The sequence below is a fragment of the Algibacter sp. AS12 genome, from assembly GCF_046736315.1.
In the GTDB taxonomy this organism is placed as follows: domain Bacteria; phylum Bacteroidota; class Bacteroidia; order Flavobacteriales; family Flavobacteriaceae; genus Algibacter_B; species Algibacter_B amylolyticus.
The window spans coordinates 1,571,272-1,628,942 of record NZ_CP151841.1 but is presented as its reverse complement, the minus strand read 5'-3'; the positions used below and the strand labels follow the sequence as shown (position 1 = coordinate 1,628,942).

Here is a 57,671-nt window from a genome sequence, read left to right as displayed (position 1 = left end):
AACATAAGGGAAGCGAATATAAACACACCCAATCAATATAAAAATGCCCAAAAAGACACAACAAATACAGCTACCGTAAAATGGAAGTCGTTTTTTAAAGACAACGATTTAATTGCTTTGATAGATGTGGCTTTATCCAACAATCAGGAGCTAAACATTATGCTTCAAAAAATAGGAATGGCTCAAAATAATATTAAAGCTAAAAAAGGTGAATACTTACCTTTTGTAAATGCTTTCGTTGGAGCAGATGTCGATAAAGTTGGTGAATTTACCAGAAATGGCGCGGTAGAAAAAAATCTAAATATTAGAGAAGATGAAGAATTTCCAGAACCTTTAACCAACTATTCGGTTGGTTTATCGGCCTCTTGGGAACTCGATATTTGGAAAAAACTACGTAACGAGAAAAAAGCAGCGGTTTTAGAGTACTTAGCTTCAATAGAAGGCAAAAATTTTATGGTTACTCAGCTTATATCAGAAATTTCAAGTGCATATTATGAGCTTATGGCGCTGGATAATCAGTTAACCATTATTCAGCAAAATTTAGATATTCAACAAAATGCATTAAGAATGGTTAAGTTGCAAAAGCAAGCCGCACGAACCACTCAACTTGCTGTTAGCAGGTTTGAAGCCGAAGTCTATAAAAACCAAAGCAACAAGTTTGAGATTAAGCAAAAAATAGTTGAAACAGAGAATTTAATCAACTTTTTAGTCGGTAGATACCCGCAACCTGTAACAAGACATTCCGAGACATTTCTAACAAAACAAGTCGATGCTATTTACACTGGAATTCCTTCGCAGTTATTAACCAATCGTCCAGATATTAAACACGCTGAATTAGAACTCTCTGCTTCCAAACTGAATGTACAAGTGGCTAGAGCAAATTTTTATCCGTCAGTTGGCATTAGCGCTGGAATTGGTTTTGAAGCTTTTAAACCTAAGTTTTTAACTAATACACCACAATCTTTAGCCTATTCGTTAATTGGAGATATGGTGGCACCGCTCATTAATAGAAATGCCATAAAAGCTGAATACAGCACAGCAAATAACAAGCAATTGCAAACTGTGTTTGAATACGAAAAAACAGTTTTAAATGCTTTTATTGAAGTGTCTAATCAATTATCTAAAGTCGAAAACCTTAAGGAAAGTTATCGTTTAAGAGAAAACCAAGTAAATAGTTTAACCGAGGCCATAGACCTTTCTATTCAACTATTTAAATCGGCTAGAGCAGAATATACCGAGGTTTTACTAACACAACGTGAAGCTTTAGATTCTAAAATTGAAATTATAGAAACTAAAAGAAACCAATTCATTGCAAACATTAAATTATACCAAGCATTAGGTGGAGGATGGAATTGATTTAATCATTTAAATTAATTCAATTTTCAAACCGCTCAATTAATTTTGGGCGGTTTTTTTATGTTATTTTTGTAGCCTATGTTACATGTAAAAAACCTAACATTTTCCTATAACAAAACACCAGTTTTAAAAGCTATTTCTTTTGAAGCAAAACAAGGTGAAAACATTGCTATAATAGGAGAAAGTGGCTCCGGAAAAAGTACTCTACTAAAAGTTTTATATGGTGAATACGATTTAAATGAAGGTCATATTTTTTGGCAGGATGAACAAATATTGGGTCCAAAACACAACCTGGTTGTTGGTTATGATTTTATGAAATATGTGGCACAAGAATTTGATTTAATGCCTTTTATAACCGTTGAAGAAAACATAGGTAAATTCCTGTCGCGTTTTTATCCAGAAGAAAAACAAAAACGTACTGACGAATTACTAGAAGTTGTCGAGCTTACTAATTTTGCTAAAACAAAAGTAAAAACACTTAGTGGCGGTCAAAAACAACGTGTTGCTTTAGCACGCGCTTTAGCCAAACAACCCGAAATTATTTTGCTAGACGAGCCTTTTAGTCATATAGATAATTTTAAAAAACAAAGTCTTCGTAGAAGTGTTTTTAAATACTTAAAAGAAAACAATATTACCTGCGTTGTTGCCACCCATGATAAAGAAGATGTTTTAGGTTTTGCAGACCGTATGATTGTTTTAAACAATCATAAAATTGCAGTTAACGATTTTCCAGAAGCACTTTATAAAAACCCTAAAACACCTTTAATTGCATCTTTTTTTGCCGAGTTTAATGTCCTTAACAACAAAATAATTTATGCTCATCAATTAAGAGTTGTAGATAAATCAGATTTGAAATCTACGGTTAAACGATCTTTTTTTAAAGGCCATTATTATTTAATTGAAGCCGAATTAAACAGTAAATCAGTGTTTTTTGAATATAGCAAGCAGGTTAGCGTAGGCAGCACATTATTCCTAAAAATAATCGAAGGTTAAACATCTAGCTAAATAGAACTCTATACATGTTTGCTAAAAGAACTTTAAATGACAATGAATTAGCTTTTGTTTCTAGCCAAATAAACAGAACCAAAAAACTACTATTAGGCATGTTCGTTATACTTGCTGCAATAATAACTATTGTTGCCATTGTAATTTACAGCGAAGAAGACGAAAATCATGTCTTTATTAATATCATGTTTGGCGTTTTAATAATGCTCTTATATGGTATTAATTGGTTTGTAAAAGGCTATAAAGAACATGTAATAGATCCTACAATATATAAAGCAACTGGTTTTTACGAACGTATTTATGAGCAACACGGAAAAAACGGAAGGTATTACGACACCATAAACGGAGCCAAAGTAAAAATACCATGGCATTGGCGGAAATACTTAAAGTCTCTAAAAAACGAATCCTTTAGCTATGAGTATATTGTAAGAGATGGCGTTGTGGCTATTAATGAAGGCGCTTCACTTTATATCGTTTCTATTAACGACACCTTGTCTTTAGATTATGAAATTAAAAATGGTCTTAAAAAAGCCAAACCACTTTCGTTTTTAAACATAGTAAGTATTATATTAATTATTCCTGTAACTATAGCACTTTTTGCAAATAGAGATATAAAATACCTAAAAGACATTTGGCAACTTACGCAAACAAAGGAAGACATTGTTGTTTTAAACAATACCGATGAGCTAACTACACTTCCAGGATCAAGGTATATACAACTACATAACGCTTGGGTTTACCAGTTTAAACGCCCTTACGATTTTAATGGCGAAAACTATGTACTTTCTCAAGCAGAACGCGACCACATTTATAACAATCCATCTTCTGGAGCGTATTATCGTTATTATTTTAACCCCAAACACCTTAAAAAGCCAGACTTAGAAAGCTTCAAAAGCCAGCTTAAAAAGAATATGGATAAATTCGGGTTTAAAAAAAACATAGATTCTAGCCTTTGGCAGAAATCTTTGAATCAAGCCTATAAACTACAGTTAAGAGATTTTAATAACCGCTTATATAAAGCCAAAAGACTAGATTCCATTTTAAACGTTTTAAAACCCAAAACACCCCTTTTTAAACTATACGACAATTGTTTTAATGCACCCGAGGAAAGCACTTATTCTATTAAAGCTAGTTTAGAAAAAACATTTGTAGTTAGTGGTTTTTATAACCCAAAAACTAAAACTATTATAAGTTTTGAAGAACAAGATAAAGTAAAAAAAGACCTTAAAAACATTCTTGTATTTGTTGGTATTTGTGCATTACTAGCTATGGCTTTTTTAATAACCATTTTTAAAATAATAAGAAATACTATTATTAAAAGAAACCTTGTAGAAGCTCGGCTAAATACTTTTTCTGGACCTGAAAGAATAGGGCGCTAAACTAGCTTTACAACACCTCTTTAACAACAAACGCTTTACCTCGAAAAGCAATTGGCGCATTAACCTCTTTACCCATTAATAACTGTCCAATAGGCGTATTAGGAGAAATAGCATAAAATTTGTCCTTGTTAACTGTTAATTCTCCTGCACTAATAGCTATATAATAATTAGCTTTTGTGGTATATACTACACTTCCTAAACCAATTGTTTTAGAGTTTTTTTCTGTACTAATTTTAGACAATGCTTCTTTAACATTCACTATTTCGGCCAGTTGATTTCCTGCTTTTTCTCGCTCTAGCTGAAGCATAGCACGACCGGTTTCATGCTTATCGCCAGCGCTACTTTTAGTTTCGCTAGTTAAGGATTCTTGAATTTCGTTAATGGTTTTTTGGACCGTTAACAATCTGTTTTCTATAAACTGAAAACATGCGTTATATAGGTTTTGCTTTATATTTAAAGGACTACTCATTTGTTTTAAAATCTAAGGCCCCAAAATAAACCATTTGTTTTACAATCCAGTTTTTTCTAGAGTTTATATAAGTAGTTGCTGGATGTGCAATGTATTTACGCGGATTTGGTAAAACAGCAGCAATTGCAGCGGCTTCTTGTTTAGATAATTGAGAAGCTCGTTTTTTAAACCAATATTTCGAAGCGGCTTCTATACCATAAATACCATTTCCCATTTCTATACTGTTTAAATATACTTCTAGAATGCGCTGTTTAGTCCACATTTTTTCTATTAAAAACGTAAAATATGTTTCCAAGCCTTTCCGCAACCAACTACGCTGTGGCCATAAAAACACATTTTTTGCCGTTTGTTGGCTTATAGTACTTCCGCCTTTAATAGCGTTTCCTTTTTTGTTGTTTTCGTATGCTTTTTCTATGGCTTTTAAATCGAAACCATTGTGATTTAAGAACAATTGGTCTTCGCTACAAACCACAGCCAATTGGGCATTTTTTGAAATATTTTCCATAGCAACCCAATCGTGTTTCCAAACTATATCTTGACCATTTTGATATTGCTCGATACTTCTAATTACCATTAATGGCGTAGCCGGAACGGGCACCTTTTTATAAAAGAAAACCGTAGCTACAGAAAGTACTACCAACCAGAAGATTGTTTTTAAAACAAATCGAAAAAATCGTTTTAGCAAACTCTCGCGATGCTTTTTACCTTTTAACGCCATTATACCAATTCCGCTAATTCTTTACCTATTAAACTACCAATTGCAACACCCATACCTCCAAGTCTTACACCACAAAACACATTAGTACTTAGTTGCTTTACAACGGCTTTTTTTTGGTTTCCAACACCCATAATGCCGCTCCATCTGTATTCAATTTCAAAAGCTGTTTTTGGTAAAATAGTAGTTTTTAGTAGAGCTTCTAAATGGTTTTGTATTAAGGTTGTTTGTTTAAACTCGGTAGTTTCTTCGGTTTTAAAATCTAAATTTCGTCCACCACCAAGCAGAACTCTATTGTCTATATTTCTGAAATAATAATAGCCCTTATCTAAATGAAACGTGCCTTTTAGCTTTAAATTATTTATGGGTTTAGTTATTAGCACTTGTGCTCTTGCTGGCTTAACATGTTCTGTAATTAACTGTGATGCAAATCCGTTGGTAGCTATAAGAACTTTTGATGCCGAAAACTCAAACTGATTAGTTTTTATTTTTACCGAATTGGCAACTTCTAAAAACTGCTCGACTTGAACATTATTTAAAATTTTGATGCCTTTAAAATACACTTTTTCCAATAAGGCCTCCATCATTTTTCCGGTATCTATTTGCCCTTCAAACTTATTGAAAACATAATGGCTATTTATATTTTTGAAATTGAAACTATTATCTTTTATACTAAAAACATCGGTTTTAAAAAGCGGTTTTAACCATGTATTAATGGCTTCTCTTTTTGATATACAGTCTTGAAATAGGGTTTGATTTGAGTTTAAAAACAACTCATAACCGCCTAATTGCTTAAAATTAATTTGCTGGTCGCCTAAGGTTTGCCTTAATACGTTTAAGCCCTTTACACGCTTTTGAATGAGTTGAAGTACTTCGGCCTTGGAATGTGTTTTTAAATCGTCTAGTATTTCGCTAAGGCTTCCAAAACAGGCAAATCCCGCATTTTTGGTACTGGCACCTTGTGGCAAGGTTCCTTTTTCTAGGATTAGAATTTTGGCTTTTTGAAACTTAGCCTTTAATTGTAAAGCACAGTTAAGACCTACAATACCACTACCAACTATGCAGAATTCGATATTTGACAGCCATGATTTTATTTCCCAATATGATAGGTTCATGAAGCTAAGTTATAATTTTTAATTGAAGTTTGAGACTACGCTATGCCTTTTGAAAATTTAAGCGAGTCTATTTGACAGCTCGCTTAATCTCTACTTTTAAATGCGAAACTTTAATGGATTTGAATATGTTAAGAATGATTGCACACTGATGACTGAAAACCGCGGACCAGCGCGCGTTAGGGATTGCAGAGGAAAGCCCACAGCCCGACGAAAGGAAGTGCGAGGACTTGTAACGGAAAGCCCGACCCTTGTGGTAACGCCATAAAAAAACTCCGAAATTACTTCCAGAGTTTTATTTATTTATTCTTCTACTTGTTTTTCCATTACAAAGTCTTCCATAAATTTAGTGGTATAATTACCTGCTAAATAATCTGGATGATCCATAAGTTGCCTATGGAATGGAATGGTAGTCTTTATGCCTTCTATAACGAACTCGTCTAAGGCACGTTTCATTTTATTAATGGCTTCTTCTCTGGTTTGCGCCGTTGTAATTAACTTAGCAATCATAGAATCGTAGTTAGGCGGAATGGCATAACCTGCGTAAACATGGGTATCTAAACGTACACCATGACCTCCTGGAGCGTGTAATGTTGTAATCATTCCTGGTGAAGGTCTGAAATCATTATACGGATCTTCGGCGTTAATTCTACATTCGATAGAGTGTAGTTTTGGCGTATAGTTTTTACCTGAAATTGGCACGCCTGCTGCTACAAGAATTTGCTCGCGAATTAAATCGAAATCAATTACTTGCTCTGTAATAGGGTGCTCTACTTGAATACGCGTATTCATTTCCATGAAGTAGAAATTACGATGCTTATCTACCAAAAACTCAATGGTTCCTGCGCCCTCGTATTTAATATATTCTGCTGCTTTTACTGCTGCCTCTCCCATTTTTTTACGAAGTGCGGTTGTCATGAATGGAGACGGTACCTCTTCCGTTAATTTTTGGTGACGACGTTGTATCGAGCAATCTCTTTCTGATAAATGACAGGCTTTTCCGTTAGAATCGCCTACAATTTGAATTTCGATATGTCTTGGCTCTTCAATAAGTTTTTCCATATACATATCGTCGTTTCCAAAGGCTGCTTTAGATTCTTGTCTTGCAGAATCCCAAGCATCTTTAAGATTTTCTGGTTTGAAAACACCACGCATACCTTTACCTCCACCACCGGCAGAAGCTTTAAGCATAACAGGATAGCCGGTTTCTTCGGCTAATTTTTTACATTCCTCAAAATCTTTTATTACACCTTCACTACCTGGTACACATGGTACTCCGGCAGCTTTCATGGTTTCTTTGGCGTTTGCCTTATCTCCCATTCTATCAATCATTTCTGGAGATGCTCCGATAAATTTTATACCGTGCTCTTCACAAATTTTTGAAAATTTAGCGTTTTCTGACAGGAATCCGTAACCTGGATGAATGGCATCTGCATTAGTAATTTCTGCTGCAGATATAATATTAGACATTTTTAAATACGACTCACTACTTGCTGGTGGTCCTATACAAACGGCCTCATCGGCAAACTTAACATGCAGACTCGATTCGTCGGCAGTAGAGTATACCGCCACCGTTTTAATGCCCATTTCTTTACAGGTTCTAATAACACGAAGTGCTATTTCTCCTCTATTGGCAATTAATATTTTTTTAAACATACCTTTAAAATTAAAAATTACAAATTCCAACCGCCAAATTCCAAATATTGGATTTCGAGATTTGTTTATTGGAATTTTTAATAGGTTATGATGGGTCTACTAAAAATAATGGTTGATCGAATTCTACCGGAGAAGAATCGTCTACTAATATTTTAACTATTTTTCCTGAAACTTCAGATTCAATTTCATTGAAAAGTTTCATGGCTTCAATAACACAAAGTACATCACCTTCGCCAATAGTTTGACCTACCTCAACAAATAAAGGTTTATCTGGAGCTGGTTTTCTATAAAAAGTACCAATTATAGGTGATTTTATTGTAATATATTTTGAGTCTTCTGAAGCTGGAGCTGCTGCGGCTGCAACTGGTGCATGCGCTTCGGCAACTGGTGCTGCAGAAATAACTGGTTGTGGTTGTAATTGAGTAGCAGGAACCTGATGCACTATTGTAGTGTCTGAATCTGACCCTGTCCTAATGGTGATTTTTATATCGTCCATTTCTAATTTAACCTCACTTGCACCAGATTTGGCTACAAACTTAATTAAGTTTTGAATCTCTTTAATATCCATATTATTACTAATTAGTTAGTGGTTATTATTTTGAATTATAGGCCCATTTTAAATAAATGGCTCCCCAATTGAATCCTCCTCCAAAGGCTGCAAATATAACATTATCTCCTTTTTTAAGTTGCGATTCGTAATCATTTATAAGTAAAGGTAAGGTTGCAGATGTAGTATTTCCATACTTTTGAATATTCATCATAACCTTACTATCATCTAGTTCAATACGTTGTGCGGTGGCATCAATAATACGTTTATTTGCTTGATGCGCAGCCAACCAATCTACAGTATCTTTTGTTAAGTTGTTACGCTCTAAAATTTTAACAGCAGCATCAGCCATATTAAACACGGCATTTTTAAATACTGTTCTTCCTTCTTGAAAAGCATATTGCCCGCCATTTTCTAAAATCTCTGCAGTTAGTTTGTGAGATGACCCTCCGTAAGTGGCTTGTAAAAACTCTCTACCAGTACCATCACTTCTTAAATACTCATCTTGCAATCCTAAGTTTTCGTCGTTAGCTTCGAATAAAACAGCTCCTGCACCATCGCCAAAAATAATACATGTTGCTCTATCTTTATAATTAATAATAGACGACATTTTATCGGCTCCGATAAGCAATACGTTTTTATATCGACCTGATTCAATATAACTTGCAGCGACAGACATTCCGAATAAAAAACTTGAACATGCGGCATCCATATCAAAAGAAAAAGCATTAGTTGCTCCAATTTCTGATGCTGTGTATGATGCTGTTGAAGCGGCTTTCATATCTGGAGTTGCAGTGGCAACGATAACAAGCTCGATTTCTTTTGGGTCAATCCCTTTTTTGTTTATTAAATCTTGTGCTGCCTTAATAGCTAGGTACGATGTTCCTTTTCCGTCATCTTTAAGAATGCGACGTTCTTTGATCCCTGTTCTAGAGGTAATCCATTCATCGTTTGTATCAACCATCGTTTCAAGAATTTGATTGGTTAATACATATTCTGGCACATAAGCGCCTACAGCTGTAATGGCTGCTGAGATTTTACTCATACCTTTTAAGTTTGTTTGACCAAAAAATCGTTAAAATTGGACAAAAACATCCAATATTTTAGGAAAACTACTAAATTTTGGCCTAATAATATACAAATTACGCGTTTTTGTGATTTAGAAAAAGTATTTCATAAAAAAAACGCTCATAAATGAGCGTTTTATATATGCATGCATAATATAATTATGCTACGTTTTCTACTTCTTCAGAATTGTCAATTAATACTTGACCTCTGTAGTATAATTTTCCTTCATGCCAATGCGCTCTGTGATATAAATGAGCCTCACCTGTTGTAGGGCATGTAGCAATCTGTGGCGCAGTTGCTTTGTAATGTGTTCTTCTTTTATCTCTTCTTGTTTTCGAGATTTTTCTTTTAGGATGTGCCATTTTATATGTTTATTTATCCGTTAATAATTTCTTTAATGTATTCCAACGAGGATCTGTTTCCTCTTCTTTGTCTTTCTTATCTTTAAGCTTTGGGCTTAATTCTTCTAATTTTTCAAGTATCTCTGAATCTAATGTACCATCTTCAACTCCTGGATGTATTCTTTTAATTGGTACAGCAAGTATAATTAACTCGTAAATATACTGCTGAATGCTAACCTCGTAAGTGCCATGAGGTAAAATTAAAATATCAATATTTTCATCATTATACTCATCGCCAAACTTAACAACCAAGTCAAATTCATTTTCTACAGGTTGGTTAAACGGCTCATTTGTTAAATCGCAGTTTATATTAACCCATCCAGAAATTTTAAAATGTAACTCTAATAATGTTGACTTTTTATCTAAAATAAGATCAACATTAATGTTTACGTCATTAAAATCTTCATACTCAAAATGTTCAAAGAACGCTTGCTCAACTTTGTACTCAAAATGATGTTTACCAACTTTTAATCCCACAAATGGGATTGTAAACTCTTTTAATAGCTTCATAACCGCATCTATTTTGAGCCTGCAAATATATAAATTTTTATTTACCTAGCACGAGTTATCAACATTTTTTTAATTATGTTTTTACAGGCTTGTTTTTATTAACTTTTTAACTAATAATCAACCAATTAACGATGTACTTTTCTAGGGGCTTTCTTTAATGGATTTGCAGTGAGTTGTTCATAACTCATCCTGTTTCTATAAATACTAATAGCACTAAATACTGCTTCCTTAAAAGAATTTTCGTCGGCAACCCCTTTACCTGCTATTTCGTAAGCTGTACCGTGATCTGGCGATGTTCTTACTTTGTTTAATCCCGCAGTGTAGTTAACACCTTGACCAAAAGACAGCGTTTTAAACGGTATTAATCCTTGATCGTGATACGATGCTATAATGGCATCGAAATTCTTGTAATTATTGGATCCAAAAAAACTATCGGCGGCGTAAGGACCGTAAACTAATTTACCTGTATCCTTTATTTTTTTTAGTGTAGGTCTTAATACATCGTCATCTTCAGTACCTATTACACCATTATCTCCGGTGTGCGGATTTATACCTAAAACAGCTATTTTTGGTCTTTCTATTTTAAAATCTTTTTTAAGCGAATTGTAAACCGTGGTTATTTTTTGCTCAATTAATTCTGGAGTTATATGAGTAGCTATATCTTTAACAGGTACATGATCGGTTAATAAACCAACCCTAAGTGTATCTGTAATCATAAACATTAAACTTTCACCTTCTAACTCCTGTGCTAAATAATCCGTATGTCCAGGGAATTTAAAATCTTCCGACTGAATATTATGCTTATTAATAGGTGCAGTTACTAAAACATGAATTTCATTTTCCTTTAATGCCTTAGTAGCAGCTTCTAAAGATTTAATAGCAAAATTTCCAATTTTAACATCTTCTTTACCAAATTCAATTTTAACAGGCTCATTCCAACAATTAAGCACATTCACCTTATTTTGAACAATCTGACTTATATTATTTATTATGTTGAAATTAATTTCCGACTTAAAATGCGTTTTAAAAAAAGTCATGGCTTTTGCCGATGCAAAAATCACAGGTGTGCAAAAATCTAAAAACCTTGGGTCTTCAAAAGTTTTTAAAATAATTTCTCCCCCAATTCCATTTAAGTCACCTATAGATATACCTACAATTATATTTTCTTCTTCGTTCATTAGAAATGACAACTTTTGTTCGTAATTTTGAAACTCTTATACTAGCGCAAATTTAACCAAATAAACAAACAATACTATGTTTACGGGAATTATTGAAAATATTGGTGTGGTTTCAGATTTGAAAACCGAATTAGAAAACCTTCATATAACTATTAAAAGCACCATTACTCCTGAACTTAAAATAGACCAAAGTGTAGCCCATAACGGCGTTTGCTTAACCGTAGTTAAAACAAATAACGACGAATATACAGTAACGGCAATAAAAGAAACGCTTGACAAAACAAGTATTGGAACACTTAAAGTAAATGATAAAGTAAACCTTGAACGCGCCATGAAACTTGGCGATCGATTAGATGGTCATATAGTGCAAGGCCATGTAGATCAAACAGCTGAATGTATAGATATTAAAGAAGAAAACGGCAGTTGGGTATTTACATTTAAATATGATAGTACTTTGAACAATATTACTATTGAAAAAGGATCGATAACAGTTAACGGTACAAGTTTAACGGTAGTAAACTCTAAAAAAGATACCTTTAGCGTAGCTATTATACCATTCACTTATGAACATACAAATTTTAACACCTTTAAAATTGGAACGCTTGTAAACTTAGAGTTTGATGTTTTGGGGAAATACGTTGCAAAACTTGTTAACTTAAACAAATAACTTGTTAGCCACGTTTGTTTAAAGACAAAAGCTTTTTACCACCATATAACATGGCAAAAACTACACCTACTAAGATTCCTCCATCAATAGGAAGACCTGGTGGCGGTGGCGGACCTGGGACAGGTGGCTCCGGAATAGACTGAGCTGCACAGACAAAACTTATTAATACAAATAAGATTGAGGCAAAAATTCTTTTATTTTGTATTATCATTTGGTTGCAAATGTATAAAAAAAAGCGAGTTTGCAAAATATAATTCGTTGAACCCACTTAAAAATACCTATGAAAACACCAAAAACATCGACAAGATGTAATTTTTATCAGCGTTTTCACTTATTCCTTGTAGGAAAATAATTAATAATTTAAATAAACAGTTACCCTCACTTTTTATTTACAGCGTAAATATATGTATTTTAACGTAAACCAAAAAGAATATTACTCCCTTACTAATTAAAACATTACATAAAGTATGATGCTCTTTACATTTTGGTACGCCAAAAACAGCATGATAGTCCGACTAAACTGTTTCACTTCTATTTTTAACGCTTAAAAAGTAAAAATATTTAAAACAACTACTCTATTGATTAAAACTGAAAAGCATAAATAAATTACATATTTAAGAAGGATGTGGAAAATTGTAAAACCGTAGATAAAAAATAAAGCATATAAAAAGAAGTGAGATTTTAATGTTTACCAAGACTCCAAAATAAAAAAAGCCTTTCAAATACATGAAAGGCTTTGCAATTTCTAAGTGGTCCCACATGGACTCGAACCATGGACCACCTGATTATGAGTCAGGTGCTCTAACCAACTGAGCTATAGGACCGAAATTGGAGTGCAATATTACTACTTATTTTAATTGTTAGCAAGAAAAATTATTGCTTTATCTCTTGGCACAACTCAATTAAAACTCCGTTTGCTGTTTTTGGATGTAAAAAAGCAACCAATTTATTATCGGCTCCACGCTTTGGTGTTTCGTTTAACACAGTAAACCCCTCTTCTTTAAGTCGCTTAATTTCAGACAGTATATCATCAACATCGAAAGCAATATGATGGATGCCTTCGCCTTTTTTTTCTATAAATTTTGCAATAGGGCTGTCTTTTTTAGTAGCCTCTAATAATTCAATTTTATTTTCACCAACCTTAAAAAAAGAGGTGTTTACACCTTCACTTTTAACTTCTTCGGTTTTATAATGTGCTTTTCCGAATAGTTTCGAAAACAAATCATTCGAATCTTTAAGGTTTTTTACGGCAATTCCTATATGTTCTATTTTATTCATCCTTAATTGATTTTATTCATTTCCGCGAAGGCGAAAATCTTTTAAAAATAGTCCTTTTGTCATTCACTTTAAAAAGGGAAATCTCTGAATTCAAACTAAAATCCATATCAAAATACGAAAATAGCGCACTAAAAGTAACATAATCTTTAAATAACCGTTATTTTTGCAATCTAAACCTTTAATAGGTATTAAATAATGAGCGACATAGAAGAAAGTCAAAGACAAAAGAAAATAGGATCTGTATTACAAACCGACTTAGTTGATGTATTACAAAGAGCTGCCACAGAAGGCGGTATGCGTGGTGTTTTAATTTCTGTTTCTAAAGTAAAAGTTACTGTAGATTTGGGCGTTGCAAAAGTTTATTTAAGCATTTTCCCAAATAACAAAGCTAAAGAATTACTAGAAGGTATTAAATTTAACACACCTGCAATTCGACATGAGTTAGCGCAACGTACCAGACACCAACTGCGCCGTATGCCTAATTTAGAATTTTTTATTGACGACTCTTTAGAATATATAGACCAAATAGAAAAATCTTTAAAAGGAAAAGAAAACCCAATAAAGGATCCTTCTATTTTAGATAAAAGAAAAAAACATTAAGTCTTACATTACCTTTTTAATGGTTTGTTTTAACATTCATTTTGTAATTATAAATTCATAATATTACAATTATGAATGTTTCTCTGTACATAGCAAAACGCTACCTCCGCTCTAAGAGTTCTAACAACGCTATAAACTTTATAACTTACATTGCTATTATTGGAGTTATTTTGGGGTCTGCATCCTTATTTGTTGTGCTCTCTGGGTTTGCAGGCTTAAAAGATTTTACATTACAATTTACTAGCCAAGTGGATCCAGATTTAAAAGCTGAAACCACCTTGGGAAAATCGTTTAGACTAACGCCCGAAGAAGCCCTAAAACTCGACGCTCTAACAGATATTGCGAGCTACTCGAAAATTATAGAAGAACGTGTTTTTTTAGCTGTCGATGATAAAAATAGCTTTGCTGTTATTAAAGGTGTCGATGAACATTTTCAAGATGTTGTGGATATTGATTCGACGTTGGATCATGGCAGTTGGTTTGAGCAAAAATCGAATCAGCTTGTTTTGGGCTGGGGCATTTCAAACAGTTTATCATTAGGCGTTTTAGATTTTAGCAAACCTATAACGGTGTATGTTCCTAAACCAGGAAAATCGCAAATAACATCTACTAAAAATGCCTTTAATACTGTAAAAGCTATTAGCGTGGGTGTGTTTAATATTAACGAACAGTTAAATGACGCTTACGTTTATGCGCCAATAGATTTAGCTAGAAACTTATTAAGTTATAAACCCAATCAATTTACAGCATTAGAGTTTAAACTAAACAATGGTGTAGATGAAACTCAAGCCAAAGCAAACATAAAAGCAATTTTAGGCGACAAAGTTATTTTAAAAAACAGAGCGCAATTAAACGACGCCTTATATAAAATGTTAAACACCGAAAACTTAGCTGTTTATCTTATTTTTACGCTCGTATTGATAATTGCCTTTTTTAACGTAATAGGGTCGTTAATTATGATGATGTTAGATAAAAAACGTAGCTTAAACACCTTATTTAACATAGGCGCCACAGTTAAAGACATTAAGAAAATATTCTTTTACCAAGGTAGTTTAATGAGTATTGTAGGCGGTATTATTGGTTTAATTTTGGCACTAATAATTACAGGTTTGCAAAAAACATTTAGTTTAGTTATGATTACCCCAACGCTTGCTTACCCTGTTACCATAAAGTTTGAAAACATTATTTTAGTGTTTCTAACCATTTCTGTTTTAGGTGTGGTAGCCTCAAAAATTGCATCTGCACGAATTACAAAAAGCCTTGTTAAAGGTTTTTAATAGCTAAACTTACGCGAGTCCTCCTATAATCTTTAATAGCCTTAATCATACTATTAAAAAAGAGTTAAATCAACTAAAAAAGTATTGTGTTTGGTGTTTTTTTTATAATTTAAAAAAACGAAACCAAAAATGATATTTTCAACCTCAAATACAAAAACTTATGAGCTTAAATAATAAAGCAATTATTGTTACAGGAGCATCGAAAGGCATTGGTAAGGAGATTGCTATTCAATTAGCAAAAAACGGAGCCAAGGTAATAGTTAACTATTCTAATAGTGATGCCGAAGCCCAAGACACAGTGAATACCATTATAAAAAATGGAGGTACAGCTGTTGCCATTAAAGCAGATGTTAGTATTAAACCAGAGGTTACGCATTTATTTGACAAAGCCATAGAAACCTATGGTAAGGTTGATGTATTGGTTAATAATGCTGGTATTATGATATCTAAATTAATTAAAGATAACTCTCAAGACGATTTTACAAACCAATTTGATGTAAATGTACGTGGTGTTTTTAATGCCTTACAGGAGGCTGATAGCAAATTGGCAGATAACGGGAATATTATAAATGTATCGTCGAGTACTACAAAATTAATGTTTCCTACGTATGGTATTTACTCTGCAACTAAAGCTGCTGTGGAGCAAATGACACGTGTATTCTCTAAAGAAATTGGCCGCGGTATTTCGGTAAATGCTATTGCCCCGGGCGCTACTGAAACGGAATTGTTTTTAAAAGGGAAATCGGATGAATTTATTGATAGGCTAAGTAGTATGAATGCTTTTAATAGACTTGCAAAACCTATTGATATTGCTAATATTGTTGTGTTTCTAGCCAGTGATGAATCGAAATGGATTTCTGGACAGGTTATTGGTGCAAACGGCGCTTTGGTTTAAAAACTACATTAGCAGATTGGTGCAAAAGCGATAGTAGCAGCATCCTTTTTTTGCTGCCATAAATGGCAAAAAAAGATATAGCGGATAGCGCAGTGGCTTGCCATTTGCCATAAATAGAAACAAACTACTCGGTAAATTGGTGGCCTGCAAACTTTTCTAGAACCTCATCGAAGGCTGCAAAAACATCTTCGGAATGATCGGTAGTTACCATTTTCATGCGGTATTCCTTAAAATGTGGTATGCCTTTAAAGTAGTTGGTGTAGTGGCGTCGGGTTTCGAAAACGCCTAAAACTTCGCCCTTCCAATCGATAGACATTTGTAAGTGACGACGGGCCGCCTCAACACGTTCTTCTAAAGAAATGGGCGCTAAATGCTCGCCAGTGTTAAAAAAGTGTTTTACTTGTTTAAAAAACCAAGGGTTTCCAATAGTTGCTCGCCCAATCATACAGCCATCTAAACCGTAATCATCTCGCATTTCCATGGCGCGCTCCGGACTTGTAACATCGCCATTTCCAAACACTGGAATGTGCATGCGTGGATTGTTTTTAACTTGTGCAATGGGTTTCCAGTTGGCATCGCCTTTATACATTTGTGCACGCGTCCTGCCATGTATGGCTATGGCTTTACAGCCTACATCTTGCAAGCGCTCTGCAACTTCGACAATTCGTATAGAGTTATCGTCCCAACCTAATCTGGTTTTAACCGTTATTGGTATGTTGGTGCGTTTTACCATTTCGGCAGTTAGTTGCTCCATTAAACAGACATCTTTTAAAATGCCTGCGCCTGCGCCTTTACTTACTACTTTTTTAACAGGACAACCAAAATTAATATCGATAATATCTGGTTTCGACTCGGCAACAATATCGATGGTTTGCAACATACTATCTAGGTTAGCTCCAAAAATTTGGATGCCTACCGGACGCTCTTTTTCGTAAATATCGAGTTTCATAACGCTTTTTGCTGCGTTACGTATTAAGCCTTCGCTAGATACAAACTCGGTATACACCACATCGGCACCCTGTTCTTTGCACAAAGCACGAAACGGTGGGTCGCTAACATCTTCCATTGGTGCTAAAAGCAATGGAAAATCTGGAAGTTCTATGTTGTCTATTTTTACCAAAATATTATTCGCCTAATTCTGTTATTTTTTTCTCGTAAAGCTTTTTGCTTTCTACAACAGCAACGTTTAGCTCTTGCATAATACCATCTACACGGTCTTCGATGCTTTTCATTTGTCCGTTTATAGAATCGAACGAGTTTAAAGCTGCAGCAACCTCAAGCGCTTTTACAACCTCAACAGCATCATTATGTAAAAGGCGTAGTTTGCCAATAGCATCGGCCGTATTTGCCAATGTACCGTTATACTTTGATTTTGCTTTGTTTATGGCTTTTAAAAGCGTGGTTCTACTTTTTTGGTCGCTTAAACTATTGGTTTGAGTTTCCATGGCAGTAAAAAGGTTTGCTGCTTTGGTTTTTAAATCCTCATACTCCTTGTTTAAGTTATTTACGCGTTTGTTTACTTTTTCCCAATCGCCATAAACTTTTGCAAACTCTCTATCTTCGTTTTTAGCATCTTCTAAAGCTGCTTTTAATGCGCCTAAAGATGTTAATCCTTTGGTTACATTTTTATTAGCGACTTCCTTTTTACTCTCGAATGTTGATACTTGCGATTTAAACTTGTCTTTTAAACGAATTAAATCTTCTGGACTTTTATCTTTCCAGCAAGAACTCATTACAAAAAGCACCAAAAGGAGTGCAAGGGATTTTTTAAACATAACTTTTAAATACATTAATTGGGCACAAATATACAATGAAGTATTAAAACAACACAACCAAGGCAAATACCTATTGCTTTACAAACTTTTTAACCACAAACAAATTGGTGTTTAAATGCACTTTTACAAAATAAAGACCTGGACTAAATGTGGCTACATTTATTACCGCTTCTTGCCCTTGATAAAGCTTTTTGAATTGCAAATTAAAAATTTCGACCGACAAAAAAGCGTCTTTACTTTTAAGGTTTAAAACATTTGTTGCTGGATTAGGGTACAGTGCCAGCATGTTACTTGTTTTAATTTTTGTGTTTGATAACACCTCGTCGTTAGTTGAAAATGAAATGAGTTTAGCATCGTCTGTAAATGTAAAACCTCCAAAAGTTTGAGAAAAAGATTCCGAAGTTAAATAATAGCTGTTTTCATCTATAAACGTGATAGCCTCAGCCTGTTCTTGACCTAAGGTTGATAACTGAGTTTGGGTGTTAGTTCCTGAAAACGCGTCTTCCGCGTTAAAACCTTCGCAGTCCCAAATAAAAGGCTGTAATGCTTGATTATAACCTACTAAATACAGTTTTCCTGTAGCTTCATTATAGGTTCCACCGGTAATAAGTCCGTTACTATTTAAGGTTGTAGCTTGTGGACTTATCGAATGCAAACCCGGGAGTTTAGGTATTAAATAAGCTTTGGTAACACCATCTACCCAGTTTTTTGTAAACAGCATTAAATTATCGGCGTTGTAAGATACCAATGCTTCGGCGTCCCAAATATTGTTATTAGGATTTGCTGTAAAATCGGTTTGATCGGCATAGCTATATGCTATAATTTCGGCAGTAACCGTTGAAGAAGCGGTATAATCTGCTTTACTAATTTTATAGATCTTTAAATTGGTTCGGTTGCCGTTGTTATTACCAATGTCGCCAATAAAAATTGATGTATCGTCTTGTGTTATATCCTCCCAATCTGCATTTGTAGCGTTACTTATAGTAACCGTTCTGCTAATTTGTTCGGTATTAACATCTACTTCATAAAGTTTGTTTTCGCCACCAGAATCGTTATGCGTAATCAATTTATTGTTAAAATAGATAATACCCGAAGATTCAGATAAACTAGTAGGCAACAAAAACTCTTCTTCAACATTAGCTATTTGCGCAAAAGCTCCAAATACGTTTAAAATAAAAAAGGGTATTAAAATTATATCTTTCATAGGTCTTAAAAGTTCCAAATGTACCATAAAATCACATATATTTATAAAAAATTAAGCTTTTGCAAATCCCTTTCGAGCCACAACTGTTTGGTTATAACATAAATGTACATTTGGTTTTAGAATACCTCGCCTTTTTTATAGCGTTTAGGTATTACGTATTTTTAAGACGAAAAAGTACCGATGTAATTTCGAGTAACAATAGGTTATCTATTATACTTGGCGCTGCTTTAGGAGCTTTAATTGGTTCGCGATTGGTTGGTTTTTTAGAAAACCCGCTTATTGAGTTTACTCAAGAAAACCTCATAAACCTTTTAAACACTAAAACCATAATGGGCGGTTTATTTGGTGGTTTACTGGGTGTAGAATTTGCAAAAAAGCGCATTGGCGAAAAACAATCGTCAGGCGATTTGTTTACGTTTCCTATTATTCTAGGTATTTTTATTGGTAGAGTGGGCTGTTTTCTTTCCGGAATAAATGAGTTTACCTATGGCTATGAAACGAACTCTGTTTTTGGTATGGATTTAGGCGATGGTGTTTTAAGACACCCGACTTCGCTTTACGAATTGGTGTTTTTAATTGTCTTGTTTTTTGGACTGAAAAAGATTAAAAACAAGGCTAATTTGAAGCGTGGCGACCTCTTTAAATGGTTTATGATATTTTATTTTGGTTTTCGTTTTTTTATAGAGTTTTTAAAACCAAATGTATTTTATGTATTTGGTTTAAGTAGCATTCAAATATTATGCATAATTTGTTTGCTGTATTATAGGAATACCATCGTTAAAGCTAAATTTAGCTGAGGGACACAGCGTTAAGGATTGAACGGTTTGTTTGAACTCCTCGCAGAGAGCGAGTAGTGAAAGCCCGCCGCTTGTGGTAACGCACAAAACATAGAAAAACTAAATTATGCCAGTTAGAAATTATACCTATTACGATTTTACGTTAAGCTTATGCCCTGAGTGTTTAAAACGTGTGGATGCTAAAATTGTGTTTGAAAACGGAAATGTTTATATGCTTAAGCGCTGCAACGAACACGGAAATTCTAAAGTTTTAATTGCCGACGATATTGAGTACTACAAAAACATTAGAAACTACAATAAGCCTAGCGAAACGCCATACAAGTTTAACACGCAAACCCATTATGGTTGCCCTTACGATTGTGGTTTGTGTCCAGACCACGAACAGCACTCCTGTTTAACCGTGGTAGAGGTTACAGACCGTTGTAATTTAACTTGCCCAACGTGTTACGCAGGGTCATCTCCAACTTATGGCAGGCACCGGACTTTAGATGAGGTTAAAACCATGCTCGATACCATTGTTAGAAACGAGAAGGAACCAGATGTGGTACAGATTTCGGGAGGCGAGCCAACGATTCACCCACAGTTTTGGGAGATTCTGGATTATGCAAAATCCTTACCTATTAGGCATTTAATGTTGAATACGAATGGTATTAAAATTGCAAAGGATATCGCTTTCGCGGAAAGACTAAAAACCTATGCTCCAGATTTTGAAATTTATTTACAGTTCGACTCTTTTGAAAATAGCGTGTTACGAGAACTTCGTGGCGCCGATTTAAACCATATACGTAAACAAGCTGTTGAAAATTTGAATGCTGTAAACCTATCGACCACCTTAGTGGTTACTTTACAAAAAGGGTTGAATGATGGCGAAATAGGTAAAATTATTGATTATGCTTTAAAGCAAAAATGTGTGCGTGGTGTTACGCTACAGCCTACACAAATTGCGGGTCGTTTAGATAACTTTAACCCTGAAACAGACAGGATGACGCTTACCGAAGTGCGCAGAAAAGTAATGGAACAGACCGATATTTTTAATCCAGACGATTTGCTTCCAGTGCCTTGTAATCCCGATGCTTTGGTTATGGGTTATGCCTTAAAACTTGATAATGAAGTATTCCCATTAACCCGTTATATAAACCCTAACGATTTATTAGACAACAGTAAAAACACCATTATTTACGAGCAAGATTCGCAATTGCAAGATAAAATGATTGAGTTGTTTAGCACAGGAAACTCGGTTGAGGTAGCAGAAGAAAACCTAAAATCTATTATGTGCTGCTTGCCAAATATTGATGCACCAAATTTAGGTTACCATAATTTATTTCGTGTTATTATAATGCAATTTATTGATGCTTATAACTTTGATGTGCGCGCCATTAAAAAATCGTGCGTACATATTGTAGATAAAGACAATAAAATTATCCCTTTTGAAACCATGAATTTGTTTTACAGAGATGATAAAAAAGCGCGATTAGAAGAATTAAGAAAGGATATAGTATGATCACTTTACTTTTAGAAACAGACGCTTTAGGTTGGTACATAATTTTACTTATGTTTTTAGCTTCTGGTGTTCCAGTACTTTTATTAATACTTGGTTTAGCCATTAGAGCTAAAAGAAAAAAAGCATCAAATATTATTTTAATTATAACAGCAACTTATGCCATTATTGGTTTAGGTTTTTGCCGCAGTTTAATGCTTTAAAATTTATAATATGATTGAATTACTTGCTAGCCCAAATATGAATTTAGATGGTATACTATATTTTATTGTTGCCATAATGTTTGGCCCTGCCATTTTACTTGCTATTATTGGTTTTGCTGTACTTAAAAAAAGTAAAAAAGCAGCAAAAGTTTTATTTATACTGGCTGCTGTTTATGTAATTGTAAGCTTAGGAATTTGTGGTAGTATGATGGCGTAAAACCACTTACTTTGCAATATTATACTTCGTTTTAACCACAACAGGAATACCTGTAGCAGTTATACCTTGCAAAGTAACTTTAACCTCTGTTTCTACGGCTGTATTAAAATACTCTACTTGCGCATTTCCTTTGGTATCTGGGTGAATATACGGGTTCCAATATAGTGTGTTACGAATGGCCGCATTTCTACTTTTTTCGGTGGTATTTTCTAGATCTGGAGAATAAAAAGTACGCGCTTCGTAATAACCAACTATTTGTTTTTTAATGGATTGATAATCCTTTTTAGTTTTACTTTCTGCAAAATCTTTGTTTTCTTTTGTGTAAATTAGGATTACACCATTTTTACCTGCATCACCATACATCATGGAAGCTACAGCCGTATTATCAGACTCTATTCTTATAATATCATCGGGCTGGTAAGAACTTAAATAATTATATATATTACTTGGTTCGTTCTCATCAAGACTTGGGTCTAAAATTCGAATATTATTTATAACTATTAGTGCACCACTATTATTTCTGGTAAATTTAATTAATTCGTTATTTACAATTTCAAGTAAAGGCACTGCCTCTGTTAGTAATTGAAATATATTGGAAAAAGGTACATTTTCGGTACCTACCACATAACTATTACCTAGTAAATTTTTATGTATTGTGTTCATGGCAGTTGGTCTTTTTTTTCCATTAATTTCAACTTCATCTAATATATTTTCAGGCAATACTTCAAAGTCAATATGTTTTTTATAAATGTTATTTGCTACTAGGCTCATATCAGAAGAAAGATTAGCGCTTTCGTTATTGGCTTTATAATCGACAGCTATTGGTGTATTAAAAATAGAATCGAGAACAAACATCCCGTCGTTTTTTCCTCTTTTATTTTTTGTGTTTAACATAATACGTGCTTTACCAGTAATTTCTAAATCGTTAAAACTAAATTTTCCTGAATCGTCTGTAATTTCTGTGAATGATTCTATGGATTTATTAAAAAGAGCTAAGGAAATAGTGTTACCAGCGGCTGGTTTACTTCCAAAAAGCTGTTTTACACGACCACTAATATTAATGCCTTTTTCTACATCATAAATTGGATTTTCTTTAACTTCAGGCAATTGTTTCCATAAAAAATCTCTCCAACCTTGAGTTAAAAGTAGCAAATCTAAAAACCTAAATCTATTAGGATTACTAGCATCAAAATAATAGCCAGCATTGTGTATTTTTCCTCGAATATCCGATTCCATTAAAAAGTAAGAACTAATGTTTGTACTATAATTTTTTTCGTCTTTAACACCATTAAGATCTGTACTTGCTATAGAGTAACTTGCAGGAACCGCTTCTCCTAAACTATTTTTAGACAACACTTTTAAAACTACTTTTTCGCGCGGACTATAGGTGGTTTTATCGGTACTTAAAACAACATTTACATTTTGATTTTTATTAATATAAACTAAGCGTTCACTTTGTGGGCGAGCCTCGTCATCAAACAAGGTGATTTGAGTGATCCCTTCTGGTAGATTGTCTTTTGGTAACTGGATTGACAGGCTACCTTTGGCTAAGGTTACCACCTCTTCAAAATACGTTATGCCTCTTGAAGCATAACGAATTGTTAAATTAGAATTTGGGTGTTTTAATAACGTTTGTTCATTAGTCTTAATAGTCAGAATTTCTGTATCCTTTATTTTCCGTGAACTCAAAACAAAGCCTTCCTCTTGTACTTTTGGAAGCGGCATCTCAATTTCTGTAGTATTAGCCACTGTAATTTTTGCATGATATTTTTGGCCTTTTGTAGGTTTTAATGCAAATTTTCCCATTCCATCATGCACACTTGCAAACATGGCCACTACCTCGTTACTATCATCAAGTATTTGTCCTTGTATATTTACTGGGTTGCCATTTTTATCGGCAGCTTTAAATGCTACAACACTAGATACATTTTCAATTAACGGTCCTCCTTCTGGAAAAAACTGAATATCTAAATTCGTTTCTGTAATTAGCCTTTTATTTTCAACTGTGTTATTAGAACCTGCATTGGATATTGCTGCGGCATTATTTGCAATTTTTTGAGATTCAAAAACATCTATAATTTCAATTTCTTTTTTAAAAATAAAATCATTTCCAAAGTTTCGAGACCAATTTGTATAGGCTCGAATTTGATATTTGCCTATTTTATTTATTCCGTTTGATTTTGTTAACTCAAAATCGCCATGACCTAATCCGCCAATTAACTTGGTGTTATTACGAGCTACAACTCTAGAATCTGGCGACACTAATTCGACATATAAAATACCGCTATGATCAAAAAGTAAATGGTTGTACGCATAAACCAAATAGGCCTTGTACCATAAGGATTCTCCAGCAACATAGGTTGTTCTATCGGTGTGTAGATATACTTTTTCTATTTCTGGTATAGATTCCTTTCCTTGAGAACATAAAGGTGCTGACACTACCAATAATAGTAAAAAAAACAGGGCTTTATAATTCAATTTTTGTTTTAATAATTGGTGCATCTATTATAACTTTTAGTTCTATTTATAATTAATTTTAGCTAAACTTAAGCCTTTTTATAAAACACAAAAGTTTAAATTCTTATAAAATAAATCGTACTAAAAAACAGACTTCCTTGTACGATTAAGAAAACGATAGCAGCGCTATTTCTTAACAGCATATTGCGTTTTAACAACAATAGGTATGCCTGTTGCCGTAAGCCCTTCTAAAGTAACTTTTACATCGGTTTCAACCTCGGAATTAAAATAATTTACCTGTGTGCTTCCTGTTTCGTCAGGATGAATAAATGCATTCCAATACAATGTATTTCTTACAGCATCCTTATTATTCATCTCAAAAGAAAGTTCTTCTGGGTTTGGCGTATAAAAAACACGTGCATCATAAAGGCCTTCTATTTGTTTGGTTATTGAATGTGGTTTCAACTTCGTTTTACTTCTTCTATTAAGCGCTCCTTCTTTTAAATAAATTAGAATGACCCCATTTACGCCATCCAATCCAAATACCGATGCACTAGGTCCATTCATGGATTCTATTTTAGCCACATCATCTGGATAAATAAATCCTATGTCGCCTTCAAAAGGCACACCATCGATTCTTATTTGTGCAGCTCCAGTATTTCCTACAAATTTAATTGAAGTACCACTAACTTGTATTCCTGGTATTTTAAACTGAAGCAGTAAATAAATACTTGAAAAATGTGGAGTATCCTCATCAATAATGTAACTATGATCTGGTGTGCCATACAAACTTTGAGGCACCTCGCTTTTACCTTTTCCGGTAAGTTCTACGGCATCTAAAACCGTTTCTCCAGTAATACCAAAGGATATATTTTTTCTATAAATATTGTTTTTTATTGCCAAACTTTTTGGTGAAAATACAGTACTATCTTTGGTGAAATATGAAACTAGTGGCGGCAAGTGTAAAGAATCCAACTCAAACATACCACGTTCTTTACGCTTTTCGTCTTGGGTATTTAGCATCATTGTAGTTGGTCCCATAAAAACTAAGTTTTCAAATCTAAACTCACCTTTTGCATCGGTTAAACCTGTAAGAGACCTCATTTTCCCTTTATTAAACATATTTAAAAGCACCGTATTATTTGGCTTAGGTATTTCGCCTTCAATTTGTTTTACTGTACCAGAAATGGTAATCCCTTTTTCTGCAATAAATACTTCTTTATATGGGTTAATTTTAGGCATTTCTTTCCATAAAAAATCTCTCCATCCTTGGGTTAATAATAAAAAGTCTAAATATGCTAATTTTCTAGGGTTATCCTCATCAAAATAAAAACTAGGGTTATGTACTTTTCCTTTAATATCGGACTCCAATAAAAAATACGAACAAATATTAGTGCCAAAATCTTTTAATTCTTGCATACCATTAATATCTGCACTACTTAAAGAATAACTCGCTGGCACAGCCTCGCCTGTTACTGTTTTAGAAGATATGCTAACGGTTACTTTTTCATTTGGTTTATAGACTTCTTTATCTGTTTTTAAGGTAACATTAAGGTCTTTATTTTTTTCAATATAAATTAAACGCTCACTTTGTGGTCGTGAAAGCGCATCAAACAAAGTTATTTGCAAGATGCCTTCGGGCAAATTTGTTTTAGGCAACTCGAAAGTTATGCTGGTTTCACCTAAAGGTTGAGCCCCCTCAAAATAGGAAACCCCACGCGACGAACATACTATTTTAACAGGCGCACTTCTGTAGTTTGCTATGGTTACTGCATTTGTTTTAATGCTTATCATTTCCTTTCCTCTAACATTTATAGCACTTAACAAATAACCTTGATCCTTAGCTTTTGGAAGTGGTGCTTCTAAAATTTCTTCGTCATTTGCGTTTATTATTTTTGCATGATAACTTTTTCCCTTTTCAGGGGTTAATAGAAACTTCCCCATTCCATCATGCACACTTTCTAGCATGGTAACCAGTTCATTATCGCTATTAAAAACTTTACCTTTTATTTCTATAGGATTGCCTTTACTATCCACAGCTTTAAAAGCAACAACACTTAAAACATCTTCAATTAACGAACCGCCTTCAGGAAAAAACTGCAGGTTAATAACGCTTTTATTTGACGAACTTAAATTCTTAAAATTTGTGGCTTGTATTGATGGATCTTGACTGCTTTTATTAATTTTATCGAAAACATCAAAAATTTCTATCTCCTTAGTAAAAACAAAATCTTCGTCAAAATTTCGCATCCAATTGGTATAAGCTCTAATTTGATATTTTCCTGGTTTTACATCTAAAGAATCGGTTAATTTAAAATCGCCATAACCTAAACCAGCATCTAACCTTGTTTTATTACGCGCAATTATTTTAGAATTTGCTGCAATTAATTCTACATATAAAATATTACTGTGGTCAAAAAGTAAGTTATTAAATGCATACACTAAATAGGCCTTGTACCATAAATCTTCGCCCATAACATAATTGGATCTATCGGTATGTAGATATACTTTTTCGATATCTGGAATGCCTTTTTTTTCGGTTGTGGTTGTAGGTGTTTGTTGAGCAAGCGAAAAATTTGTAGTTAAAATTAAAAGTAAAACAAATTGTATTATATTCTTTGTAATCTTAAATGGTTGGTTTAACATAATAGTATTTAGATTGAGTCCATCAATAACTTAGACTTGAAAGGTCGCTAATAGTTTAATTTCCTACAGTACTTTTTTAAAGAAAGGTTATTTTAAATTTATTTACTAGAATTGAATCATTAGAAATAAAATAAGAAATACATTTTAACCCCAATTAAACACTGGAAAAAGTTACATCGTACAATTTCCATGTATTGAATATTAAAGCCTCATTTAAAACATCTATATTTGCAGAATCTTTTTATGAAGATTGTTGACTATGAAAAACATTAGAAATTTTTGCATCATTGCACATATAGATCACGGTAAGAGCACACTTGCAGACCGTTTATTAGATTTTACAGGCTCGGTAACTGCTAGAGAGCAACAAGCGCAATTACTAGATAGTATGGACTTGGAGCGCGAACGTGGTATTACTATCAAGTCGCACGCTATACAAATGGATTATGAGCTTAATGGTGAAAAATATGTTTTGAATTTAATTGACACACCTGGTCACGTAGATTTCTCGTATGAAGTATCTCGATCTATCGCTGCTTGCGAAGGCGCCTTACTTATTGTTGATGCTGCACAAAGTATACAAGCACAAACTATTTCTAATTTATATTTAGCTTTAGAAAACGACTTGGAAATTATTCCTGTTTTAAACAAGGTAGATTTACCAAGTGCCAATCCAGAAGAAGTAACCGATGATATTGTTGATTTATTAGGTTGCGACCCATCGGAAGTGATACATGCCAGTGGGAAAACAGGTTTTGGTGTAGATAATATATTAGCGGCTATTATAGATCGTATTCCTGCGCCAAAAGGTAATGTAGACGAACCGCTTCAGGCCTTAATTTTCGATTCTGTTTACAATACGTTTAGAGGCATTGAAACGTATTTTAGAGTCTTTAATGGTGAAATTAAAAAAGGACAAAAAATTAAATTTGTTGCTACAGATAAAGAATATTTTGCCGACGAAGTTGGTACTTTAAAACTAACTCAAGTTGCAAAACAAAGCGTAAAAGCTGGCGATGTTGGTTACTTAATAACGGGTATTAAAACCGCTAAAGAGGTAAAAGTTGGTGATACCATTACCGATTTTGCTAACCCAACAACCAATATTGTTGAAGGTTTTGAAGATGTAAAACCTATGGTATTTGCTGGTATTTACCCAGTTGATACTGAAGATTACGAAGAGCTTAGAAACTCTATGGAAAAATTACAACTTAACGATGCATCGTTAGTATTTGCTCCAGAAAGTTCTGCGGCATTAGGTTTTGGTTTCCGTTGTGGGTTTTTAGGTATGTTACACATGGAAATTATCCAGGAGCGTTTGGAGCGTGAGTTTGATATGACGGTTATTACAACGGTTCCCAATGTATCTTACCATGCTTACACGAATAAAAACCCTGATGAGGCCTTTATTGTAAACAACCCTTCTGATTTACCAGAACCATCCTCTGTAAACCGTGTTGAAGAGCCTTTTATTAAAGCCACTATAATTACTAAAGCCGATTTTGTTGGTAACGTGATGTCGCTTTGTATTGAAAAGCGTGGACTTATAATGAACCAAACGTATTTAACTACCGAGCGCGTTGAATTAACTTTTGAAATGCCTTTAGCTGAAATTGTATTTGATTTTTACGATAGACTAAAAACGGTTTCTAAAGGGTATGCTTCTTTTGATTATCATCCAATTGGTATGAAAGTATCAAAACTTGTACGTTTAGATATTTTACTGAATGCACAAACGGTTGATGCACTTTCTGCCTTAATACATGCTGATAATGCTCAAAACATTGGTAAAAAGATGTGTGAGAAGCTTAAAGAACTAATTCCGCGTCAGCAATTCGATATTCCAATTCAGGCAGCTGTTGGTGCCAAAATTATTTCGAGAGAAACGATTAAAGCTCTTCGTAAAGATGTTACCGCTAAATGTTATGGTGGTGATATTTCGCGTAAGCGTAAACTTCTTGAAAAACAGAAAAAAGGTAAAAAACGTATGCGTCAAGTCGGTAATGTAGAAATACCACAGCAAGCATTTATGGCTGTTTTGAAGCTGAATGATTAACGACTTAACTAACGGATAACTTGCGTTAGGGATTTAAGTGGCATCCTTTTTTTGCTGCCATAAATGGCAAAAAAAGATACAGCGTAAAGCCCGACCCTGGTGGTAACGCCAAAAAAATTATTCTTCCAACCATTTTCTAAAATCGGATGTTGTGGATGAGCTGGTCATAGCCTTGTCTTTAATACCCGTTAAGGTGATTAGTAAGCGGTTTTTAAAATGACTTTCTATTTGTTCGATGGCATCGATACAAATAATTTCGCTTCGATTAATCTTAAAGAATTTATTAGGTTGTATTTGCTGATGAATACTGCCCAAGTTTTGAGAAATTGTATGTCGTTTTCCTTTTAAATCTGTGGCTATACAAAAATCGCCATTTGCTTCTATTTTACTAATTTCTGAAACATTTAAAAGCTGAATACCTTTTGCTTTTTTAATTACAAATCGCTTTTTATAGTTAGCATGCTCCTCTTTTAAAGCCGATTTAAGCTCGCTAATTGTGCTCTTGTTTAATATGTTATACGTACCTTTTTGAAATAAGGCTTGATACTTTTCCATGGCTTTTTTAAAATCCGTTTGGGTATATGGTTTTAAAATATATGCGATACCGTTAGTGTTAAAGGCTTGAAACAAATACTCGTCGTGTGCAGAACAGAAAATAATTGGTACTTGTGTGCTTATTTCGTTATACAAATCGAAAGATAAACCGTCTAGCAATTGAATATCCGATAATATAAAGGAATAGGTGTTTTTTTGCAGATATAGTTTGCCTTCGGCATTTGAACGCGCCCAATCGTGTGGAATATCGTCCTGAAAATAGTCCTTTATAAAGGATACTAGTTTTTGATATGCGGGAATTTCGTCTTCTAAAATTAAAATTCTCATGATGTTATTTTAGATTTAACTTTCTTCGATTAATTTAATAATTGGAATGGTTATTTTAAACTCTTGATTGGTGTTTTTTATAAAAACTTCTTTATCTGAAAGTAATTTATAACGGGCTTTTAGGTTTTCTAATCCGGTGCCAAAAGATTCGATTTTAGATTGAATATTCGATTTTGTATTACAAATATTTAGCTCGTTCTCGCCTATAGAAATAACGGTTTTTATGGCTTTTCCGTTAAGCGGTTTATTATGTTTTACCACATTTTCTAATAGGGTTTGTATGGCGCCTGTTGGTATAAACTTATCTTGAATACTGGTTTGGATATCTATTTTAAAATCGTAATCGTCTTGGAAGCGTGTTTTTATTAAAAACATGTAGTTTTCGGCAAGTTGTAGCTCTTCCGATAGTTCCATAACCTCAGCATCTTTTGTTTTTATTAAATAGCGATAAATTAAGGATAGTCTGTTAATGTACTCTTTAGCTTTATCGGTATTGCTATCTATTAAAGAATCGAGCGTATTTAGATTATTGAACAAAAAATGTGGATCTATTTGTGAGCGTAATAGCTTAAGCTCATTTTCTTTTTGCTGTTTTTCAATTTTTAAAAATTCGTTCTGTCCTTCGTAAAACTTTTTGGTTAGCAATAAGGCAAAAGGAAAAGCCATTTGTTGCGAACTTATATTAATCATTAATAAAACAAAACTTAGGCCTTTAGGGTATTTGTTCCAGTCGTTATCTCCAGACCAAAAGCCAATAGTATAATCTACTGCCGAAATAGCAACCATTAGCATTATAGCCAAAGCAAAAAACAAAACATATTTTTTTTCCATTACGAACTTTGGAATTAGCCAATAGATAAATAAAAGAATTAAGCTACAAACGCAGATTAACTCGATAGTGAAATCGAAAAAATACTCTCGCAATAAGGCGCCTCTATCATAATAATCTATACCTTGAATAATAAAAGAAATACTAAAGTAGATGCCTAATATTATAAAATCTGATATGTTAAGCTTGGTATTCATTATTTATACAAACCTGTTTAATTATTATCGTTAATTCTGTTTTCCTCTTCTTGCGAGGCATTTTTACGAGCTTTCTTTTTGCCAAATTTAGAGCCAAAACTATAAGATAAACGCAATTGCACGTTTTGTCTAGATTGGTTACTCTCGACTTCGGCATATAAATTATTATAATCTATAACGCCAACAAACCCTCTGTTTAGCACTTTATTAATTCCTAGGTTTACTTTTAGTTTTTCGTCCATAAACTTTTTACTAAACGAAAATCCTATATCGGCAAACCATTCGGCATCAATACCGCCTTCTAAAGCACCTGTGCCGTAGTTTCCGTTTAATTCGGCATTAATTTCCCAAGGCAACTCATAGTTAGCTTGTGTAAACCACATTAAACTCCATTTCTGTAAATTTAAATTATTTGGATTAGACTCAAATTTATTATAATTAACAATAAAACCTGTATAACCTTCGAGTCCTTTTATAATACTTAATGGCGCGAATAACCTAAAATTCCAGTTTTTACTATCGTTTAAGTTAATAGTTTTACGCTCTATTTGTGCGGTATCGTTGTCTTGCGAAACAAATTGAAACATGGCATCTTTAGTTTCGCTATAACCAATAGTAAAAAAAGGTTGTCCATCGAAGGTTAAATTAAATTGATACCTGTTGGTAAAAGACGGTTTCAAGTTTTCGTTTCCAACCTCGGAGGATAAGGGATCGTAATACGTTACAAAAGAATTTAGTGTGTTATAACTAGGGCGACGAATACGGTAACTATATGCTAAGTTAGCTCCTAAATTGTCGTTTAATTTTCTGCTTATAGAAGCGCTAGGAAAAAGTTTAGAGATTTTACGCTCTCGGGTTTCATTATTACTACTAGAAGTGCCTTGCGTGTTACTATCTTCAAATCGTAATCCGCCAGAAAATGACCATGCGCCTTGGGTTACATTTAATTTGGTGTACAGGGCAAATATATGCTCGTCCACAAAAAAGCGATTACTTGCATTGGCATCAAAATCGAAATCTCCATTAGTGTTTTCATTAAAAGATTTTAAATCGCTATCGGTATTGACTTGCGAGTTTTTAAGCCCAAAGCTTAATTTAAAATCATCAGAAAACAGTCTAGAATAATCCGCTTTATAGGTCTTTATTTGGTATTTAGCATCTTGTAAATATTGTTGGTTTGTATACTCGATAGTACTTTCTGGAAGCGACGAAATAGTATTAATGTTATCGTTTTTATAATCCACAAAATTAAAATCGGCTGTAAACTTATGCGCGTCATTTTTAAACTCATAGTAAGGGTTTACATTAAAAACCTCTTGGTCGCGGTTAAAACTGTTTTTAGAAAGTAATAAATCGGTTGTACTTGGTGTTGTAATCGTATTAGTGCTTCGAGAATCTCTATCTGAATTGGAATTGGTTTTCCTAACCGATATACCTACCGAGTGTGCATCATTTAAATAATAATCGATACTTGCACTGACTCTTAAACTTTTAGGATCGTATGGCTCAATTGTAGCTTGGTTATAAGTTTCGTCTCCAATACTTCTTTTAAGAAATAAATCTTCGCGCCATGTAGGTGCAGAATACCCCGCATTTGCTTGCCAATTTAGTTTGTTTTTATAACTAGCAATAGAGGCGCTTGTGCCATACTCGAAACCTTCATCTTCACCAAACCAAGTGTTAACGCTACCGTGTGTGCCTAGTTTAACGTTTTTCTTTAAAATGATATTAATAATAGGTCCCGAGCCTTCGGCATCAAATTCTGCGCCGGGTTGCTCTACCAATTCTACCTTAGCAATATTATCTGCTGGCATATCGCGTAATAAGGTGTCCATATCCATATAATCCGTAGTTTTTCCATTTATAAGGATTCTAATATTACTTTGCCCAGCGTAACTAATACCGTTGTTGGTAACCAAAATTCCAGGAACGCCTTTCATAACATCTTGTAGGTTGGCGTTAATCATCTCAGATTTTTCTAAATCTACAATAAGCTTTTCTGCTGTTTGTCTTATTACAGGGCGTTTACTTTTAATAACAACTTCATCTAAATTTTCATTTTCTTCAATAAGATTAAAGTCCAATGTTTTATTAGCTAAAAGCTCAAATGGCTCTGATTTTTTAGTTTTAAAGCCTAACATAGAAACGCTAATATAATAGGTACCATTTTCTATATCTGTAAAAAGATAATTTCCTCTTTCGTTGGAAATAACACCCGTTATAACTTCCTTAGATAAACTATCATACAAAATAACATTTGCGAACTCTAAAGGTTGATTGCTTTCTGAAATTAAACCTGAAATTTGATTTTGAGCACTTAATGAAACATTACTTAAAAGAAAAATTAAAATGATTTTGATGAGCACATTCATAACTGTTTGATTTAAATTAATGAGACAAACCTATAACCATTATCTAGTAATTTGAAATTATTTCTGCCGAATCGGGTTAAAAAAAGGTTGAATATTACTTTTTTTAATGACAAAGGTTAACAGAGGTAAAACTAAAAAAAACAAGGTAATCTTGCTAAGTAAAGGTAACTTAACAATATATAATGACGAGCCGTTATTAGAAGATTGACATTTAAAGAAGTAATTTTTATAAAATTGACAATCATAATTTATTAAAATAGATTATCTTCAATGACATTAATAACCGTATTCGTGTTTTTGGTTGAATGATTAAAACCAAATAAGCTATTTTCTATATTTTTTTTATTGATAATCTCTTTTAATTATAGAAACACCTTTTTTTTCATAAAAATAAAACATCTCAAAAAATGTTAATAAATATTTTGTATGTTTATAACAAAGTAAATAGGATTAAGTATTAAACGTGCGATAAACACTTTAATAATCGCTATTTGCCTAATTTGCAAATTATGTTCTTTTTGCGTTTTTTCGCAATAATTGTTATTAACAAATTAGTATTTTTTTAAACGACTTTTACTTGATTTTCAATAAACTATCCTTTAAAAAATAGTTTTGGTAATTTTTTAAATTAATCATAATGAAAAGTTATTTCTAAATATCATAATTCATTTTTTTGCATCAATTAAATACTTTTTTATACATTTTTTCTTACTATGAAAGCACTTTTTTACACAAGAGAATTTCCGCCATATGTTTATGGTGGCGCAGGCGTACATGTTGAATATTTAGCTGAAGAGTTGGCTAAATTAATTGAAATGGATGTAAGGTGTTTTGGAGATCAAGATGTTGCATCAAGCAACTTAAAGGTTAAAGGTTACCCTTTTGAAAACCCTGTTTTTGATGGTGCCGAGGATAAACTAAAGTCTGTTTTTAAAACTTTAAGCACCTGTATACAAATGAATGCAGAGCCTATTGATGCCGACGTAGTGCATTGCCATACCTGGTACGCTCACTTTGCAGGTATTGTTGCAAAACTATGTTACGGCACGCCATTGGTAATTACAACGCACTCCTTAGAGCCTTTGCGCCCATGGAAACGTGAGCAATTAGGTAGAGGTTATGATGCCTCATCGTGGGTAGAAAAAACAGCTATTGAAATGGCCGATGCCCTTATTGCGGTTTCCGAAGAAACTAAAGAAGATGTTTTAAAACATTTTGATGTTGATGAAAGTAAAGTACATGTTATATACAATGGTATAAACCTGCAACAGTATATAACCACACCAGAAACTTCTACCTTAGATGAATATGGTGTAGATAAAACTAAACCTTACGTGCTTTTTGTGGGTAGAATTACCCGCCAAAAAGGAATTATTCATTTAGTAAATGCTATAAAATATATTGATCCAAACACGCAAATAGTACTTTGTGCCGGTGCCCCAGATACTCCGGAAATTGGACAAGAAATGAAAGACGCAGTAACCGAAGTTCAAAAAACACGTAAAAATGTTATTTGGATTGATAAAATGGTAACTAAAGAAGAAATTATTCAATTATACTCGCATGCCGATGTATTTTGCTGCCCTTCCATTTACGAACCTTTCGGTATTATAAATATTGAAGCCATGGCATGTAACACGGCAGTTGTTGCTAGTGCTGTTGGTGGTATAAAAGAAGTTGTTGTACATGGAGAAACTGGATTACTTATTCCGTTAGAACAACAAACCGAAGCGCCTTTTGAACCTATAGATCCAGATAAATTTTCAAGAGACTTAGCCAACGGTGTTAATAAAGTTATTAATGATAAATCCCTAAGAGAAACTATGGCAAAAAATGGCCGAAAACGTGTTGAAGATTATTTCGACTGGATAGCCATTGCAAAACAAGTTGAATCGCTATATAAATCAATAATATAAACAAATTAACAAACAAACTATAAAAACCAAAAGATATGATTAACAACAAAGTTTTATCCATTGTACTGGGCGGTGGACAAGGTTCTAGACTATATCCCCTAACAGACCGACGATCAAAACCAGCAGTATCAATAGCTGGTAAATACAGATTGGTAGATATTCCTATTTCTAACTGTATTAATGCAGATATCAAACGTATTTTTGTTTTAACACAATTTAATTCTGCCGGATTAAATAAACATATCAAAAACACCTATCATTTTAGTTTTTTTAGTAGTGCCTTTGTTGATGTACTTGCTGCAGAACAAACACCAGAAAGTAAAACTTGGTTTCAAGGAACTGCTGATGCCGTAAGACAAAGTATGCATCATTTTTTACAACACGATTTTGAATATGCTTTAATACTGTCTGGCGATCAATTATACCAAATGGATTATGATAAAATGATTGAAGCTCATGAAAAAAGTGGAGCCGAAATTTCTATCGCAACCATTCCTGTCACTGCTAAAGACGCTACAGGCTTTGGAATTCTTAAGGCAGATGACGAGAGTACAATCACATCTTTTATTGAAAAACCAGACGCAAGTTTATTACCAGATTGGACATCGGAAGTTAGTGACGATATGAAATCGCAAGGGCGTAATTATCTTGCTTCAATGGGTATTTATGTATTTAATAGAGATTTGTTAGTAGATTTAATGAAAAACCCAGATACTAACGATTTCGGGAAAGAAATTATACCACAGGCTATTGATAAACATAAAACATTAAGCTATCAATACGAAGGGTATTGGACCGATATTGGAACTATAGAATCCTTTTTTGAAGCTAATTTAGGGTTAACAGATGATATTCCTAAGTTTGATTTATATAATAGAGACAAACGAATATACACACACGCTAGAATGCTACCTACAACAAAAATTGCCGGTACAGCATTGGACAAGGCTGTAGTATCGGAAGGTTGTATTATTGGTGCTGCAAAAATTGAAAAATCGGTTATAGGCATACGTTCTAGAATTGGTAAAGAATCGACCATTATAAATACATATATGATGGGTGCAGATTATTACGAGTCGCTTGATGATATGCAAAGCAATAAAATTGAAAATTTAATGGGTATTGGCGAGCGTTGCTTTATAAAAAACTGCATCCTCGATAAAAATTGCCGTATTGGAGACGATGTTAGAATAAATGGAGGTAAACATTTAGAAGATACAGAAACCGACACGTATTGTATTAGAGATGGCATTGTTGTAATTAAAAACGGTGTAACAATACCAAAAGGTACTGTAATATAAATAACCTTTTATTTTTCTTATTATAATTAATCAAAATGCAAGACCAAAGAAGAGTTGTTATAGACCACATTTCACCTAGTGTTAATTGTGGCGAGTTTTATATTAAACGTGTTATAAATGAAATTGTTAATATAGATGCACATATTATGGCCGATGGTCATGATGTTTTAGGCGCTTCTATTCTATATAAACCAGAGAAAGGGCGAGCTTGGAGAGAAACCAGAATGACGCTAACCTCTAATGATGAGTGGAAAGCAGCTTTTACTGTCGATACTCAAGGGTTTTATTCATATAAAGTACAAGCTTGGGTAGATTATGCTTTAAACTGGCGCTATGGTTTAATTAGAAAAATTAACGATGGGCAACATGTATCTTCAGAACTACTTGAAGGTGCTGTGTACATTGAAGCCATATTAAATAAAGTATCTGCCGATGATAAAGCCTATTTAAAACATCTTCACAAACTATTTAAAAATGAAGACAGTTATGGCGAAGCTATAACAGAAGCTACAAACGATAGGTTATACCAGATTTTCTATAACAACCCTGTAAAAATACTTGATAATACTACAAAAGAATATCAAGTATATGTAGATAGAAAAAAGGCTAGATTTAGTACTTGGTACGAGTTTTTTCCGCGTTCTGCATCAGAGCATCCGGGAGTTCATGGTACTTTTAAAGACTGCGAACGTTTACTTCCTAGAGTTAAAAATATGGGGTTCGATGTGGTGTATTTACCACCAATTCATCCTATTGGAGAAGTAAATAGAAAAGGGAAAAACAATACCACCGAAGCTAAAGAAGGCGATGTTGGTTCTACTTGGGGCGTTGGTTCTCAATACGGCGGACATAAAGATATTCACCCACAATTAGGATCTTTAGATGATTTTAAATCACTAATCCAAAAGGCCAAAGAGAATAATCTTGAAATCGCCATGGATTATGCACTACAAGCTGCACCAGATCATCCTTGGGTAAAAGAACATCCATCGTGGTTTAAATGGCGACCAGATGGTACGGTACAATATGCAGAAAATCCACCTAAAAAATATCAAGATATACTTCCGATTTATTGGGAAAGTGAAGATTATAAAAATCTGTGGAATGAGTGTTTAGATATTTTAATGTATTGGATAGATTGTGGTATTAATATATTTAGAGTTGATAATCCGCATACAAAACCATTCTATTTCTGGAATTGGATTATTTCTAATGTAAAAGCAAAGCATCCAGATGTTATCTTTCTAGCGGAAGCATTTACAGCACCAAAAGTCATGAAACAACTAGCAAAACATGGCTATACACAATCTTATACTTACTTTACATGGCGCGAAAATAAGCATGAAATTATAGAGTATGTTACAGAATTAACAACTTCAGAATTAAAAGAATACATGCAACCTAATTTCTGGCCAAATACACCAGATATTAACCCGCATCATTTACAAGGCGCCAACGAATCTAAACACATACAGCGTTATGCGCTTGCTGCAACTTTAAGTTCTAGTATTGGTATTTACGGCCCTGTGTTTGAATATATGTTATCAGAATCACTTCTTGGTAAAGAAGAGTATTTAAATTCAGAAAAATTCCAAATCACACATTACGATTGGGACATTAAGAATAAGCTAATAACAATCATCGCTAAAATAAATTACATAAGGCATAACAATCCTGCGCTTCAGCAAACCAATAATATTAAATTCTGCCATATAGATAACGATAACCTTTTGGCGTTTTACAAATGGAATGACGACAGAACCAGCCAAATATTTGTAATTATTAGCTTAGATGCTCACAACTCGCAACAAGGTACTGTACAAGTTCCTTTGCACGACATTGGTGTTCATCACGGACATAACCTTGAAATGCACGATTTAATAACCGATAGTCGCTATAATTGGAATAGCGAATGGTGTTACGTAGAGCTACATCCTACTATGCCTTTTCACATATTTAAAATTAATAAATAACATTAGCACTTAATTGCTAAAAACCATAAACAACATAACATGGCACAAGTAAAAGTTCACAGTTTATTTACCGAGTTTGATATTAACCTTTTTAAAGCTGGAAAGCATTTTAGATTATATGAAAAATTTGGATCTCACCTTGTAACTGTTGATGGAATTGACGGTGTATATTTTGCAGTTTGGGCGCCAACAGCTAAACAAGTTTCCGTAGTAGGGGACTTTAACTATTGGATGGAAGGCGAGCACCAACTAAATGTACGTTGGGACTCTAGTGGTATTTGGGAAGGTTTTATTCCATTAGTTGAAAAAGGCGCTACTTACAAATACAAAATACAAAGCCATAATAACGATATTAAAACAGAAAAAGCAGATCCTTACGCTAGACGCTTTGAACATAACCCAAATACAGCATCAATAGTTTGGGATGATAATTATAAGTGGAAAGATAAAGACTGGATGAAAACCCGTAAAAAGAATAATGCCTTAGATGCGCCCTATTCTGTGTACGAAGTCCATTTAGGCTCTTGGAAAAGACATGCCGAAGAAGATCGTTTTCTGTCGTATTTCGAACTTGCAGACGATTTAGTAAAATACGTTAGCGACATGAATTTTACCCACGTTGAGCTTATGCCTATCATGGAGTTCCCATACGATCCTTCATGGGGTTATCAAGTAACAGGCTATTTTGCACCTACATCGCGCTTTGGTTACCCTGAAGAATTTAAATATTTGGTCGATAAATTACACCAAGCCGGAATAGGTATTATTTTAGATTGGGTACCATCGCACTTCCCAGAAGATGCACACGGATTAGGATTCTTTGATGGTTCACATTTATACGAACACCCAGACAAACGCAAAGGTTATCATCAAGATTGGAAAAGTTTAATTTTTAATTATGAACGTAACGAAGTACGCTCATTTTTAATAAGTAATGCTGTTTTTTGGATGGATCAATACCATGCTGATGGTTTACGTGTAGATGCCGTGGCGTCCATGTTGTTTTTAGATTACTCTAGAGAAGATGGCGAATGGGAACCAAACATATATGGCGGAAGAGAAAACTTAGCCGTTATAAGCTTCTTAAAAGAATTGAATGAAGAAATATATGCATCCTTTCCAGATGTACAAACTATTGCAGAAGAGTCTACTGCATTTCCAATGGTATCTAAACCTACATTTGTTGGTGGTTTAGGTTTTGGAATGAAATGGATGATGGGCTGGATGCACGATACCTTAGAGTATTTTGCTAAAGACCCGATTTACAGAAAACACCATCATAACGAAATCACCTTTAGTTTAGCTTATGCCTTTACCGAAAACTTTATGCTTCCGTTATCGCATGATGAAGTCGTTTATGGTAAAAACTCTATTCTAGGAAGAATGCCTGGTGATGAGTGGCAACGCTTTGCTAACCTACGTTTATTATATGGCTACATGTTTACACATCCAGGAACAAAACTATTGTTTATGGGTAGTGAATTTGGTCAATATAACGAGTGGAATTTCCAAGAAAGTTTAGATTGGAATTTGCTAGATTTTAAACCCCATCAAAACATGCTAAACTATTATAAATCGCTTAATGCGGTTTATAAAAACACACCGGCACTTTACGAAAAAGCCTTTAGCGGCGAAGGTTTTGAGTGGATTAGTCACGACGACCATGAAAACTGTGTAATCTCTTATATACGAAAAGGTTATAAAGAAGAAGGAAATGTAGTCGTTGTTTGCAACTTAACACCAACTGTTAGAGAAAAATATAAAATTGGCGTTACAGCAAAAGGTAAACTAGTTGAGATTTTTAATAGTGATGATAAAGCTTTTGGCGGCAGTGGTATAAAAAATAAAAAAGAAATAACCATTAAAAAAGCACCATGGAACGGTAAAGAGTATTCGGTAGAAATTACTTTACCTCCTCTAGCAGTTACCATTTTTAAATTTAAATAAATAAGCACAATTTCATTTAGCAATTAGTATTAATTGCTAAATGAAAGCTTTTAATCTTCACTTCCTTTGGCGTATTAATATAATTAAGGCATAATTCTTTACATCAAGGTTTTAACTTAATATTTTAAGAAAGAAGCGATACAAAAAACAACGTATTAGCTAAATGTTATGCTATCCATAATTTAATAAGTAAAAATTTAGCTATAATGCAATACTGTAAGCTTTTTTTTAATAAAAAGAACCAATTAAGGTCTTATAAATTTAGTAAATTCGTCAATTATAATTAATACATTATTTAATATGATATTAAATACAGAATTAGAATATAAAGGGAATTTATTTCCTTCAAAAATAATTTCTTACGAGAAGAATCTTAATGTACTTTCTTTTACAACTGCAAATGGCGTTATTTTAGAAGTTACAGTACGTCGAGATAGTATTCTTCGTTTCAGATTTACAACAACAGGCATTTTTGATAATGATTTTTCTTATGCCATTACTAAATATGCAAGTAGAGGTTACAATCACTTAGAGGTTACTGAAGATGATGCTAATTACATCATTACTACATCAAAACTTATCTGTAAAATTTCAAAGTTAGACTTAAGAACATCTATGTATGATGCTAAGGATAACTCTTTAATTTGCGAAGATGAACTTGGTTTTCACTGGGAAGAAAGTTACGAACTTGGTGGCGATATTGTAAAAATGTCTAAAACCGCTCAACCAGGAGAAAGTTATTATGGTTTAGGAGATAAGCCTGTAGACAACAACCTAAAAGGAAAACGTTTTGAAAACTGGGTAACAGATTCTTATGCTTATGGCAGAGATACAGACCCTATCTACAAAACCATCCCTTTTTATACAGCATTACACAACAAAAAATCTTACGGTATATTTTTCGATAATACCTTCAGATCGTTTTTTGATTTTTGTAACGAACGCCGAAACATTACAAGTTTTTGGGCGCAAGGAGGCGAAATGAATTACTACTTTATTTACGGTCCAGAAATGTCCGATGTAGTAGTTAATTACACCGATTTAACAGGTAAGCCACACGAATTGCCTGCGCTTTGGACTTTAGGTTACCACCAATGTAAATGGAGTTATTACCCAGAATCGAACGTAAAAGAAATTACCGCTAAATTTAGAGATTTAAAAATTCCTTGCGATGCTATTTATCTAGATATCGATTATATGGAAGGGTTTAGATGCTTCACTTGGAGTGAAGAATATTTTCCTAATCCTAAGCGTATGGTTAAAGAATTGGCGGATGACGGTTTTAAAACTATTGTTATTATTGATCCAGGAATTAAAATAGACATGGATTATTCTGTGTTTAGAGAAGGTTTAGAAAAAGATTATTTCTGTAAACGTGCCGATGGTCCATACATGAAAGGTAAAGTTTGGCCGGGGGAGTGTTATTTCCCAGATTTCACTAACCCTGAGGTTAGAGACTGGTGGTCAAATTTATTTAAAGAACTTGTTGAAGATATAGGTGTTAAAGGTGTTTGGAACGATATGAATGAGCCAGCTGTAATGGATGTTCCTGGAAAAACATTTCCTGATGATGTAAGACACGATTACGACGGAAACCATTGTAGCCATAAAAAAGCGCATAACGTTTACGGTATGCAAATGGCACGTGCAACTTACCATGGCTTAAAGAAATTTTCTTATCCAAAAAGACCTTTTGTTATTACAAGAGCAGCATATTCAGGTACACAACGTTATACTTCTAGTTGGACTGGAGATAATATTGCAACCTGGGATCACTTAACTATAGCAAACCTACAAGCACAACGTATGTGTATGTCTGGATTCTCGTTTATAGGATCTGATATTGGAGGGTTTGCAGAACAACCTAATGGCGAGCTTTATGCACGTTGGATTCAATTAGGAATTTTTCACCCATTCTGTAGAACACACTCTTCTGGAGACCACGGCGATCAAGAACCTTGGGCTTTCGGAACAACTATTACAGATGTAGTAAGAAAATTTATTGAATTAAGATATCAATTATTACCTTACTTATATACAGCGTTTTGGAGATATGCCGAAGAGGGTGTTCCTATTTTAAAATCGTTAGTATTATACGATCAGCATGATCCACAAACGCATTACAGAAATGATGAGTTTGTTTTTGGTGAAAAAATATTAGCTTGTCCAATAACAGGACCAAATCAAAAAGGTAGACGTATGTACTTCCCTCTTGGTAAATGGTATAATTTCTGGACAGACGAAGTTGTTGAAGGTGGTACAGAACAATGGGTAGATGCCGATTTAGATAGTATGCCAATTTTTGTAAAAGAAGGTGCTATTATACCTAAATACCCAATACAACAGTATGTAGGCGAAAAAACTATTGATGAGCTTTCTTTAGACGTGTATTACACTGAAGGTAAAGAAACATCGCAAGTTTACGAAGATGCTACCGATGGTTACGATTATATTAAAGGAAGATACAGCTTAAGAGACTTTAAATTGTCTGGTAAGAAAAACGAATTAATCATTCAGCAACATAAATCTGGTAAGTTTACAACTACGTATAAAACGTTTAAAGTAAGTTTGCATGGTTTACCATTCAAAATTTCTAAAGTAGAGGTTGATAATGTTATCATTCCTTTTGAAGACCTTAAACTTAATGGCGGTAACACGTTAACACTTACTAAAGAGTTTACAGAACTTCATATTATAGGGTAATAAAAACCTATTAAATTAAAACACTAAGCCTCTCTTTTAAAAAAGCAGAGGCTTTTTTTATTCTCTTTTCTCATAAGAAAATATCATTAAATTTGCTAACAACTAATAATCTATTAAAAACAGAAAGTAATATGCAAGAGAAACTAAAAGTTATTAAAATGATACATATTGCCTTAAGTGCAGGCTTAATTATGGCTTATATTTTTATAGGAGATCTTGCGTCTATAAACTTAAATATGCCAGAGATAAGTCAATCTAACATCCTTTTTGTGCTAATACCTGTAATTGCCTATGTGTTTAGTAACTTTATGTTTAAAACACAGTTAAAAAATGCCGACAACAAACTAAAGCTTGAAGATAATATGGCTGTGTATCAAACGGCATCCATAATAAGGTGGGCTATACTAGAAGGTTCTGCTTTTTTAATTTTAGTAATGAGTAAAGATTTTATACTCTTTGGAGTTTTAATCATACTATACCTTGCCCTACTTCACCCTACCGAAGATAGAATTAAATCCGATTTAAAATACCGATTATAAGTAAAACAAGTTTCTACTAATCCTCCTTGGTTGTTAAAGTTTCAGCGGTAGGCACCTCATCTACATCAAAAGGTTTCCCTAAATACACAAGTTGGTAACCGGGTTCAATATCTTCAAATTCTAAATTATGAGAAGAAATAATATGGAATTCGCCTTCGTTGTCCTTAACAAATAATGGAATAATTTCCATATCCTCGTTAGATATTTTAATAAGCTTTTCATAATGAGCCTTATCTTCCAAATCTATTTCTTGTATTGATGGATATGCTCTTGTTAACTCTAAAAGCGCACTGTAATCATCTCTATGAGAAAACAACCCTTCCTTAGGGTTATTGGTGTCATCGAGCATTTCTTGAGTTGTAACCAATCTATAAGCACCATTTTCGCCAAATTGATTACTTAACTTATTAATAGCATACTTATTTATATCTGGATTTCCTGTTAAAGCCATTAAATAACCAACATCATTAAGTTCAATATTATCGGCTAATGTTTCAGAATAAATATTAGTGCTAATAGCTTCTAAACCTAGTTCTTTAGCTTTTCTAATATTACCTTCATTACTATCAATTAAAACCACGTGTCTGCCATTTGTTAAAAGATAATGGCCTAATAACCTTGAAACTTTTGATGCTCCTACTATTAAAATACCATCAGATTTTTTAAGAAAAACACCTACTAATTTGGCAAATAAACGCGCTGTTGTAGCGTTTAATAAAACGGTTCCTAACACAATCATAAAAACCAAAGGGGTAATATATTCGGCACCTTCAACACCTTGTTTTAACAACTTACTTCCAAATAACGAAGCAATACCTGCCGCCACAATACCTCTTGGTCCTACCCAACTAATAAACACCTTTTCGTTAGTTTTTAATTTGGAACCCATGGTGCTTAAAAACACAGCTATTGGCCTAATTATAAAAACTACGGCCGCAAATAAAATGGCTGTATCCCAGGTGTAGAGCAACATCATGTCCTCAATATTAATATTGGCTGCTAAAAGAATAAATAATATAGAAATTAAAAGAACGCTTAGCGACTCTTTAAAATAAAGCAATTCTTTTATGTTTTCTAGTTTTCCGTTTCCTAAAACCATTCCCATTACAACCACCGCAAGTAAACCAGATTCGTGAGCAAAAATTTCAGACTCTACAAAAACCAATAATACAGTAGATAAGGACACTACATTTAATAAATAATGCGGAATAAACTTCTTGTTAATAGCAAACGCTAAGGCGTGGGCAAATGTAAACCCGAAGGTAGTACCGAATAAAATAATTTTACCAAACTCTATTAACGCTGTTTTTGTAAAACCACTATCGCCTTCCACACTAATAAATTCGAAAACCAAAACGGCAACCAAAGCTCCAATAGGATCTATTAATATGCCTTCCCATTTTAAAACCGTAGAAATATCTTTTTTAAGTGGAATGTTTCTTAAAATAGGCGTTATTACTGTTGGTCCGGTAACAATTATTAATCCCGAAAACAAGAATGATAATTGCCAACTTAAGTTAAAAATATAATGCGCTAATATTCCAGCACCAAAAAAAGTAACTGCAGATCCTAAGGTAATAAGCTTAGTAATTACGGGACCTACATTTTTAATTTCAGATCGCTTTAAGGTTAAACCACCTTCAAACAAAATAATGCTAATAGCTAACGAAACAAAATAATACAACCCTTCGCCAGGAAATAGTCCTTTTTCGCCATTCCAAATAGGCTCTATCCACTTACTTCCATCTTCGCTTAAAAACGCTGCAGCAATTGGGCCAACTAATAAACCAATTAAAATTAAAGGTAAGATAGCGGGTATTTTAAATTTCCAAGCTACCCATTGTGCTAATATTCCTAAAATAATAATTCCTGCAAGTTCTAACATAGGCTCTTTGTTTTTTTAAAAATACTAATTTAAGTAAAACACATCATTTAAAGTTTTTAAAAAATGTTATCTTTCAACTTTTACATTAAATTTTAATAAAACCTTTGTATTTAAAGCCTTTTAAAAGTATTGGAATTGGAGTCGCATTTTCTCCAAACTTAAAAGCTAACCTCTTTGAAGCCGCAAGGTTATCTGTATTTTTCAAAGCCAAATTAGTCTTAATTCATGTTGGTGAAGCATCAGAAGAAAAAACAAATGTACTAAGCACTTGTTTAAAAAGTTTCGAAAAAGATCAATTAAAGTACGAAGTTGTTTTTAAACCAGGCGATCCTGTTAATGTAATCCTTTCAACTTCCGAAGAAAAAAAAATAGACTTGTTAATTCTAGGTGCCGTAAAGCGCGAAAAGGTGGTAAAATATTATGTGGGTTCCATTGCTAGAAAAATTACGCGACAAGCTAAATGCTCTATTTTACTACTTATAAAACCTTCGGTTGAAAGTAACCCGTGTAAACATATTGTTGTAAATGGTTTAAAAGACCCTAAAACGGAACAAACCATAACTGCCGCTTTTTATGTTGCCAACCATGTTAATTCTGAAAAAATAACTATTGTTGAAGAAATTGATCAAGAAGAAATTCATGTAAAAGTTGAAGATGACAAATCTTTAAGACGTGCCAACATTGCTAAAGAACGTATTAAACTTAGAGAAAACTCGAGGGTAAACGAGATTATAAAACACATCCCTGAAGAATATACTAAAAATAAAACCATAAAATTACAGCCTATTTTTGGTAAACGCGGCTATTCGATTGGACATTACGCGCAAATTTCGAGAGCCGATTTATTAATTATGAATAGCCCAAGTAAAATGACATTTTGGGACCGTTTATTTCCTCATGATATAGAACATATTTTAACCGAATTACCAACCGATGTGCTAATCCTTCAATGAGTCCAAAAAAGAATAACATAAGCGCCTTTTTTAAAGCCTTACCTAAAAACATATTTTCTGGTTTTGTGGTAAGTCTTATTGCATTACCATTAGGTTTAGGGCTTGCTATGGCAAGTGATGCACCACCAATTGCAGGTATTATTGCCGCAGTTATTGGCGGTGTAATGGTATCTATTTTAGGTGGCAGTCACGTTACTATTGTGGGTCCAGGAAATGGTTTAGTTGGTGTGCTTTTGGTAGCTATAACCACGTTGGGTTTAGAAAGTGCTTATATAGCCATTGTATGCTCGGGTATTTTACTTTTACTCTTAGGTTTTTTTAGAATGGGAGCTTTAGCCGATTTTTTCCCTTCGGCAGCAATACAAGGTATGCTCGCTGCTATTGGTTTAATTATTCTCGGAAAACAATTTCATATTATGATGGCTCATAAGATTAAAAGAGCCGATACTATTGATTATTTAGTAGAAATTCCATTTACTATAAACGATGCTGTTCATTACGAAAACAAAGGGTTAATATTTGCGGCCTTAGCAGGTATTTTAAGTTTAACTATAATGCTGTTTTATTCGAAAATTAGAAATAAATATCTACAGCTTATTCCGGCACCAATGTGGATTGTTATATTATCTATAGCCTTTAGCTATTATTTTGAGTTTGGTTTACACGAACCCAACCCTATTGCGCCACAGTATATGGTTTCTGGTATTCCTAGTATTCAAGAAATTATTGCAGATATACCAACACCTAATTTTAGTGGTATTTGGAGTTTTTCTTTTTGGGGCAGTGTTTTAGCTTTAACCTTAATATCTAGTATAGAATCGCTTTTAAGTATTAAGGCTGTGGATAAACTGGATCCAGAAAAACGACGCTCCAATGTAAATAGAGATTTAAAAGCACTAGGTTTAGCAACCGTTGGTAGCGGGCTGTTAGGAGGTTTAAATGTGGTAACCGTTATAGCTAGAAGTTCGGTAAACGTAAACCAAGGTGGTACCAACCGATCTTCAAATTTCTTCCACGCCTTATTTCTTGTCCTTTTTATAGCGTTTTTTAGCACGCAGCTTACTCGAATTCCGCTTCCTGCATTAATGGCTATTTTAGTCTATACAGGTTATAAATTAGCATCACCAAAGGTTATCACCAAAATGTTTTCTATAGGTAAAGAGCAACTTATTATCTTTTTTGTAACGCTAATTGTGACTTTAAAAATTGGATTAATTACAGGTATTCTTGCTGGTGTAATTGCTACTTTTATTATTCATGTGGTTATCAACAAACATTTAGGTTATGGTTTAATAGTAAGAAATCTAGCAAAACCTAATGTTTTAATGTACATGGAGCAAGGCAAGAAAAACAACTATTATGTTAGTGTAAAACATTTTTGTAGTTTTTTAAATTACTTTAGGTTAAAAAAACATTTAGACGCTATCCCAGAAAATAAAGATGTTATAGTCGATTTTTCATTATGCCATTTTGTTGATGATACCGTTTTGGAGAACATTAGTAATTACCAAGAATTATTCGATAAACGTGGAGGCCATTTTGATGTTGTTGGTTTAGATATGCACGATACAGAAACTAAACACCCTTTTGCCTCTAGACGTTTATTACCTGTACCAAATATTATAAAAAACAGCTTAACAAGACGCCAAACAAGTATGGAGACTTTGGCTGAAAATTATAGTTTAACATACCACCCTAAAAGGAAAAAAAAGGTATCCTATTTAAATAACTTTTCGTTTTTTAACACAAAACACATTAACCACATTTACAATAAATTAAACGATAATAACTGTTCAATTTCCATATTTGATATCGAGTTTTCTGAAGGTGAATTTATTGCTAAAGAAGTTGGCAGAAAAACGATGCTTCATATCGATTTAGATGTTGCTATTCCAAAATTCACCTTAGATAAAGAAGGATTTTTAGAAAAGGTTTCAGCCTTTGCTGGGTTTAAAGATATCGACATTGATAATCATGACGATTTCTCTAACCGCTTTTATTTATTGGGTGATAATCGAGTAGAAATAGCAAAGTTTTTTAATGATGACGTTACCCATTTCTTTGAAAGCAACCCTTACTACCATGTTGAATCAAACGGAAACGCCCTTTTAATTTTTGGAAAAGAACGTTTAGCCAGCATTAAAGAAATTAAGGCTTTATATGATTTTGGTAAGCGATTAAGGCAAGTTATTTCCAAAGCACAAACAATAGAAGTTTAAACGTAAAAAAATCTTAATAAACTCTTAACCTTTAAAAGCGTTTAATATAGATTTCTTAATTTTACATTCCTATGAAATTACATCCTATTAATGCCGGAAACCTAAAGCTTGATGGTGGTGCCATGTTTGGTGTTGTGCCTAAAGTATTATGGAACAGATCAAACCCTGCAGATGCCAATAACATGATAGATATTGCGACGCGCTGTTTATTAATTGAAGATGGCGATCGCCTTATTTTGATTGATAATGGTATGGGCGATAAGCAATCTGATAAATTTTACAGTTACTACCATCCTTGGGGCGATTATAGTTTAGATTCCTCATTGAAAGCCGCTGGTTTTAATCGCGATGATATTACCGATGTGTTTATGACGCATTTACATTTTGATCATTGTGGTGGTGGTATTCAATGGAACAAAGACAGAACGGGCTACGAACCCGCTTTTAAAAACGCACATTTTTGGAGTAATAAAGACCATTGGAAATGGGCAACCGAGCCTAATAGACGAGAAAGGGCTTCGTTTTTAAAAGAAAATATTATGCCTATGGAAGAAAGTGGACAATTAAAATTCACAGCACTTCCCGAAGATAATTTACTTAAAAACTCAGCTTTAGGTTTCGATATCTTTTTTGCCGATGGACATACAGATAAGCAAATGATTCCGCTTATAAAATATAAAGACAAAACCATTGCTTTTATGGCCGATTTATTACCAACAGTTGGTCATTTACCACTACCCTATATTATGGGTTATGATACTAGACCACTATTGACGCTAAACGAAAAAGAAAACTTTTTAAACATAGCGGCAGAGCAAAATTTCTATTTATTTTTAGAGCATGACGCCCATCACGAAATAATAACCGTACATAATACAGAAAATGGTGTGCGCTTAAAAGGAGTTCATACCTGTGAGGAGATCTTTAATTAAAACAAAATGACTAATTCAATATATTACAATGAAAACAATTAATTTAATAGCAAAATCTGCATTCCTAGCAGTTTTAATTTCAGGTTGTGGCGGAGTCGCTCCTGTATTATCAACCCCTGTTGAAAACATCGATTCATCTCCACTAAAAGTTTCTGAACTTACTGATGCTGAAGCACACAATTGGGGACACTTGGATTTGGTAAAAGATACCATTCCTGGAATGAGTGTTGATAAAGCTTACGCTGAAATCATAAAAAACAAAAAAGGTAAAAAAGTAATAGTTGCAGTAATAGATTCTGGAATAGATATCGATCATGAAGATTTAAACGATGTTATTTGGACTAACAAAGATGAAATACCAAACAACGGAAAAGACGACGACAATAATGGATATGTTGATGATGTACACGGATGGAACTTTTTAGGTGAAGGCTACAACGAGCAATTAGAATTTGTTAGAATTTTAGCTAGTGGAGATACCAGTAACCCTGATTATGCTGCTGCTAAGGCAGAATACGATAGCGAATATCAAAAATTGTTAGGTAGAAAAACACAGTACGAGCAAATTTATCAGCAACTTCAAACTGCAGATGCTGCTTTAACGAAGCACTTTGGTAAAAAAGATTATACTAAAAAAGAAGTTGCCGCTATTAAAACTGAAAATGAAAGTTTAGCACAAGCACAACAAATAGCAAATTACATGCTAAATAACGGTATGGATTCTATGACTGATGCGGTAAAAGAAATTGAAAATGGGTTAGAAAGTATTAATGAGCGTTTAAACTACAACTTAAATAAAGATTTTAAAGGTCGTGTTAACGGAGACAATCCAGACGATATGTCTACTAAATTTTACGGCAATGGTAATGTAAAGCCTGTTAAAATAACTGAAAGCCATGGTACACACGTAGCAGGTATTATTGCTGCCGAACGTAACAATGGTAAAGGTGCAAATGGTGTTGCAAATAATGTAGAGATTATGAGTATTAGAGCTGTACCAAACGGCGATGAGTACGATAAAGATGTAGCCTTAGCTATTCGTTACGCTGTAGATAATGGTGCTTCTATTATTAATGGTAGTTTTGGTAAAAGCTTTTCAACACATAGCGATTGGGTACGAGATGCTATAACTTACGCCTCAGAAAAAGACGTAATTTTTGTTCATGCTGCCGGAAATGACAGTAAAGATGTAGATACAGAACCAAATTTTCCAGATGATAATGTAAACTATAACGAGATTTCAAATACTTATATTAGAGTTGGTGCTTTGGCTCCAAAATACGGATCGTCAATGGTAGCTGGTTTTTCTAACTACGGAAAACAAAATGTAGATGTTTTTGCTCCTGGAGCAAGCGTGTACTCTACAACTCCAGAAAACGATTACCAAACTAAAGGAGGAACATCAATGGCTGCTCCTGGTGTAGCTGGTGTAGCGGCATTAATTCGTTCGCAATACCCTAGCTTAAGCGCTGCTCAAGTAAAACAAATTATTATGGATTCTGGTTTAGCCATTAACTCTAAAGTTATTGTTGGAGGAAACTCAGAAGATATTCGTCCGTTTGCCGATTTAAGTAAATCTTCTAAAATGGTAAATGCCTATAATGCGTTAATTATGGCAGCCAAATTAGCTAAATAAAATATTATAAATTATAAAGGTTGTTCTGTGATTTTAAAGCATCATTTAACAACCTTTTTTAATACACATGTCTATGAATCGTTATATCCTTTCCACACTAAGTATCGTACTATTACTGTCTTGTAGTAGTCAGAAAACCATGGCTGTATCTCCGCCACCAACACCAACGCCTCCGGCTACCTCAACATCTTGTTATTGGCAACAACATGTAGACTACAGTATGGATATTGATATGGATGTAAACAATTATCAATACAAAGGAAAACAAGAGTTGGTTTACACAAACAACTCTCCAGACGTTTTAGATAAAGTGTTCTATCACTTATATTTTAATGCCTTTCAACCAGGAAGCGAAATGGATGTACGTTCTAGAACTATTGCAGATCCAGACTCTAGAGTTGGCGACAGAATTAGCAAGTTAAGTCCAGATGAAATTGGTTATATTAAAGTAAACGCATTAAAACAAAATGGTGTTGATTTAAAACACGAAACCGTTGGTACTGTTTTAGAAGTCGCTTTAGCAAAACCTATTCAACCAGGAGAAAGTGTAACTTTTAACATGCTTTTTGATGCTCAAGTACCAGTTCAAATTCGTCGTTCTGGAAGAAACAGTAAAGAAGGTGTAGCGCTTTCCATGACACAATGGTACCCTAAATTAGCCGAATACGATTTTGAAGGCTGGCATGCCGATCCTTATATAGGTCGCGAATTTATTGGCGTTTGGGGCGATTACGATGTAAAATTAACCATCAATAAAGACTACATTGTAGGCGGAACAGGTTATTTACAAGGAGAAACAAAAGTTGAAGGCAATAAAAAAACACTTCACTTTAAAGCACCAAACGTACACGATTTTACTTGGGCTGCAGATCCAGATTACATTCATGATACTAAACAAGTGCCTAATGGTCCGCTTCTAAATTTCTATTACAAAAACACACTAAGTTCAGAGCACAAGCAAAACTGGAAAAAATTACAATCTAAAACGGTCGAAATGATGCAGTATTTCTCAGAGCATATTGGTAATTATCCTTACGACCAGTATTCGGTAATTCAAGGTGGCGATGGCGGAATGGAATACGCTATGTGTACTTTAATTACTGGCCAACGCAGTTTTGGAAGTTTAGCCGGTGTAACAGCCCATGAGCTGGCACATACATGGTTTCAGTTCCTATTAGCATCTAACGAAGCTAAACACGAGTGGATGGACGAAGGTTTTACAACGTATATCAGTAACTGGGCAATGAATGATATCTTCAACGAAGGAAAAGCAAACCCAGTTGAAAATGCCTATAAAGGTTATATATATTTAGCAACTTCCGGAAAAGAACAACCGCTTACCACACATGCAGATCGTTACACATACAATCAATCCTATGGTATTTCGGCTTACAGTAAAGGTGCTGTGTTTATGTCGCAATTAGGCTATGTAATTGGCGACGATAACCTTAAAAAAACCATTAAAAAATATTTCACAGACTTTGCTTTTAAACACCCAAAGCCTTTGGATATTATTAGAACTGCAGAAAAAGTATCGGGACTAGAACTAGATTGGTATTTAACAGATTTTGGCCAAACAATAAACACCATAGATTACGGCGTTAAAAGTATCGATAGTAATACTATGACCCTAGAGCGTATTGGTGTAATGCCAATGCCTTTAGACCTTACAGTTACTTACACCGACGGTAAAACCGAAGATTTTTACATTCCTTTACAAATTATGCGTGGCGAAAAACCAACCACGGCTACCATTGCTAAAGATTGGGCGTGGGCGTATCCAACATACACCTTACAAACAGCAAAACCAGTACAATCTGTTCAAATAGACCCAAAAGCATTAATGGCAGATATCGATAAGGAGAATAATAAAAAATAAACCAATAATTTGGGCGCTACCACAAGGGTCGGGCTTTTCGCTACAAGTCCTCGCACCCTCAAAAACAAACTCGGGCGCTGTGGGCTTTCCACTGCAATCCCTAGCGCACTTATTTGCTAGCAAAGTTTTAAGCTTAAAAGCCTGTTAGTATCCAAGCCATAAAAAACTACTTTACTTAAAAATAAAGTGGTTTTTTTATAGATAATGTTTAAAAACTTTAAGAAATCGGTACATCGCATTTAAAACTATATTAACATAATTTAAAAATTAATATAGTTACTTCGCAAAAAGAAAAATTTATGAAAAACATACTACTAACTTTAACCTTAGGCGCATCTATATTTGCCACAAGTTGTAAAAACAATACAGAAGCCAAAACCGAAACTACAACCGTAGAAACCGCTACAAAAGATTTAGTTTTAAAACCAGAATCTTGGATTAACGCTCGTGTAGAGAAAGCAAAAACAAAATTACAAAGTACCGAAGCTGGTAACATTATTTGGCAAGCCATGGAAGCTCATGGCGGACTTAAAACATGGTACAGTAATGGACCAGTATCATTTCATTTCGATTATTTACCTTTAGATGGTAAAACACGTCGTAATACCCATCAAACCATCGATACTTGGAGTAACAAAGCGCGCCACCAAAGCCTTACAGACTCAACTAATGAGTTTGGATGGACCGGTGAAAAAGCATGGAAAAAAACAAAAGACTCTTTAGCATTTCCTTTCGATATGCGTTTCTGGGCCTTAACACCACATTACTTTTTATCGCAACCTTTTGTTTTTGATGGCGAAGGTGTAAACTGTAAAAAACTAGAAGATAAAACCCATAAAAATGAAACTTTTAATACTGTTAAAGTAACATTTTCTCCAGGTACAGGCGATGCTCCAGACGACTATTATATCCTCTATTTTAGCAAAACAACACATAAATTAGCGGTAATACGTTACATCGTATCTTACCCAGAATATTTTAAAGATGGTAAAATGAAACATTCTCCAGAAAAATTTATGGAAATACAAGGTTATCAAACGGTTAGTGGTATCGAGTTTCCAACTGCATATCATACCCATTGGTTAACAAAAAATGAAACAGCTGGCGAACATATTACAACCATAACGGTAGATAATATTTCATTTAAACCAGAGCTTGAAAACGCTTATTTCAATATGCCCAACGGCGCTGTTGTTATCGAGTAAATCTTTATAAAAAAATAAAATTTTCAAAAACCACTTAGTTAATAGGTGGTTTTTATATTTTATTACCTTTGGCAAATAAAACAAACCTATTGAACTACACTTACGGTAATAAAGAAAAGCTTAAAAGTAAAAAATTGATTGACCAGTTATTTACTGAAGGAAAATCGGTTTCGGCATACCCATTACGCTTGGTGTATTTAGGTACCGCTTTAGACAATAATTTAATAGCTAAAACAGGTGTTTCGGTAAGTAAGCGTAACTTTAAAACTGCTGTAGACAGAAATAGAATAAAACGCTTGTTAAGAGAAGCTTACCGACTTAATAAATCAATCTTTTTTAACAATTTAACAACGCAGCATGCGTTTATGATTTTGTACATTGGAAAAGATAAACCTACTTTAGATCTCGTTGAAAATAAAATGAAAATTCTGTTTGAAAAGTTTACAAACAAAATTTCAGAAAAATAATCGAACATGAAAAACATTTTAAAAAAGAGAATTATAATTCCCATACTAGCAGGTGTTCTGTTTATTTCAACTACTGCTTTTAAAAACGATTTTTTTGAAATCGCCAAACAAATAGAGATTTTCACCACATTATTTAAGGAATTAAATATGAATTACGTGGACGAAACTAACCCTGGCGATTTAATGGATACCGCCATAAAAAGTATGCTTGCCGATTTAGATCCGTATACTAATTTTATGAACGAGCAAGATGTTGAGGCCGCTAGAATTAACAATACCGGCGATTATACAGGTATTGGTGCCAAAATACAAACTAAAAAAGATAAACTGATTATAATTGAGCCCTACAAAGGTTACCCAGCAGATAAAGCGGGTTTAAAAGCTGGAGACGAAATTATTAAAGTTGGTAATACATTAATTGAAGGTTATGAGGATTACCCAGGCGATTTACTTAAAGGTGCTCCAGATTCCTCGGTAGAAGTGGTTTTTAAACGCCAAGGAAAAACTCAAACAGCAACTATAAAACGTGCCGAAGTAGAGATAAAAGCAGTACCTCACTTCTCTATGATTAACGATAAAACAGGTTATATTGTTTTAAGTAAATTCAATAAAAAAGCGCATGCCGAAACTAATTATGCTTTACGTGATTTAAAAGCTCAAGGTGCCGAAAATATCGTTTTAGATTTACGTGGTAACCCTGGTGGATTACTAAGAGAAGCTATAAAAATTGTAAACCTTTTTGTGCCAAAAAATCAATTGGTAGTAACAACAAAATCAAAAGTAAAAAAATACAATCGTACCTATCTTACAACCGACGAACCGATTGATACCGAAATTCCGCTTGTTATTTTAATAGATGGTAAAAGTGCATCGGCTAGCGAGATTGTATCTGGAGCGCTTCAAGATTTAGACAGAGCTGTAATTGTTGGATCTCGGAGTTTTGGAAAAGGTTTAGTACAACGCCCCAAAATATTAACATACGGTACACAGGTTAAAATTACTATTTCGAGATATTACACGCCTTCTGGACGTTGTATTCAGGCTCTAGATTATTGGAATAGAAATGAAAAAGGCGAAGCAGTTAAAGTAAAACAAGAAAATTATAATGCCTTTAAAACTAAAAATGGCAGACAAGTATTTGATGGTGGTGGTGTTTTTCCTGATGCGCAAGTTGGCTCGTATAAAATTTCACCAATTACAACCGCCATTGTTAATAACAATTTAATTTTCGACTATGCTACAAAATACCATTACAGCCATAATATTAGTAATATTAACAGCTTAAAACTAAGCGATGCCGATTTTTCAGATTTTAAAAACTATTTAAAAACTAATAATTTTTCATTTGAAACAGATACCGAAAAAGCCCTTAAAAAGGCCTATGAAATAGCGCAAAAAGAAGAATTAAATGATAATATTGACCGAGATTACAACACATTAATTTCTAATTTAAACACATCAAAAACTAATATTATTGATGAGAATAAAGACTATTTATTAGAGCTATTAACTAAAGATATTGTTAAGCAATATGTGTATAGAGAAGGTTTGTATGAATATTTAGAAATCCATGATAACGAAATAAAAAAAGCTACAAATATACTGGCTACCCCATCAACATATCAAGATTATTTAAAATAAAAAGAAAAGTAATTATTTACGAAAAACCGCATACATGTTGACTTCTGGCATGATTTTAGATTAAAAATAGTATATTTATCTCCTATTTAAAACACCTATATGACTAAATTATTTGTATTAATATGTTTTACTTTATGTAGTGTTTTTTCTTTTTCTCAAAAAGAACTAACACACGAAGTATATTTTAATACGGATAAATTTGAGGTTCCAAACACCGAAGAAAACCGTTTACTATTATTTATATCGAACTTAAATGATATAAATATAGAATCTATTTCAATATTTGGTTTTTGCGATGATAGAGGTGCAGATACCTACAACTTATTACTATCGCAACAGCGTGCAGATGCTATTAAAGCCATTTTTGCAAATAACGAAATTAGCGAAGATTTAATATCGAATGTAGATGGTAAAGGTGAAATACTTTTAAAAATAATTGAAGAAGAAAACCTTTTAAAAATAAGAGGTTTAAACCGAAAAGTAGAAATTATAGTAAAACCTAAAGTACCAAAACCAGTGGTTAAAAAGGTTGTGGATAGCACGCCTAAACCTAAAATAGAAAAAGAAAAGGGTATTGAAGATCTTATAAAAGAAGGTAATAAAGGAGATAAAATTTTATTTAAAAATATTTTATTTAAAACGGGTTATGCTTCGGTTACACCAAGTTCAAAAAAAATATTAGAATCTATTGCTAAAGCACTTTTAGAACGCGAAGATATTTACTTTACCATACAAGGGCATGTATGTTGTACGCAGTATAGCAGAGATGCTGTAAATAGACAAACTAAAAAAAGAGATTTATCTGCGGCTCGAGCAAAATATGTTTACGACTATTTTGCTAAAAAAGGTATTGATAAAAAACGTATGAGACACATAGGGTTACGACGAAAGTTTCCACTTGGTGGCGATCCAGAATTAGATAGACGAGTAGAAATTCTTATTACATACGTTAGTAAACCTACCAAATAAATTTAAATGGGCACCAAAACTAAATTTTTCCTAATTAGTTTCTATTTGGTTTCCTTTTGCTGCCTTTCTCAAAACACATTTATTCCAGACGATAGTTTTGAACAAGTTTTAATCGATTTAGGCTTAGATTCTGGTCCTTTAGATGATTTTGTACCAACTTCTAACATAACGCCCTTAACTAGCTTAGATTTAAGTTTTGATACTACAGGCTTAATTATTTCCGATCTTACAGGCATTGAAGATTTTACAAGCTTAAATCA

At 33.7% G+C, this 57,671-nt stretch carries 47 protein-coding genes and 1 tRNA gene (2 of these 48 only partly in view); 28 read left to right on the top strand and 20 right to left on the bottom strand.

Annotated elements, in window-relative coordinates; all coding sequences use genetic code 11:
• The 3 genes from AAFN75_RS06820 to AAFN75_RS06810 form a co-directional block, all read left to right on the top strand.
• On the top strand, nt 1–1,356 hold the 3' portion of the coding sequence (locus AAFN75_RS06820) for a TolC family protein (protein ID WP_411808849.1). 93 nt of this gene lie to the left of the window's left edge; only the last 1,356 of its 1,449 coding nucleotides appear in the window; its start codon lies beyond the left edge, outside the window; its stop codon occupies nt 1,354–1,356.
• A gap of 78 nt (nt 1,357–1,434) precedes the next feature.
• Nucleotides 1,435–2,349 carry an ABC transporter ATP-binding protein gene (locus AAFN75_RS06815; RefSeq protein WP_411808848.1) on the top strand — a complete coding sequence of 305 codons (915 nt, stop codon included), beginning with the start codon at nt 1,435–1,437 and terminating at the stop codon, nt 2,347–2,349.
• A gap of 26 nt (nt 2,350–2,375) precedes the next feature.
• The gene (locus AAFN75_RS06810; RefSeq protein ID WP_411808847.1) at nt 2,376–3,740 is read left to right on the top strand and encodes a hypothetical protein; all 1,365 of its coding nucleotides are present in this window, start codon (nt 2,376–2,378) and stop codon (nt 3,738–3,740) included.
• Nucleotides 3,741–3,747: 7 nt separating this feature from the next.
• On the opposite strand, the gene AAFN75_RS06805 is transcribed toward AAFN75_RS06810, so the two are convergent.
• The 9 genes from AAFN75_RS06805 to pdxA form a co-directional block, all read right to left on the bottom strand.
• Nucleotides 3,748–4,209, bottom strand: coding sequence for a 3-oxoacyl-ACP synthase (locus AAFN75_RS06805; RefSeq protein ID WP_411808846.1), 462 nt, complete (start codon nt 4,207–4,209; stop codon nt 3,748–3,750).
• On the bottom strand, nt 4,202–4,927 hold the full coding sequence (gene mtgA, locus AAFN75_RS06800) for a monofunctional biosynthetic peptidoglycan transglycosylase (RefSeq protein WP_411808845.1): 726 nt from the start codon (nt 4,925–4,927) through the stop codon (nt 4,202–4,204). Before mtgA ends, AAFN75_RS06805 begins: the two co-directional genes overlap by 8 nt.
• Nucleotides 4,927–6,039 (bottom strand): NAD(P)/FAD-dependent oxidoreductase, encoded by a 1,113-nt coding sequence (locus tag AAFN75_RS06795; RefSeq protein WP_411808844.1) that lies wholly within the window; start codon nt 6,037–6,039, stop codon nt 4,927–4,929. The genes mtgA and AAFN75_RS06795 overlap by 1 nt, the downstream gene beginning before the upstream one ends.
• Nucleotides 6,040–6,339: 300 nt before the next feature.
• Entirely contained in the window at nt 6,340–7,692 is a 1,353-nt protein-coding gene (gene accC / locus AAFN75_RS06790) for an acetyl-CoA carboxylase biotin carboxylase subunit (protein ID WP_411808842.1), read from the bottom strand.
• 85 nt (nt 7,693–7,777) lie between these two features.
• Nucleotides 7,778–8,260, bottom strand: coding sequence for an acetyl-CoA carboxylase biotin carboxyl carrier protein (gene accB / locus AAFN75_RS06785; protein WP_144114849.1), 483 nt, complete (start codon nt 8,258–8,260; stop codon nt 7,778–7,780).
• Nucleotides 8,261–8,285: 25 nt separating this feature from the next.
• Nucleotides 8,286–9,284: a beta-ketoacyl-ACP synthase III gene (locus AAFN75_RS06780; protein ID WP_144114848.1), complete on the bottom strand. Its 999-nt coding sequence runs from the start codon at nt 9,282–9,284 to the stop codon at nt 8,286–8,288.
• 181 nt (nt 9,285–9,465) lie between these two features.
• A complete protein-coding gene (gene rpmF, locus AAFN75_RS06775) occupies nt 9,466–9,669 on the bottom strand; it encodes a 50S ribosomal protein L32 (RefSeq protein WP_034042489.1) in 204 nt (67 codons plus the stop codon).
• Between the two features lie 9 nt (nt 9,670–9,678).
• The gene (locus AAFN75_RS06770; protein WP_411808841.1) at nt 9,679–10,218 is read right to left on the bottom strand and encodes a YceD family protein; all 540 of its coding nucleotides are present in this window, start codon (nt 10,216–10,218) and stop codon (nt 9,679–9,681) included.
• Nucleotides 10,219–10,343: 125 nt separating this feature from the next.
• The gene (gene pdxA / locus AAFN75_RS06765) at nt 10,344–11,396 is read right to left on the bottom strand and encodes a 4-hydroxythreonine-4-phosphate dehydrogenase PdxA (protein ID WP_411808840.1); all 1,053 of its coding nucleotides are present in this window, start codon (nt 11,394–11,396) and stop codon (nt 10,344–10,346) included.
• 76 nt (nt 11,397–11,472) lie between these two features.
• Between pdxA and AAFN75_RS06760 the strand changes: the two genes are divergently transcribed.
• Nucleotides 11,473–12,063, top strand: a complete 591-nt coding sequence (locus tag AAFN75_RS06760) for a riboflavin synthase (RefSeq protein WP_411808839.1) — start codon at nt 11,473–11,475, stop codon at nt 12,061–12,063.
• Between the two features lie 750 nt (nt 12,064–12,813).
• Here the strand turns inward: AAFN75_RS06760 and AAFN75_RS06755 are convergent.
• Together AAFN75_RS06755 and mce are read right to left on the bottom strand one after the other, a co-directional pair.
• Nucleotides 12,814–12,887 (bottom strand) — tRNA-Ile (locus tag AAFN75_RS06755).
• 49 nt (nt 12,888–12,936) lie between these two features.
• Nucleotides 12,937–13,341: a methylmalonyl-CoA epimerase gene (gene mce / locus AAFN75_RS06750; protein WP_411808838.1), complete on the bottom strand. Its 405-nt coding sequence runs from the start codon at nt 13,339–13,341 to the stop codon at nt 12,937–12,939.
• A 195-nt stretch (nt 13,342–13,536) separates the two neighbouring features.
• Here mce and rbfA point away from each other — a divergent pair, with 195 nt between their 5' ends.
• The 3 genes from rbfA (at nt 13,537) to AAFN75_RS06735 (ending at nt 16,113) form a co-directional block, all read left to right on the top strand.
• Nucleotides 13,537–13,941, top strand: a complete 405-nt coding sequence (rbfA, locus tag AAFN75_RS06745; RefSeq protein WP_144114843.1) for a 30S ribosome-binding factor RbfA — start codon at nt 13,537–13,539, stop codon at nt 13,939–13,941.
• 71 nt (nt 13,942–14,012) lie between these two features.
• Nucleotides 14,013–15,218 carry an ABC transporter permease gene (locus tag AAFN75_RS06740; RefSeq protein WP_411808837.1) on the top strand — a complete coding sequence of 402 codons (1,206 nt, stop codon included), beginning with the start codon at nt 14,013–14,015 and terminating at the stop codon, nt 15,216–15,218.
• 160 nt (nt 15,219–15,378) lie between these two features.
• Nucleotides 15,379–16,113 (top strand): SDR family oxidoreductase, encoded by a 735-nt coding sequence (locus AAFN75_RS06735; protein ID WP_411808836.1) that lies wholly within the window; start codon nt 15,379–15,381, stop codon nt 16,111–16,113.
• Nucleotides 16,114–16,237: 124 nt separating this feature from the next.
• Here the strand turns inward: AAFN75_RS06735 and dusB are convergent, their stop codons facing one another.
• The 3 genes from dusB to AAFN75_RS06720 all read right to left on the bottom strand — a co-directional run bounded on the left by dusB (nt 16,238) and on the right by AAFN75_RS06720 (nt 19,092).
• Nucleotides 16,238–17,233 (bottom strand): tRNA dihydrouridine synthase DusB, encoded by a 996-nt coding sequence (gene dusB / locus AAFN75_RS06730; RefSeq protein WP_411808835.1) that lies wholly within the window; start codon nt 17,231–17,233, stop codon nt 16,238–16,240.
• A gap of 4 nt (nt 17,234–17,237) precedes the next feature.
• A complete protein-coding gene (locus AAFN75_RS06725; RefSeq protein WP_411808834.1) occupies nt 17,238–17,888 on the bottom strand; it encodes a hypothetical protein in 651 nt (216 codons plus the stop codon).
• A gap of 70 nt (nt 17,889–17,958) precedes the next feature.
• Entirely contained in the window at nt 17,959–19,092 is a 1,134-nt protein-coding gene (locus AAFN75_RS06720) for a T9SS type A sorting domain-containing protein (protein ID WP_411808833.1), read from the bottom strand.
• A gap of 59 nt (nt 19,093–19,151) precedes the next feature.
• Between AAFN75_RS06720 and AAFN75_RS06715 the strand changes: the two genes are divergently transcribed.
• From AAFN75_RS06715 to AAFN75_RS06700, 4 genes are all read left to right on the top strand, one after another.
• The gene (locus AAFN75_RS06715; RefSeq protein WP_411808832.1) at nt 19,152–19,889 is read left to right on the top strand and encodes a prolipoprotein diacylglyceryl transferase; all 738 of its coding nucleotides are present in this window, start codon (nt 19,152–19,154) and stop codon (nt 19,887–19,889) included.
• Nucleotides 19,890–19,995: 106 nt separating this feature from the next.
• A complete protein-coding gene (locus AAFN75_RS06710) occupies nt 19,996–21,390 on the top strand; it encodes a radical SAM protein (protein WP_411808831.1) in 1,395 nt (464 codons plus the stop codon).
• Nucleotides 21,387–21,590 (top strand): hypothetical protein, encoded by a 204-nt coding sequence (locus AAFN75_RS06705; RefSeq protein WP_411808830.1) that lies wholly within the window; start codon nt 21,387–21,389, stop codon nt 21,588–21,590. Before AAFN75_RS06710 ends, AAFN75_RS06705 begins: the two co-directional genes overlap by 4 nt.
• Before the next feature lie 10 nt (nt 21,591–21,600).
• Nucleotides 21,601–21,807, top strand: coding sequence for a hypothetical protein (locus AAFN75_RS06700; protein WP_411808829.1), 207 nt, complete (start codon nt 21,601–21,603; stop codon nt 21,805–21,807).
• A gap of 6 nt (nt 21,808–21,813) precedes the next feature.
• Here the strand turns inward: AAFN75_RS06700 and AAFN75_RS06695 are convergent, their stop codons facing one another.
• Both AAFN75_RS06695 and AAFN75_RS06690 read right to left on the bottom strand, forming a co-directional pair.
• Nucleotides 21,814–24,309 carry a hypothetical protein gene (locus AAFN75_RS06695; protein ID WP_411808828.1) on the bottom strand — a complete coding sequence of 832 codons (2,496 nt, stop codon included), beginning with the start codon at nt 24,307–24,309 and terminating at the stop codon, nt 21,814–21,816.
• Between the two features lie 141 nt (nt 24,310–24,450).
• The gene (locus tag AAFN75_RS06690; RefSeq protein WP_411808827.1) at nt 24,451–26,910 is read right to left on the bottom strand and encodes a hypothetical protein; all 2,460 of its coding nucleotides are present in this window, start codon (nt 26,908–26,910) and stop codon (nt 24,451–24,453) included.
• Nucleotides 26,911–27,169: 259 nt separating this feature from the next.
• Here AAFN75_RS06690 and lepA point away from each other — a divergent pair, with 259 nt between their 5' ends.
• Nucleotides 27,170–28,966 carry a translation elongation factor 4 gene (gene lepA, locus AAFN75_RS06685; protein WP_411808826.1) on the top strand — a complete coding sequence of 599 codons (1,797 nt, stop codon included), beginning with the start codon at nt 27,170–27,172 and terminating at the stop codon, nt 28,964–28,966.
• Nucleotides 28,967–29,083: 117 nt separating this feature from the next.
• On the opposite strand, the gene AAFN75_RS06680 is transcribed toward lepA, so the two are convergent.
• Genes AAFN75_RS06680 through AAFN75_RS06670 form a run of 3 tightly spaced genes read right to left on the bottom strand, consistent with a single transcriptional unit; the run spans nt 29,084 to nt 33,246 of the window.
• Entirely contained in the window at nt 29,084–29,848 is a 765-nt protein-coding gene (locus tag AAFN75_RS06680) for a LytR/AlgR family response regulator transcription factor (RefSeq protein WP_411808825.1), read from the bottom strand.
• Nucleotides 29,849–29,863: 15 nt separating this feature from the next.
• Nucleotides 29,864–30,874, bottom strand: coding sequence for a sensor histidine kinase (locus AAFN75_RS06675; protein ID WP_411808824.1), 1,011 nt, complete (start codon nt 30,872–30,874; stop codon nt 29,864–29,866).
• A gap of 17 nt (nt 30,875–30,891) precedes the next feature.
• Complete coding sequence (locus tag AAFN75_RS06670; RefSeq protein WP_411808823.1) at nt 30,892–33,246, bottom strand: outer membrane beta-barrel protein; 2,355 nt, start codon at nt 33,244–33,246, stop codon at nt 30,892–30,894.
• A gap of 713 nt (nt 33,247–33,959) precedes the next feature.
• Between AAFN75_RS06670 and glgA the strand changes: the two genes are divergently transcribed.
• The 6 genes from glgA to AAFN75_RS06640 all read left to right on the top strand — a co-directional run bounded on the left by glgA (nt 33,960) and on the right by AAFN75_RS06640 (nt 43,625).
• A complete protein-coding gene (gene glgA / locus AAFN75_RS06665) occupies nt 33,960–35,162 on the top strand; it encodes a glycogen synthase (RefSeq protein ID WP_411808822.1) in 1,203 nt (400 codons plus the stop codon).
• 35 nt (nt 35,163–35,197) lie between these two features.
• Nucleotides 35,198–36,463, top strand: coding sequence for a glucose-1-phosphate adenylyltransferase (locus tag AAFN75_RS06660; protein WP_411808821.1), 1,266 nt, complete (start codon nt 35,198–35,200; stop codon nt 36,461–36,463).
• Between the two features lie 35 nt (nt 36,464–36,498).
• Complete coding sequence (locus AAFN75_RS06655) at nt 36,499–38,436, top strand: alpha-1,4-glucan--maltose-1-phosphate maltosyltransferase (RefSeq protein WP_411808820.1); 1,938 nt, start codon at nt 36,499–36,501, stop codon at nt 38,434–38,436.
• A 39-nt stretch (nt 38,437–38,475) separates the two neighbouring features.
• Nucleotides 38,476–40,383 (top strand): 1,4-alpha-glucan branching protein GlgB, encoded by a 1,908-nt coding sequence (gene glgB / locus AAFN75_RS06650; protein WP_411808819.1) that lies wholly within the window; start codon nt 38,476–38,478, stop codon nt 40,381–40,383.
• A 300-nt stretch (nt 40,384–40,683) separates the two neighbouring features.
• A complete protein-coding gene (locus AAFN75_RS06645) occupies nt 40,684–43,086 on the top strand; it encodes a glycoside hydrolase family 31 protein (protein WP_411808818.1) in 2,403 nt (800 codons plus the stop codon).
• Nucleotides 43,087–43,217: 131 nt separating this feature from the next.
• Nucleotides 43,218–43,625, top strand: coding sequence for an MFS transporter (locus AAFN75_RS06640; RefSeq protein WP_411808817.1), 408 nt, complete (start codon nt 43,218–43,220; stop codon nt 43,623–43,625).
• 16 nt (nt 43,626–43,641) lie between these two features.
• Here the strand turns inward: AAFN75_RS06640 and AAFN75_RS06635 are convergent, their stop codons facing one another.
• Nucleotides 43,642–45,510, bottom strand: a complete 1,869-nt coding sequence (locus tag AAFN75_RS06635) for a cation:proton antiporter (RefSeq protein ID WP_411808816.1) — start codon at nt 45,508–45,510, stop codon at nt 43,642–43,644.
• A 104-nt stretch (nt 45,511–45,614) separates the two neighbouring features.
• Here AAFN75_RS06635 and AAFN75_RS06630 point away from each other — a divergent pair, with 104 nt between their 5' ends.
• From AAFN75_RS06630 to AAFN75_RS06585, 10 genes are all read left to right on the top strand, one after another.
• Nucleotides 45,615–46,463, top strand: a complete 849-nt coding sequence (locus AAFN75_RS06630) for a universal stress protein (protein ID WP_411808814.1) — start codon at nt 45,615–45,617, stop codon at nt 46,461–46,463.
• The gene (locus AAFN75_RS06625; RefSeq protein WP_411808812.1) at nt 46,460–48,682 is read left to right on the top strand and encodes a SulP family inorganic anion transporter; all 2,223 of its coding nucleotides are present in this window, start codon (nt 46,460–46,462) and stop codon (nt 48,680–48,682) included. The genes AAFN75_RS06630 and AAFN75_RS06625 overlap by 4 nt, the downstream gene beginning before the upstream one ends.
• Nucleotides 48,683–48,753: 71 nt before the next feature.
• Nucleotides 48,754–49,614, top strand: coding sequence for an MBL fold metallo-hydrolase (locus AAFN75_RS06620; protein WP_411808811.1), 861 nt, complete (start codon nt 48,754–48,756; stop codon nt 49,612–49,614).
• A 28-nt stretch (nt 49,615–49,642) separates the two neighbouring features.
• Complete coding sequence (locus AAFN75_RS06615) at nt 49,643–51,250, top strand: S8 family peptidase (RefSeq protein WP_411808810.1); 1,608 nt, start codon at nt 49,643–49,645, stop codon at nt 51,248–51,250.
• A 73-nt stretch (nt 51,251–51,323) separates the two neighbouring features.
• Complete coding sequence (locus AAFN75_RS06610; RefSeq protein ID WP_411808809.1) at nt 51,324–53,129, top strand: M1 family metallopeptidase; 1,806 nt, start codon at nt 51,324–51,326, stop codon at nt 53,127–53,129.
• A gap of 299 nt (nt 53,130–53,428) precedes the next feature.
• The gene (locus tag AAFN75_RS06605; protein WP_411808808.1) at nt 53,429–54,334 is read left to right on the top strand and encodes a hypothetical protein; all 906 of its coding nucleotides are present in this window, start codon (nt 53,429–53,431) and stop codon (nt 54,332–54,334) included.
• A gap of 89 nt (nt 54,335–54,423) precedes the next feature.
• Nucleotides 54,424–54,801: a ribonuclease P protein component gene (rnpA, locus tag AAFN75_RS06600; RefSeq protein WP_411808806.1), complete on the top strand. Its 378-nt coding sequence runs from the start codon at nt 54,424–54,426 to the stop codon at nt 54,799–54,801.
• A 6-nt stretch (nt 54,802–54,807) separates the two neighbouring features.
• A complete protein-coding gene (locus AAFN75_RS06595) occupies nt 54,808–56,442 on the top strand; it encodes a S41 family peptidase (RefSeq protein ID WP_411808805.1) in 1,635 nt (544 codons plus the stop codon).
• Nucleotides 56,443–56,541: 99 nt separating this feature from the next.
• Nucleotides 56,542–57,411 (top strand): OmpA family protein, encoded by an 870-nt coding sequence (locus tag AAFN75_RS06590; protein ID WP_411808804.1) that lies wholly within the window; start codon nt 56,542–56,544, stop codon nt 57,409–57,411.
• A gap of 6 nt (nt 57,412–57,417) precedes the next feature.
• Nucleotides 57,418–57,671 carry the 5' portion of a T9SS type B sorting domain-containing protein gene (locus tag AAFN75_RS06585; protein ID WP_411808803.1) on the top strand. Its footprint extends 1,102 nt past the window's final position, so only the first 254 of its 1,356 coding nucleotides appear in the window; the start codon lies at nt 57,418–57,420; its stop codon lies beyond the right edge, outside the window.

Bases quoted from the DNA above. Each gene is read 5' to 3' on its own strand.
- AAFN75_RS06815 (WP_411808848.1), top strand. From the start codon at position 1,435: ATGTTACATGTAAAAAACCTAACATTTTCCTATAACAAAACACCAGTT.
- AAFN75_RS06810 (WP_411808847.1), top strand. From the start codon at position 2,376: ATGTTTGCTAAAAGAACTTTAAATGACAATGAATTAGCTTTTGTTTCT.
- AAFN75_RS06805 (WP_411808846.1), bottom strand. From the start codon at position 4,209: ATGAGTAGTCCTTTAAATATAAAGCAAAACCTATATAACGCATGTTTT.
- mtgA (WP_411808845.1), bottom strand. From the start codon at position 4,927: ATGGCGTTAAAAGGTAAAAAGCATCGCGAGAGTTTGCTAAAACGATTT.
- AAFN75_RS06795 (WP_411808844.1), bottom strand. From the start codon at position 6,039: ATGAACCTATCATATTGGGAAATAAAATCATGGCTGTCAAATATCGAA.
- accC (WP_411808842.1), bottom strand. From the start codon at position 7,692: ATGTTTAAAAAAATATTAATTGCCAATAGAGGAGAAATAGCACTTCGT.
- accB (WP_144114849.1), bottom strand. From the start codon at position 8,260: ATGGATATTAAAGAGATTCAAAACTTAATTAAGTTTGTAGCCAAATCT.
- AAFN75_RS06780 (WP_144114848.1), bottom strand. From the start codon at position 9,284: ATGAGTAAAATCTCAGCAGCCATTACAGCTGTAGGCGCTTATGTGCCA.
- rpmF (WP_034042489.1), bottom strand. From the start codon at position 9,669: ATGGCACATCCTAAAAGAAAAATCTCGAAAACAAGAAGAGATAAAAGA.
- AAFN75_RS06770 (WP_411808841.1), bottom strand. From the start codon at position 10,218: ATGAAGCTATTAAAAGAGTTTACAATCCCATTTGTGGGATTAAAAGTT.
- pdxA (WP_411808840.1), bottom strand. From the start codon at position 11,396: ATGAACGAAGAAGAAAATATAATTGTAGGTATATCTATAGGTGACTTA.
- AAFN75_RS06760 (WP_411808839.1), top strand. From the start codon at position 11,473: ATGTTTACGGGAATTATTGAAAATATTGGTGTGGTTTCAGATTTGAAA.
- mce (WP_411808838.1), bottom strand. From the start codon at position 13,341: ATGAATAAAATAGAACATATAGGAATTGCCGTAAAAAACCTTAAAGAT.
- rbfA (WP_144114843.1), top strand. From the start codon at position 13,537: ATGAGCGACATAGAAGAAAGTCAAAGACAAAAGAAAATAGGATCTGTA.
- AAFN75_RS06740 (WP_411808837.1), top strand. From the start codon at position 14,013: ATGAATGTTTCTCTGTACATAGCAAAACGCTACCTCCGCTCTAAGAGT.
- AAFN75_RS06735 (WP_411808836.1), top strand. From the start codon at position 15,379: ATGAGCTTAAATAATAAAGCAATTATTGTTACAGGAGCATCGAAAGGC.
- AAFN75_RS06725 (WP_411808834.1), bottom strand. From the start codon at position 17,888: ATGTTTAAAAAATCCCTTGCACTCCTTTTGGTGCTTTTTGTAATGAGT.
- AAFN75_RS06720 (WP_411808833.1), bottom strand. From the start codon at position 19,092: ATGAAAGATATAATTTTAATACCCTTTTTTATTTTAAACGTATTTGGA.
- AAFN75_RS06710 (WP_411808831.1), top strand. From the start codon at position 19,996: ATGCCAGTTAGAAATTATACCTATTACGATTTTACGTTAAGCTTATGC.
- AAFN75_RS06705 (WP_411808830.1), top strand. From the start codon at position 21,387: ATGATCACTTTACTTTTAGAAACAGACGCTTTAGGTTGGTACATAATT.
- AAFN75_RS06700 (WP_411808829.1), top strand. From the start codon at position 21,601: ATGATTGAATTACTTGCTAGCCCAAATATGAATTTAGATGGTATACTA.
- AAFN75_RS06695 (WP_411808828.1), bottom strand. From the start codon at position 24,309: ATGCACCAATTATTAAAACAAAAATTGAATTATAAAGCCCTGTTTTTT.
- AAFN75_RS06690 (WP_411808827.1), bottom strand. From the start codon at position 26,910: ATGTTAAACCAACCATTTAAGATTACAAAGAATATAATACAATTTGTT.
- lepA (WP_411808826.1), top strand. From the start codon at position 27,170: ATGAAAAACATTAGAAATTTTTGCATCATTGCACATATAGATCACGGT.
- AAFN75_RS06680 (WP_411808825.1), bottom strand. From the start codon at position 29,848: ATGAGAATTTTAATTTTAGAAGACGAAATTCCCGCATATCAAAAACTA.
- AAFN75_RS06675 (WP_411808824.1), bottom strand. From the start codon at position 30,874: ATGAATACCAAGCTTAACATATCAGATTTTATAATATTAGGCATCTAC.
- AAFN75_RS06670 (WP_411808823.1), bottom strand. From the start codon at position 33,246: ATGAATGTGCTCATCAAAATCATTTTAATTTTTCTTTTAAGTAATGTT.
- glgA (WP_411808822.1), top strand. From the start codon at position 33,960: ATGAAAGCACTTTTTTACACAAGAGAATTTCCGCCATATGTTTATGGT.
- AAFN75_RS06660 (WP_411808821.1), top strand. From the start codon at position 35,198: ATGATTAACAACAAAGTTTTATCCATTGTACTGGGCGGTGGACAAGGT.
- AAFN75_RS06655 (WP_411808820.1), top strand. From the start codon at position 36,499: ATGCAAGACCAAAGAAGAGTTGTTATAGACCACATTTCACCTAGTGTT.
- glgB (WP_411808819.1), top strand. From the start codon at position 38,476: ATGGCACAAGTAAAAGTTCACAGTTTATTTACCGAGTTTGATATTAAC.
- AAFN75_RS06645 (WP_411808818.1), top strand. From the start codon at position 40,684: ATGATATTAAATACAGAATTAGAATATAAAGGGAATTTATTTCCTTCA.
- AAFN75_RS06640 (WP_411808817.1), top strand. From the start codon at position 43,218: ATGCAAGAGAAACTAAAAGTTATTAAAATGATACATATTGCCTTAAGT.
- AAFN75_RS06635 (WP_411808816.1), bottom strand. From the start codon at position 45,510: ATGTTAGAACTTGCAGGAATTATTATTTTAGGAATATTAGCACAATGG.
- AAFN75_RS06625 (WP_411808812.1), top strand. From the start codon at position 46,460: ATGAGTCCAAAAAAGAATAACATAAGCGCCTTTTTTAAAGCCTTACCT.
- AAFN75_RS06620 (WP_411808811.1), top strand. From the start codon at position 48,754: ATGAAATTACATCCTATTAATGCCGGAAACCTAAAGCTTGATGGTGGT.
- AAFN75_RS06615 (WP_411808810.1), top strand. From the start codon at position 49,643: ATGAAAACAATTAATTTAATAGCAAAATCTGCATTCCTAGCAGTTTTA.
- AAFN75_RS06610 (WP_411808809.1), top strand. From the start codon at position 51,324: ATGAATCGTTATATCCTTTCCACACTAAGTATCGTACTATTACTGTCT.
- AAFN75_RS06605 (WP_411808808.1), top strand. From the start codon at position 53,429: ATGAAAAACATACTACTAACTTTAACCTTAGGCGCATCTATATTTGCC.
- AAFN75_RS06595 (WP_411808805.1), top strand. From the start codon at position 54,808: ATGAAAAACATTTTAAAAAAGAGAATTATAATTCCCATACTAGCAGGT.
- AAFN75_RS06590 (WP_411808804.1), top strand. From the start codon at position 56,542: ATGACTAAATTATTTGTATTAATATGTTTTACTTTATGTAGTGTTTTT.